48 protein-coding genes are annotated in these 41,418 nt (G+C 37.7%); 13 read left to right on the top strand and 35 right to left on the bottom strand.

The annotated features are described in order from the left end of the window. The 5 genes from VB732_RS21815 to VB732_RS21795 all read left to right on the top strand — a co-directional run. On the top strand, positions 1-382 hold a 382-nt coding region (locus VB732_RS21815), incomplete at its 5' end, for a dihydroxy-acid dehydratase (protein WP_323232990.1). Positions 383-1,102: 720 nt separating this feature from the next. Beyond that, on the top strand, positions 1,103-1,321 hold the full coding sequence (locus tag VB732_RS21810) for a hypothetical protein (RefSeq protein ID WP_323232989.1): 219 nt from the start codon (positions 1,103-1,105) through the stop codon (positions 1,319-1,321). A gap of 223 nt (positions 1,322-1,544) precedes the next feature. Beyond that, complete coding sequence (locus VB732_RS21805) at positions 1,545-2,957, top strand: tyrosine-type recombinase/integrase (RefSeq protein ID WP_323232988.1); 1,413 nt, start codon at positions 1,545-1,547, stop codon at positions 2,955-2,957. Between the two features lie 204 nt (positions 2,958-3,161). Beyond that, on the top strand, positions 3,162-3,590 hold the full coding sequence (locus tag VB732_RS21800) for a hypothetical protein (protein ID WP_323232987.1): 429 nt from the start codon (positions 3,162-3,164) through the stop codon (positions 3,588-3,590). Between the two features lie 90 nt (positions 3,591-3,680). After that, complete coding sequence (locus tag VB732_RS21795) at positions 3,681-4,436, top strand: hypothetical protein (protein WP_323232986.1); 756 nt, start codon at positions 3,681-3,683, stop codon at positions 4,434-4,436. A 76-nt stretch (positions 4,437-4,512) separates the two neighbouring features. Here the strand turns inward: VB732_RS21795 and VB732_RS21790 are convergent, their stop codons facing one another. From VB732_RS21790 to VB732_RS21640, 31 genes are all read right to left on the bottom strand, one after another. Continuing rightward, the gene (locus VB732_RS21790) at positions 4,513-4,890 is read right to left on the bottom strand and encodes a hypothetical protein (RefSeq protein WP_323232985.1); all 378 of its coding nucleotides are present in this window, start codon (positions 4,888-4,890) and stop codon (positions 4,513-4,515) included. Between the two features lie 64 nt (positions 4,891-4,954). Further along, a complete protein-coding gene (locus VB732_RS21785) occupies positions 4,955-5,338 on the bottom strand; it encodes a hypothetical protein (protein ID WP_323232984.1) in 384 nt (127 codons plus the stop codon). A 262-nt stretch (positions 5,339-5,600) separates the two neighbouring features. Beyond that, positions 5,601-6,848 carry a tail fiber protein gene (locus VB732_RS21780; protein ID WP_323232983.1) on the bottom strand — a complete coding sequence of 416 codons (1,248 nt, stop codon included), beginning with the start codon at positions 6,846-6,848 and terminating at the stop codon, positions 5,601-5,603. A 41-nt stretch (positions 6,849-6,889) separates the two neighbouring features. Next, positions 6,890-8,329, bottom strand: coding sequence for a hypothetical protein (locus VB732_RS21775; RefSeq protein WP_323232982.1), 1,440 nt, complete (start codon positions 8,327-8,329; stop codon positions 6,890-6,892). Positions 8,330-8,355: 26 nt separating this feature from the next. Then, the gene (locus tag VB732_RS21770; protein ID WP_323232981.1) at positions 8,356-8,910 is read right to left on the bottom strand and encodes a phage tail protein; all 555 of its coding nucleotides are present in this window, start codon (positions 8,908-8,910) and stop codon (positions 8,356-8,358) included. Beyond that, complete coding sequence (locus VB732_RS21765; RefSeq protein WP_323232980.1) at positions 8,910-10,094, bottom strand: baseplate J/gp47 family protein; 1,185 nt, start codon at positions 10,092-10,094, stop codon at positions 8,910-8,912. Before VB732_RS21765 ends, VB732_RS21770 begins: the two co-directional genes overlap by 1 nt. 3 nt (positions 10,095-10,097) lie before the next feature. Further along, complete coding sequence (locus VB732_RS21760; RefSeq protein WP_323232979.1) at positions 10,098-10,442, bottom strand: hypothetical protein; 345 nt, start codon at positions 10,440-10,442, stop codon at positions 10,098-10,100. An 18-nt stretch (positions 10,443-10,460) separates the two neighbouring features. Further along, the gene (locus tag VB732_RS21755) at positions 10,461-11,219 is read right to left on the bottom strand and encodes a phage baseplate assembly protein V (RefSeq protein WP_323232978.1); all 759 of its coding nucleotides are present in this window, start codon (positions 11,217-11,219) and stop codon (positions 10,461-10,463) included. Further along, positions 11,219-14,467, bottom strand: a complete 3,249-nt coding sequence (locus tag VB732_RS21750; protein ID WP_323232977.1) for a glycoside hydrolase family protein — start codon at positions 14,465-14,467, stop codon at positions 11,219-11,221. The genes VB732_RS21755 and VB732_RS21750 overlap by 1 nt, the downstream gene beginning before the upstream one ends. Before the next feature lie 3 nt (positions 14,468-14,470). Then, positions 14,471-14,956: a LysM peptidoglycan-binding domain-containing protein gene (locus tag VB732_RS21745; protein ID WP_323232975.1), complete on the bottom strand. Its 486-nt coding sequence runs from the start codon at positions 14,954-14,956 to the stop codon at positions 14,471-14,473. Between the two features lies 1 nt (position 14,957). After that, positions 14,958-15,740 (bottom strand): hypothetical protein, encoded by a 783-nt coding sequence (locus VB732_RS21740; protein WP_323232974.1) that lies wholly within the window; start codon positions 15,738-15,740, stop codon positions 14,958-14,960. 50 nt (positions 15,741-15,790) lie between these two features. Next, positions 15,791-17,872, bottom strand: coding sequence for a hypothetical protein (locus VB732_RS21735; RefSeq protein ID WP_323232973.1), 2,082 nt, complete (start codon positions 17,870-17,872; stop codon positions 15,791-15,793). A 235-nt stretch (positions 17,873-18,107) separates the two neighbouring features. After that, on the bottom strand, positions 18,108-18,530 hold the full coding sequence (locus VB732_RS21730) for a hypothetical protein (protein WP_323232972.1): 423 nt from the start codon (positions 18,528-18,530) through the stop codon (positions 18,108-18,110). A 16-nt stretch (positions 18,531-18,546) separates the two neighbouring features. Then, complete coding sequence (locus VB732_RS21725; protein WP_323232971.1) at positions 18,547-19,005, bottom strand: hypothetical protein; 459 nt, start codon at positions 19,003-19,005, stop codon at positions 18,547-18,549. A gap of 76 nt (positions 19,006-19,081) precedes the next feature. Then, the gene (locus VB732_RS21720) at positions 19,082-20,554 is read right to left on the bottom strand and encodes a hypothetical protein (RefSeq protein ID WP_323232970.1); all 1,473 of its coding nucleotides are present in this window, start codon (positions 20,552-20,554) and stop codon (positions 19,082-19,084) included. A 3-nt stretch (positions 20,555-20,557) separates the two neighbouring features. Next, complete coding sequence (locus tag VB732_RS21715) at positions 20,558-21,172, bottom strand: hypothetical protein (protein WP_323232969.1); 615 nt, start codon at positions 21,170-21,172, stop codon at positions 20,558-20,560. Further along, positions 21,172-21,642, bottom strand: coding sequence for a hypothetical protein (locus VB732_RS21710; RefSeq protein WP_323232968.1), 471 nt, complete (start codon positions 21,640-21,642; stop codon positions 21,172-21,174). Before VB732_RS21710 ends, VB732_RS21715 begins: the two co-directional genes overlap by 1 nt. Continuing rightward, entirely contained in the window at positions 21,639-21,953 is a 315-nt protein-coding gene (locus VB732_RS21705) for an HK97 gp10 family phage protein (RefSeq protein WP_323232967.1), read from the bottom strand. The genes VB732_RS21710 and VB732_RS21705 overlap by 4 nt, the downstream gene beginning before the upstream one ends. Before the next feature lie 5 nt (positions 21,954-21,958). Beyond that, entirely contained in the window at positions 21,959-22,315 is a 357-nt protein-coding gene (locus VB732_RS21700) for a hypothetical protein (RefSeq protein WP_323232966.1), read from the bottom strand. A 2-nt stretch (positions 22,316-22,317) separates the two neighbouring features. Then, complete coding sequence (locus tag VB732_RS21695; RefSeq protein ID WP_323232965.1) at positions 22,318-23,277, bottom strand: phage major capsid protein; 960 nt, start codon at positions 23,275-23,277, stop codon at positions 22,318-22,320. Positions 23,278-23,311: 34 nt separating this feature from the next. Then, the gene (locus VB732_RS21690; protein WP_323232964.1) at positions 23,312-23,884 is read right to left on the bottom strand and encodes a hypothetical protein; all 573 of its coding nucleotides are present in this window, start codon (positions 23,882-23,884) and stop codon (positions 23,312-23,314) included. A gap of 144 nt (positions 23,885-24,028) precedes the next feature. Beyond that, entirely contained in the window at positions 24,029-25,522 is a 1,494-nt protein-coding gene (locus VB732_RS21685) for a hypothetical protein (RefSeq protein ID WP_323232963.1), read from the bottom strand. A 7-nt stretch (positions 25,523-25,529) separates the two neighbouring features. Then, positions 25,530-26,609, bottom strand: a complete 1,080-nt coding sequence (locus VB732_RS21680; RefSeq protein ID WP_323232962.1) for a hypothetical protein — start codon at positions 26,607-26,609, stop codon at positions 25,530-25,532. Positions 26,610-26,791: 182 nt separating this feature from the next. Then, on the bottom strand, positions 26,792-27,292 hold the full coding sequence (locus VB732_RS21675; RefSeq protein ID WP_323232961.1) for a hypothetical protein: 501 nt from the start codon (positions 27,290-27,292) through the stop codon (positions 26,792-26,794). Positions 27,293-27,351: 59 nt separating this feature from the next. Beyond that, the gene (locus VB732_RS21670; protein WP_323232960.1) at positions 27,352-27,726 is read right to left on the bottom strand and encodes a hypothetical protein; all 375 of its coding nucleotides are present in this window, start codon (positions 27,724-27,726) and stop codon (positions 27,352-27,354) included. A gap of 33 nt (positions 27,727-27,759) precedes the next feature. Continuing rightward, entirely contained in the window at positions 27,760-28,152 is a 393-nt protein-coding gene (locus tag VB732_RS21665) for a hypothetical protein (protein ID WP_323232959.1), read from the bottom strand. A 124-nt stretch (positions 28,153-28,276) separates the two neighbouring features. Then, complete coding sequence (locus VB732_RS21660; protein ID WP_323232958.1) at positions 28,277-29,389, bottom strand: hypothetical protein; 1,113 nt, start codon at positions 29,387-29,389, stop codon at positions 28,277-28,279. A gap of 152 nt (positions 29,390-29,541) precedes the next feature. Continuing rightward, entirely contained in the window at positions 29,542-29,706 is a 165-nt protein-coding gene (locus VB732_RS21655) for a hypothetical protein (protein WP_323232957.1), read from the bottom strand. Positions 29,707-29,713: 7 nt separating this feature from the next. After that, on the bottom strand, positions 29,714-30,067 hold the full coding sequence (locus VB732_RS21650) for a hypothetical protein (protein ID WP_323232956.1): 354 nt from the start codon (positions 30,065-30,067) through the stop codon (positions 29,714-29,716). An 11-nt stretch (positions 30,068-30,078) separates the two neighbouring features. Further along, positions 30,079-30,354, bottom strand: a complete 276-nt coding sequence (locus tag VB732_RS21645; protein WP_323232955.1) for a hypothetical protein — start codon at positions 30,352-30,354, stop codon at positions 30,079-30,081. After that, a complete protein-coding gene (locus VB732_RS21640; protein ID WP_323232954.1) occupies positions 30,347-30,667 on the bottom strand; it encodes a hypothetical protein in 321 nt (106 codons plus the stop codon). The genes VB732_RS21645 and VB732_RS21640 overlap by 8 nt, the downstream gene beginning before the upstream one ends. 139 nt (positions 30,668-30,806) lie before the next feature. Here VB732_RS21640 and VB732_RS21635 point away from each other — a divergent pair, with 139 nt between their 5' ends. From VB732_RS21635 to VB732_RS21620, 5 genes are all read left to right on the top strand, one after another. Beyond that, positions 30,807-31,007 carry a hypothetical protein gene (locus VB732_RS21635; protein ID WP_323232953.1) on the top strand — a complete coding sequence of 67 codons (201 nt, stop codon included), beginning with the start codon at positions 30,807-30,809 and terminating at the stop codon, positions 31,005-31,007. A 6-nt stretch (positions 31,008-31,013) separates the two neighbouring features. Continuing rightward, the gene (locus VB732_RS36015) at positions 31,014-31,160 is read left to right on the top strand and encodes a ribbon-helix-helix domain-containing protein (protein ID WP_416235766.1); all 147 of its coding nucleotides are present in this window, start codon (positions 31,014-31,016) and stop codon (positions 31,158-31,160) included. Between the two features lie 69 nt (positions 31,161-31,229). After that, positions 31,230-31,979 (top strand): phage antirepressor KilAC domain-containing protein, encoded by a 750-nt coding sequence (locus VB732_RS21630; protein ID WP_323232952.1) that lies wholly within the window; start codon positions 31,230-31,232, stop codon positions 31,977-31,979. A 183-nt stretch (positions 31,980-32,162) separates the two neighbouring features. Continuing rightward, entirely contained in the window at positions 32,163-32,435 is a 273-nt protein-coding gene (locus VB732_RS21625; RefSeq protein WP_323232951.1) for a helix-turn-helix domain-containing protein, read from the top strand. Positions 32,436-32,610: 175 nt separating this feature from the next. Continuing rightward, complete coding sequence (locus VB732_RS21620; protein WP_323232950.1) at positions 32,611-34,107, top strand: hypothetical protein; 1,497 nt, start codon at positions 32,611-32,613, stop codon at positions 34,105-34,107. 684 nt (positions 34,108-34,791) lie between these two features. Here the strand turns inward: VB732_RS21620 and VB732_RS21615 are convergent. Together VB732_RS21615 and VB732_RS21610 are read right to left on the bottom strand one after the other, a co-directional pair. Further along, the gene (locus tag VB732_RS21615) at positions 34,792-34,974 is read right to left on the bottom strand and encodes a hypothetical protein (RefSeq protein WP_323232949.1); all 183 of its coding nucleotides are present in this window, start codon (positions 34,972-34,974) and stop codon (positions 34,792-34,794) included. A 997-nt stretch (positions 34,975-35,971) separates the two neighbouring features. Continuing rightward, positions 35,972-36,205 carry a hypothetical protein gene (locus VB732_RS21610; protein WP_323232948.1) on the bottom strand — a complete coding sequence of 78 codons (234 nt, stop codon included), beginning with the start codon at positions 36,203-36,205 and terminating at the stop codon, positions 35,972-35,974. 772 nt (positions 36,206-36,977) lie between these two features. Here VB732_RS21610 and VB732_RS21605 point away from each other — a divergent pair. Together VB732_RS21605 and VB732_RS21600 are read left to right on the top strand one after the other, a co-directional pair. Beyond that, on the top strand, positions 36,978-38,324 hold the full coding sequence (locus tag VB732_RS21605) for a GTP-binding protein (protein ID WP_323232991.1): 1,347 nt from the start codon (positions 36,978-36,980) through the stop codon (positions 38,322-38,324). A gap of 302 nt (positions 38,325-38,626) precedes the next feature. Continuing rightward, positions 38,627-38,887, top strand: a complete 261-nt coding sequence (locus tag VB732_RS21600) for a Calvin cycle protein CP12 (protein ID WP_323232947.1) — start codon at positions 38,627-38,629, stop codon at positions 38,885-38,887. Between the two features lie 109 nt (positions 38,888-38,996). Here the strand turns inward: VB732_RS21600 and VB732_RS21595 are convergent, their stop codons facing one another. Together VB732_RS21595 and VB732_RS21590 are read right to left on the bottom strand one after the other, a co-directional pair. Then, complete coding sequence (locus VB732_RS21595) at positions 38,997-39,815, bottom strand: TlyA family RNA methyltransferase (RefSeq protein WP_323232946.1); 819 nt, start codon at positions 39,813-39,815, stop codon at positions 38,997-38,999. Continuing rightward, positions 39,816-39,989, bottom strand: coding sequence for a hypothetical protein (locus tag VB732_RS21590; protein WP_323232945.1), 174 nt, complete (start codon positions 39,987-39,989; stop codon positions 39,816-39,818). Between the two features lie 332 nt (positions 39,990-40,321). Here VB732_RS21590 and VB732_RS21585 point away from each other — a divergent pair, with 332 nt between their 5' ends. Further along, entirely contained in the window at positions 40,322-41,371 is a 1,050-nt protein-coding gene (locus VB732_RS21585; RefSeq protein ID WP_323232944.1) for a cyanophycinase, read from the top strand. Positions 41,372-41,418: the final 47 nt, after the last annotated feature.

The following is a 41,418-nucleotide window of genomic DNA, read 5'->3' as shown; positions in this document are numbered from 1 at the left end:
TTACGAAGGGCCCAAGGGTGGCCCTGGAATGCGGGAAATGTTGGCTCCCACTTCGGCGATTATCGGGGCTGGTTTGGGTGATGCAGTGGGATTAATTACCGACGGACGCTTTTCTGGTGGTACTTACGGCATGGTGGTTGGTCATGTGGCTCCAGAAGCAGCAGTTGGTGGTGCGATCGCTCTTGTGGAAGAAGGTGATAGTATTACCATTGATGCACCTGCTCGTTTGTTGCAGTTGAATATATCTGAATCAGAATTAGCCCGCCGCCGTGCTAATTGGCAACCTCCCACCCCCCGTTATACTAAAGGTGTGTTGGCCAAATATGCAAAACTGGTATCTTCTAGCAGTCTTGGTGCTGTCACAGATTTGGATTTGTTTTAAATGATCATCGCGTAAGGTTGTAAGGTTGTCCCTAGCCGCGACTCTGCGGCTACTCCATTGGAGAACTCGTAGGGAGCATCCCACTTTTTCGTATGTCATTGCGAGTGCAACGAAGTGAAGCGAAGCAATCGCAAGGCTTTTGGAATTGCTTCTCTTCGTACCCTGCGGGAACGCCAAGGGCGGTACGCAATGACAATTATTTAACCGGACATGATGTCAAATAATCTTTGCGACACATCAATTATTCGTAAGGGCACAACAATCTTGTGCCCCCACCCATCTGTCGCATTCTTTTTTCAAATTGGTATTAGACGCATCTTCATATAGAATTGATATTACTTAAACATGCCAGAATTTACGCAAAAGCAAGCGCCACAACTTCAAGAGATTTTCATGAAAAACCCTTTTTAGCACCCGAAGATTGAAACTTTTAAGAAGTCATCACTTACACTTTGACATCAGACTACATAGCTTCAATAATGTTCTTACGTAAAAATCCGTAATTGTATAGAACTTCTATTTAATCTTTGCTAATGTGCTGAGAGCAAACACTTAATGCGGCTAGCTCTGAGTCAAATTGGCTTGGGAAAACAGATGGATTGCTATATAAATCGGCATTCATAGGGTTGCATTATGCTTTTCTCAAATTCAACAACTAGTTCAAAAAATAGCCAAAAAAACAATAAAATAGGCGCACTTTTTTGGACTCATACTAATATTGTGCTGCTAACTGCATATTTAATTGCTCTCCCGATTTTTACATTGATAACTTTATCCTTATTATTGCCCTTATTCACTGCTGGCTTCTTTGCTTTTGCTGGAACTTCGCACCACTCTACATCGATTCCTTGGATAGATAATGCATCTGAATGTGAACATACTGGAAGAAACTGGCGCGATCGCAAATGTTGGGATCATGAACACAATCCCATGTTCTGAATAAAATCGCACAAAGAGGTATGCAAACCAATTGCCTAATTTGACAAAACAGGCTCATAGTCTGGGAATTAGATCAAAATGGATATGTAGCCTGTTGTTTGTCCAACCTTGAATCAACCTAACTTTGTGCGAAATCTGCAAGAAACCCACTTAAGCCCTATAATGCCTATATTCCGTTCACTTCAGAACTGATATTAGCTCTTTTGAGCATCTTTTGAGCATCATGGTAAATAACCTTAAATCAGTTAAAGGTAGGGCTAAGAAGGGGCAAGTAACAGTTAGGGTTGATTCAGGGATAGTAAAAGCTTGCTTCCCTAGAAACTACTGCAACAAAAACCAAATCAAACTAGCCACAGGTATTCTCCTAGAAAATGGGTGGGAATCTATAGCTGAGAAGCTACAGCAGAGGTTACAAATAGAACTTGAGGAGGGTGAGTTTGATGATGGACAAGGTAACTTCAACTTAGGATACTACCAGGAGATTTTAAAGAAATATGGGTTAAGGTCAAATCTGAAGTTAGCAAGTAGCACTGTAACTTCAGATGACCAATTACCCCCTAAACCTGAGCTATCACTAATGGAAATTTGGTATAGCTATTGTGAGGTTATAAAGCCAACGTTGAAGGAAACAACTTACTCCAAAGCTTTTAGGGAAACCTTTACTAATTTTATTAAGTCAGCCTTAGAGTCTACAAAGTCTGAGGATGCAGTAAAAATTAGAAACTGGTTGGTTGAGAATAGAAACTTACCTGCTGTTAAAAAATTAATCAGCCATCTATCAAAAGCTTATAGGCTTGCTATAAAAAGTAAGCTGATAAATTATGACCCCTTTGATGGTATGGCAGATGAGATAAAACAGTTAGGGGCTAAAGGTAAAAAGCAAGATGAAGTTGAAACAGAGAGTGATGACGATGTTTTAGACAGGTCAAAAGCCTATAGCTGGGATGAGGTATCAATCATCCTAGAGAGTGTCAAACATACAATGCACTGGTATAACTTCATTAAGTTTAAGTTCCTTACTGGGGTGCGTACAGGGGAAGCTATTGCTTTTATGTGGGGCGATGTAAGGTGGGACAATGAGGAGATTTTAATTAGGCGCACTTACGACAGAAGAACTAAAGGCTTCTACCCCACAAAAACAGCAAAGGGAAATCAAAGTGTAATTAGGCGTTTTCCTCTACCTAAAGATGGAGAACTATGGAACCTTTTAAAGTCAATTCCTCAAGGTAAGCCTAATGAAGTAGTTTTTAAATCAAAGACAGGCAAGATAATATTAGGTACAACTTTCTATACAGTCTGGGCTGGGACGTATGGTAATAAAGGGATTATTCCTCAACTGATGAAGCAAGGCAAGCTTACCAAATACCTCAAGCCCTACAATACCAGACATACATTCATTACCCACCAGATATTTGATTTAGGGCGGGATGAGAAAATAGTCAGTGCTTGGTGCGGTCATGGTGAGATGGTAAGTCAAAAACACTATCAGGACATAAATGATAGAGCTATGCAAATCAATCCTGAGTTACCAGCCAGTACTCAGCTAGTACAGCAGTCAGAGATAGACATGCTGAAGGAGCAGTTAAAGCAGCAGCAAGAATTAATCAACAAGCTCCTTCAGGATAGGAGCAACTGAGTAAATATTGACACTAATGCTTTTACTGAATAAGCTTGATACAGTCTGTAAGTAATAGACAGCTATTGTGATTAAGCTCACGCCCCTGTCAATAAAACTGGCGTGTTGAGGTATCTTAGGAAACCTCAGCAATAGGTTTGCTTGGGTAGATTACTAAAATCAAGCTTTTCTCCCTAATTGTTCTGCACTGAATAGGTAAGTTTTATGACAGTAGCTCCAGAAATTACTTCTATAAGAAATTGCAGTGATTTCTTAATAATGGTTGATATACACATATCAGCTAAAATTACAGTGGCAAAAGGACATGCGGCTCAATTTAGTTCACAGAGTAATTTATCTGCTCATATCAAAGATAGCCTTGAAAATTATATGATTCCTTGTCTTTTATGGGTAAGGGGAGTGATTGAGCAGACAGCAGAAATATTGAGGGATGGACAACTAAAAGGAGAAAGTTATGACGCTAGACATGCTTACGCTTTAGTTGCTTCTTTTCTAGAGACAAAAAATATGGATCTAGAAAAGATTAAAGAAGGGATTACAGAACCGGCGGTAATAGCGGGTATGGGGTTAATCCAAGGAATTTATATAGACATAATAGAAGAAATGAAACCTATGACAAACAAACAATTATAAAGTACCTATTTAGTGCCCTCATTTAGCGGTAATTAATAATTTAATTTGCTATAGTTATTAGTATAAATTAAATTATTAATTATCAATTTTATGTCTAATCTAATTAAGGAAACCCAAGATAATATTGAATTCTATACTGATAAATCCACAGGTGAAAGTGGTATGAGTGTTAGCGGATTAGCCAGGGTGTGTGGAGTTAATAAAAGTAGCATATCTAGGTTAATTGACTCACTGTTGCATTCAGCCCCTTCAGAATGCTTACAAGCCTTTGTAGGTAAGGATTTAACCCTGTTGCGTAGCTCATCCCCCAAGGTTATTAAAGATTTAGTTTGCGCTGCTGTAATAGCCCACTACGCTATGCAGGGGAATTCAGAAGCTATCAAATACTTGGTTGCCACCTCAGCTATAGGAATTCGGGTTTACATTCAGGGAATCACCGGATATACATCTGCTGATAAGAAGCACCAACAGTTGAGAGCATCGACCATAATTACCAGAAGGACTCTAACAGAGGCTATGGCTGATTATATAACTAGACACAACCTAAGCAAGACTTCTAAGGGTCAGTGGCTTTACAAGAACGCCACAGATAAACTCTACAAACTACTATTCAATCACAATGCTAAGAAGCTGAAAGAAATCTTGGGTGCAGCTAACCCTAGAGATTTCCTATCTCTCACTGATTTAAGGGATTTAGAGTGCTGTGAGAATCTAGCGACAAGACTTATAGATGGTAGAGATTGCGAACCTATAAAAGCTGTAGAAGCCGCCTTCAATCTTCAACTACTACAAGTTAGGGAAATAGAAACTAATTATCTCTCTACCACCTCACTAGAAGCTGCCTAGAAAATTAAATAATTTAAATAGGGAAGGTCATCCCCAAACCTTCTCTTTTTATTTCCCTTCAAGCAATAAAATCAACTTATGCTTTGTCAACTTTGTATAAGATTTCTTTAGTGATTTCTCTTACTTCTCTGACTTCCTCAACAATTTTAGTATGGTCTTCCACATACTTGTTATGGTGAGTCTTTGAGTCAATAGACATATTCTGTACGCTATTAGCAAGTGACCTAAATGATTGGGAATCTGATTCTAGCTTTTCCATCCATTTTGTAATAAGGGCATTTAAACCTAACCATCGGGCTAGCACTACTAAACTTAAAAGAGTAAGAATAATTCCTAAGCCAACCCCACTTGCGTTGGTTAATATTTGGTCAACTATTTTAGATTCAGTATCAGGAGAAACACTAATGTAATTAACCTGTTTAGGAATTTGAGGTTTATCTGTTTGTGCGGTCATTTTATTATGATAATTTTATAAATTTACAAAAAAAGAAAGCCCCCAATTAAGGAGGCTAGGGGTCTTACACCCATATATCATCATTTCTAACTAATGCTATTAAGGCATCAATTTCTTCTGGTGTAGTGGGTTGGTTATCAATTACATATTGCTCTTGATTAGTAGAGAAGCTACCTAAACTTGGATCATACTCAGGGTACATAAGATAGTAGTCTTGTAGCTCCATTTCTAGAGCATCAGCATTAGCTTGGGCTTCTTTTTCTAAAGAATATTCAAAGTAAATTCTTAAAGCTAAATCAATCCAATTTTGGCTAGGAGGGGTAGCTCTCATAGTAGCAGTACCAATCTCAGAGCAGTCAATAGTGTAAGCTCTGTGATTGTCAAACTCATCTACCATTTGACACACATTACCATTAGCTTCAGTAGGCATTCTATAGTAAATTGGCATATATTTAAGCAGCAGTTTTAAAGAACATAATTGGTTGAACTCCTGCAATTTCAGTTAATGTGTCTAAAGGTGCAGTAGTAGGTAAAGTAGCATCAGCGTAAGTTAAAGGGTTTCTATACCTATAAGCAGTAACGGAAGCAAGAACTCCAAAGTCGTTACCCCATTTAACCCAATAAATGTAGATTTAATAATTCTTTGAGTTGGCATATTTATAAAATAAATAAAAAGTTTGCTTTATTAACTTAAAGCAAACTTTAATTTTTTAAAATTTAATAATCTTATTTTTTGCTAGCCAAGGTTGCATATTCTCATGTGAGCCATTACCACCTTGAGCATTAATACTAATACCTGAAGCGGCAGCATTCAAGCTAACATTAGTTTTATTACCATTAATACCAATATTAGTACCTGAGCCGTAAATAGCAACACCTGTACCTGAAGTATAAATACCAATATTAGTAGTATTACCTGTGATTAAGGCAACGCCATTTAGGTTTGTATTTATATGAGCTTTACCGCCAGTATCTTCCCCTGTTATAGCCACATTTGCTTTACTTAGAAATCCATCTGTTTGGTCTCTTTGTTGGCTGCCACCATCTGTTGTATTGGCATAGATACCATGAGCATGTCCTGGGTCAGCTACACCATGAGAATGACCAGGGTCATATACACCATGAGCATGACCAGGGTCACTTACGCCATGCGAGTGGGCAGCTTCATTAATTGAATGGTTATGCCCAGAGTCGTTAACGCCATGTGTGTGAGAAGGGATTTGAGCTACATTTAAAGCAACATTCTCTACTCCTCCTGTTTGTCCAAGTACTCTATTAGTTAGCCCTGAACCTGCACCTGCACCAATAGTCGTCCTACCTCTACTATCTGGTACTTTGAAATTAACTCCAGATTGTCCATGAGTGTAACCAATTGCTGCAAATAAATCAGGGTATGCGGAAGGGGCATAGAAGCTACCATCTTCCCATAACCAACCTGAAGGTAATGCTGTCCCAGAAAACTCCATTGATGCCCCAGGAGGAATTAACTGAGTAACAGGTATATCAGCCGGGGCTACTCTATCAATTACTTTGTCTCTGAGGTCAGTTATGCTACCAGAAAGAGTTCCACTAGCAGTAGTTAATTTAGCTAATGGGAAGCTTATATTAGGTAAACTAGATGCAGATTGAACAGTACCATCACTACCAACATATATGTAGCGGGTAACATTATTAGCTACACTAATACTACCAGGATTGATACTAGCTAAAGTACCATCTGCTAATAAAACTACCCCACCTAAATAATTAAATGTTAACCCTGATGTGTGACTAACCTTTAGTCTGTTGTAGAAGCTATAGAAATTTGATTTAATTTGACCTGGGGTATCGTCTAAATAAGAGTCTAAAACCTTGGGGCCATGTCCAATAAAGTCATCACCATCCACTATCGGATTGGAGATAGCATTGGCATGTTCAGCAGTAAAGATATCTCCATTTTGAAATACAATTCTAACCATTATAATTTAATTTAATTTAATTTAGTAATATCTAATGCGGCTTATGTTCTAATTCTAACTAAATGTAATCTTGCGTTTGGTTGTAAAGTTATTGTTGAACTAGTATGAATCACATAAACCCTAGCGTCTAAAATTGAACCATTGGCTACCGCTATTAAAGATGATAAACTTCCAGCTAATGTGGTGGTAGCAATATTGTTTGCTGTTACCCTATAACCTCTTATATACTCACTGTTGTCTACAAATAGTGAAACTATAAGTGTTGCATCAGAAGCAGAACCACTACTAAAAATTACCTCAGCGTTTACAGATACTTGATACCAACCTCCGGTTGCAGATGTGAAATAAAATGCTGAACTGGGTAGGTCAAAAATACTGGAAGTATCCTCTGTTTTAGAGTTGAAAGCTATTTTATTGAAAGTTGACGAAGTTAAAGTCTGATTAGATGTTCTCGTACAACGTGCTACATAAGCCTGATTATTTAAAGCAGGATAAGAAACATAGTTTGTGGTTAGGTTTGAATTAACTACACCTATAGCTGAGTCCACATAATTAGTATTAGCAGCTTTTGTGGAGTTATCTCCGGCAGTTTGCGAGGGTACAACTACAGATCCAGTAAAAGTTGGTGAGGCTAAAGGGGCTTTTAAAGCTAAAGCAGCATTTGTAGTAGTAGTATTATTGGCTAACCCTGCTGCAACAAAGTTAGTATTAGCAGCCTTTGTAGAAGCGTCTCCTAATGTTTGGTTAGGTACTATTACATCCCCACTAAAAATAGGGGAAATTAAGTTTGCTTTTGTAGAAATAGTACCCTTAACGGTTTGTATTTCTTCCCAAACAGCATCTTGAGAAGCAGCTTTACCTGAACCATCCCAAGTAACACCATAAGGTGTATCATCAGCTAAAATTAGAGAACCATCAGGCTCTATAGGTAAATTCATCCAACTAACAGTAACAGTTGGGGTTACACCTGTAATTGGGTTTAAATCTTTTGAGATGTAAGTTCTGTTCAGGTAAGTTACTAAATCTCTGAACTTGTATGTGGTAGAAGGATTATATTCCCCTTGAGGAAAAGGCCCCCCAATGTTTTGGGCAAGTGCGGGGGTAGTTGAAATAATTCTAGCAACTCTCAAAGCACCTGTATCTAGTACATCATTTACTAGACCTGTAGGTACTAATGATGCAAATTGAACTGGGCTAATATTAGGAACCAAAGCATCAAATTTAATTAATGCTGGTTCAATAATTTCACCAACACCATCAGTTTTAAAGAATTGAAAGTTATAAGTAATCCTTGAAGTTTCAGATTGTGGTAGGGTTATATCAAGGGCACCCGATGTTATAGTAAAAGTATATGATTGAGGTAAATAGACTGTATCTGGAGTGGTAGAATCGTCAATTAAGGTACCAGCTAATACAACAATAAGTTTACCTGTAATACTATTTCCAGCAGAATCTTTTAGTGTTCCTACTATTTGAGTCATTTATTTAAATTGAATTAATAAAGTTTTTAAGAAAAATAACTATCATCAAATATAATTTCAGTACTGCACCAGCAAGGGCCATAGAGGGTATTTAACTTTTCAGTTAATTTTTGCTGTGACTTATTTTTATATATAGTTGGTAGGTAAATAATATATTCCCAAGCACTAGTACCTAGAAAATCACCAGTAACAGAAGTACCTAATATGAAGTCTCCCCTGCTAGTTATTAAATGTTGAATACTAAAGCAGTTTAGTACCAGGCTTAATACTTCTCTAGTACCTTTACCTGGCCATATATTAATGTATGAATTAGATATTAATAATCTCTTGGCTGAAGTTGGCCAGGCTCTATCCCAATACACTTCTGTAAAGCCACATAGAGGGGCAAGAACATCTAACCAAACTTCATCACACTCTAAAGGATTAAGTTGTCTAGGAAGGTCATCAATTTTGGCTTTAGTATCAACTAGTAGAGAATCAAAGTAAGCGGTCAACCATTCTGCTATATCATTTTCTTTGTAGCATTCAGGTAATCTTTCCCAAATTGGTTTGCCTGAATTCCAAGCTTCATAAGTTTGCATTAAACAAAGCCCCCAGAGGATTCAGGTGGTTCCCCTATCCCTCTAAGCCCTTCAAATACAACTCCATTTTCATTTACTAATTGTATAAATAGAGAATAGGGGGTAGGAAGGGTGTAATCATTTGGCATAGGTATATTTGAAGGGGAACCGTTTAATGTAAGATTCCCAGCCTCTTTTATTGCTCCTGTATTTCGTAAAGCAAAACCTACTTCATAGAAAATTAAATCTTGACCCAGAGGGTAACTATTAGGACTTAGATATTCTTGAAAAGCTTCCCATAAGTTGTCAAAAGCTTCTTCAGGATCTACACCTGGGTTTAATTTAGCTGTGAATTCTGCACTAACAGGAACTAATTCTATAGGACTGGTATATAAGCTAGTACCTAACTGTAATTTATCAGATAGTTCAGATTTAACATAAGAAAGTTGAGCGTCATTAGCTGGCTCACCACTTGCATTTAGGAGAAATAAATGAACAGCCCCAAGTTCTCTGGTAACTTTATTTCTACCAAGTAGCCCTATAGCTTTAGCAAGGGAACCACTACCCAGTAAAGCCTCAGCAGCTTGTTCATAATCATTAGCTGAGACTAAATTTCTAAGCCTCATTTGATTAAGTGCCCTGGTAATAGCAGAAGCTTGAGCTTCTTCATCTGAGCCGCCGGATGCTGGTTCTATATTAGTTACCCCGGCAAGGTAAGTTAAAGGTTGGGTTATTCCAGTAATAGAGTATGCTGAGATGTTGTACTCAGAACCTTCTTTTTCAGCAGTGGCAGTTACACTTCCAGAAGTCAATCCCGCAGGAATTACTAAGGGGGCATCAGTATAGAAGGAAAGTCTACCATCACTATCGACTACTTCAAACCCTTCAGGAATTGTGAATATAATACTCTGAGGAGAAGTGATGGTAAAAGTTAATGTAGTTTTAGCTTTGGTCCCAGAACTGCGGGTGACTCCAGTAACCTTAAGGAAGTCAATTACTAGAGCTAAGGGTAACTGGTTTACATAGTAAAGTAATTCAGCCCCAGCAAAGGCTTGACCTTGTATTAGTGCTGCTACTGGGGAATTCTCAGTAAAATCATTTAACAGACCACCAGAGGCGTTGTAGACCTTTAATTTAGCTTGCTCTACTAAGTCTGTTTCATTTCTTGGGTCAAGCAGAATTGAGTCTAGAATAATGTCAGCCATATATTAAATAGTAATTTTTATAGGGTTTTGTTCAATTTCTCCATATGACCAGTAGACTAGAATCACAGCTTCACCTTGGTCATTAATTGTTCCATCAACTTCAAATTCAGCGTCAGGAATGTATTTCTCTAACCCAGTTTTAAATTCAGATGTTATGAGAGAAATATTAGAAATACTAGTGAATAGAGAGTCTGATCTTCCATAATTAGGAACCATTATTCTTTCTCTAGTTTCAGTTTGCAGCCAACTGAGTATATGTCCTTTGATTAAATCAGCTTCACTAGTTACAATAAGATTTCCTCTCACTGGGTCAATAGCAAGAGGAAAATTAATACCTTGAGTTGTCATAAATTTTAATTAATTAAATCACCAACCAGGGTTTGTAATTGTATCCCCATCAGTATCAACCCCACCCGTAACTACAATTTTCTTACCGTTGATTGTAAAGTTACCTACATTTGTGAAGTTCAAATTACCTCCACCCATGTTAATTGTCCAATTACCAGACATCTTAGATAAACCGTTAGCCCCCAGTTCAATGTAATTAGAGGGGCCAGCTTGTAAGCGAAGATAAGAGGCTGCTTGAAGCACTAAGGCATTCAAACAGTTCATCATGATGTCTCTTTCACTTGTTACATTAAAGCCCTTGCTAGAGTCAAAATTGACGCTATCTGGGGTGGTAGTATTAATATCCCCACCAGCTTCAATATTCATACTACTTTCAACTTTAAGGGAATCATCTCCACCAACTTCTACTGTTCTATTACCAGGAATAGTAGAGTAATAATCATTAGCTATATCCTGCTTATCTTTAGGAGGGTTAGTATCATTAATGATAGGAAGATAATATCCATTACTTTCCAATCCATCCACAAAGAATACTATTACTGTTGAACCAATAGGGGGTAAGTTAGCATCTACCCCAGGAGCTATATCAAGTCTCCTAATCCAATCACTTTCTAAGTTAGGGGAAGAAGGGAAGGCTACCTTAATCCTACGTTTGTTTTGGTCGTCTTTATTTTGAGTGACCACAGCCAAACTGGGATAGGGCATTCTCCCAACATTATCTAAGGCAATTTGATTTGCTAACCTGCTTTGATTTAATATTTCAAATATAGGATTCATTATCTTAATCTATAATAACTGGTCTTTACTTTATAAAAGTTTTCATAAGAGCTAGCCGGGGACTCCCAAAGAAATCTTCTCTTAGAGGATGAATTTGAGATTATTTTATCTCCTAAAACTATACCTATATGTTGACCCCCTGGCCTATTCCATATAGCAATATCCCCTGGAGCAGCTTCATTAGAATTAATCTTTATCCCTTTGCCAGATTCAAGATTAGATTGAGCTACAGCTACTGCATCTGAGTTACCCCAAGGGTTAGGAATATTAGCCTTTTCAAGTACTCTATTAACTGCCCAAACACACGCTATATTACCCTTACCGGGGCCAGCAGTGGTATCAAATCCCCTACAAGCAATAGCAGCATTATAAAGAGCCTGATTTTTAGAGGTAGGTAAGGTTGAATTTATTGACGCATTAGATGTAGGCTTAGTCTCCTTCGATATAGTATTTCCAAAAGTAGGACTAATCCCCCAGTAACATCTAATAGTGGTAATATTGTTATCTTTAATCCATTTTCTAGCTGTACTAAATTCAGCTAAAGTATGTGGGGTTATGCAGCCTGCACTACCTGGGGATGTGCGCCTATTAGCATCTAGGTGTAAACCAATAGCACTCCTAGTTGTACTAAAAGTGGGATTCATAGGGATAAAAATTGCCCCAACTCCCGCAGATACCCCAGGTACCTCAGAACCTAAGTTATATAAACCTTCCTCACAAGGATCACCAGAACCAGCAGTAGTCTGACCTGGCCCAGCAAAGGTTTGATTACCCCCACTACCACTTGAGGCATTAACTGAACCCTTAACATTACCTTGTGAATCTACAAGTAGAAGATTAAGAAGTTCTAATCCAAAGCTATCTTTTTTGCCAGTTCTAACCACTAATAAGTAAAAGCTTCCAGTTGCCTGAGCTTTAGTGATATTTTCACTAGTAGTACCCACAACTGGGTTAGTAATAGATGTAGAAGATGCAGGGATATCAGTAGTGGGGGCCTTACTTTTCAAAGGAGAATAACAGGTAGCTTTGCTAAGAAAACTCCCACCAGAGTAAGTATGTGTGATACTATCAACCACCCACAATCTATCAAGCTTGTCACTAATACCTTTTGTTAGAAACAGAGTATCAGGGTCAAGCGTTAAAACTTCAGGAGTAGTAGGGAATTCAGCTTGGGCTAGAATACCTTTAATTCTGCTTTCATCGCTTGCCCGTTGACTATCAGCAGTATCAGTGGTACCTGTAGTTGTAGGAGCAGGGGTAGGACTTATAGCCCCTGTGGTAGAAGGTAAATTATCTCCTCCAGTACCAACAACATTCTCTTTTTTCTTTTGAGTCATCACCCCTGTATCAGGGTTAATCTCAAACTTCCTTTCCCCTACTGAAGTAGTCTCCCCAGGTTTAGATGACCTTGCGCCTCCTGAACTAGAAGTTTGGGCTTGGTGGGATACAGTAAAAGTACCTCCCAAGTTTGTACCATACTCACATACAAAAACATTCTGGTCAGCTTTTAAACCTTTACGTGGGCCTATATATAAAGTAGGGCCAACACAGTGAACTCTGTAACCAATTCTCCTAGCCTCAATTAACAGTGCCTCATAATCTGTGATTCCCCTTTGAGGAAACCTAGAGTATAAGGGGCCATCTTCAGGCATCTCAAGCTTCATACCATAATTGGCAGTAATCTTTTGAGCTATCTTTTTGAGGGTTAGATTAGTGTAAACTGTATTCCTAACTATTTGAGTTAAAACAAAAGTAGCAGCAGTTCCAGTAAATTCAAGGGCATCAGGTTCAAATAAGGAAAACTTAATTCCAGTGTGAATGAAAGAATAAGCTGCGATCGCTTTACCTTGGTAACCCATCTCAATTGTAATTTGGGCACCCACCAAAGTCTTAACAGTAGGAGTAGCCGCAGTAGCAGGGGATTGAGAAGCTGCTACAGATGGGGCAACATTAGAATTATTAACTCCACCTTCTTTGTAGAATTTAATTCTACTAAGATAGTAAGTTTTTAAACTAGACATACTCTTTATAGGTTGACCATAAGGTGAACCGGGAAGGGATGCCCAAACAGTATTAACTTTAGTTATAGAAGACTCAAAGTTACCCTGCTCTACGTCACTTACAGCCCCCTTTTGTCTAATTAATTCTACTGCTCCTTTATCTTGGGATATTGGGGAGAAATCAGGTAAACCTAAGCTACTTTGTAAACCAGCCCAAGTGGTGTTTAAAAATTGATATCTACCAGAAGCACTAGAGGCATAACCACTTAATTTAATTACTTTGTTTGGGTGTTTAGCATAACTACTAAAAGTACTCCCACCAAAAATCATATTATATTTAGCCCCTTCAGCAAAGGCTATAGTATCTAAAGTGGCCCTCATATTAACAGAAAGACTAGAGTCTACTGTATAGTCTGGAACTGAAGAATTAGCTACTTGAGAAGCTTTAGTTTGATTACTTTGTTGAGTAGTAGTTTGCTGTTTAGTTTGGTTACTGGTTGAGGACGTTGAAGTAGTGGTGGCATTTTCAACAAGCTCAACTTTAATATTATTTAATACCCCAATATTAAAAGCAGCCTGATAACCTTGAGTGTTACTAAGTTCATTAAAAGCCCTAGTAAAAAGGTCAATACCTTTATCAGCTAATCTAGGGTTTGGCCCCCAATCTTGGATATCACAAATAACAGATTTTCCATTATCCAGATTGGTAACTTTTACTTTATCCCCAAACTTAAGGTTAGTAAACATACCCTCAGAACCAAACTGTCTAGCAGCAGCAGGGTTGTTATATCTCATGGCGCAACCTAAGTCTCTATCAGGGTACAACCTGTTACTCATTGACCCCATAGTGTCATTAAACACAGTAGCTTTAGTCTTCTCAAATAACACTTTTCCAGTAATATTAGAGCCTGAATTAGCTTCAGGAATTACTGAGTTGGTTATTGAAGTTGCAGAGGGTGTGGCATTATTATTTGATTCACTGGCTGCTTCAACAGGGTCTAATCCATCAACAGATTCAACATAACTAAAAAACTTATCTGCAAGTCTCTTCTGAGGGTCATAGACAGTGAAGCTACAGTTTGATTGAGCTTTACCTTCTGCGAGGGTTACACTAGCCTTAATGAGCCTTCCATCCCCAATTGTGAATGTTTCTCCTTCAGTGCTTCCTTTACTACCTATAGTTACCTTCAAATATGGTTCTAATAAATCTTGAGATAGGTTGGGATTTTGATTATTAAATTGACTCATATTTTATAAAATCCACTCCAAAAGTCTCCAAGCAGGTTGAGTTTCCGTATAGCCTTCTTTAGAGCTTTTTAACTTATAAATTAATTCATCTTGTGAGCTTGGGGCAACTCCTTTAGCTAACCCAGAAAGGGATAGGTTTACATCTCTAAGGATATTCTCTTGACTGGTACCTAACAACTTTAATATTGTTTTGGCTTCCCTTGATTCAGTAATCTCTGTAATAGTAGTCTGAACTTTATCGTTAATATCTAAGATTTGAGCAGAGGCGGCTAACTTAAATTTACGTTCAGCTACTTCTGGAGTAGGAATAGTTAGAGTTTGACCTACTTCAATTATCTGAAAAATATCTAAATCATTCATAACAGCCAACTCCCGCCAAGCAGTAGAATCCCCTAACACTTCGTTAGCTATATTAGTTAAGGAATCCCCAGCGTTAAAGGTAATAGACTTTGGAATAGTTAAAGGGTTATTTAGAGGTAGTGTACTCATATTATTTCTTTATTAAATTCCCTGTGGATACATCCAGCTTGTCATTCTTATACATCCCAACAGTCCCTAAAGATTTACCCTTACTATCAAACATTGAAACTGTCCCATTCTTAGCTACAGAGAGTTTATATTTATTAGATTTAACCAAAGTAGATAAGTTTTCAGGAAGCTTTTTAACGTTAGCTTTAAGCCACGCTACAGCCTTTATATTTCCTTCTTGGGCTTGTCTATCAGTTAGTAGAACTGGGGTACTTAAAGCGCTTTTTAGACGGCTTCCTGTGGATTCTGATTTCACATTGTCAGGGAGTTGGCTACCAGGTACTTCCAGTAAAGTAATATCTAATCTAGCTGAGGCAACTTCACCATTTAACCATCCTGTTTCAGTAATCTGGATATCAGTAATAACTGCTGGGCCAAAGGAATCTTTACCCCACTTAAAAGTTACAGGGGAAGGAGCATACTTACCTTTAGAGGTATCTGCTACCATTAGGGCTTGAATCTTTTGTAAAAGTAACTTACAAGTTTTACGTTCCCCATAAGTCTCTAGAATTAAGTTACCTAATTGTAAAGTTAACCCAGAGGTGTGATTATATTGCTGTGCCGGGAGAGATGTTAAAGTTGTAATAGCCTGACTATACTTAGCACTTCTACTAAATACTTTTTCTTCTGGGTTATATAAAAAAGTAAAGACTTCTTTATTTAAACTATCTACAAGATAAGCATAAGTATCTGTGGTGCGCTCACCAGGATTTAACCCCTCAAGTACTTTAGGATTGATTGACATATTTTATTACTTAAAAAAATAAACCCTCCCTTTGGTAAAGGAGGGAAAGGTTATATAGTAGCTGTGGCTATAGTATTTTGACTGTAAGCAACCCATTTATCTGCAATATGCTGCATTACTGTATCAGCTATCTCTTGTCCATTAGTAGCCGCAGTATGGATTACTATTGACCCAATACTTAAACTACTACCTCCTCTACCTATAGAAGAAGCCAGTTGAGACTGTTGCTGCCTATTGAGGATAGCTTCTGTTGAGTTGGCTATCACAATACTGGAGCCAGCAGGGGCAGCTTTCTGCTCTCTACTGATAGCTGACATTAGAGAATCAACATTGAGTCCATTAGCATAATTATTATAATTATTAAGCTTTGAAGCAGGGGTAGGGTTATCTATTTCCCTAATTTTTCTTGCTTTTTGTAGGTTGTCTAATGTCGGGTCAGCTTGAATAGCTGCCACCCTTTGGTCTTTACTGGATTGGTCATCTCTTCCAGTTAACTTATAAAGAAAGCCTTCTAAGAAATATTTAACTTCTTCAATAACATTTCCTATAGTTTTACCTAAAAGTTCAAAAGGGGTATTAAAGGTTTTCTTGAATACTTCCACAACAGAAGTCCAATCAATATTAGCTAAAAAGACTCCTAGACCTGTGAACATTCCACCAATAATACTAATCACAGTATCAAAGATTGCTTCTGTATCTAATTTCTCTAGGAACTTTAGTACAGTGTTTAGCACATTAGCTAGTACCACACCTAAGTTACTAAAAATGGTGCCCCAATCTAATTTACCTAATGCTTTAAAGGCATCATTAACTATAGTCCCTAGCCTACTACCCCAATCAGAAGAGATAAGGAATTCACTTACTCCTTGGAATAATCCGTTTAATGAATCACCAATTAACTTAGCAAGATTTCTATAATTAATAGTTTCAATAAATATTACTAATTCATTAAATTTAGAAGTTAGCTGTTGGGTTATATTACTTAGTAATGGGGTTAGGTTTAGTTTTTGAAGCTTTAATATTCCTTCGTTAAATAATCCACCTAACTTTTTACCTAATCCTTCAAAGTTAAATAAATTAGAAACAAAAGACTTAGCTTTTGATTGTAATTCCTCCATTGTATTAGAAGAATTAGTGAAACTCAAAATAGCATTTAAATTCTCAGCCCACTTAGTAACATTATCAATACCCCCTTTGAGGTATTTTAATACCCCATTAGGATCGATGCCTAATTTAGTTAGTATTTGACCTATAGTACTAAATAACCCACTGTCCCCTAATAGAGCTTTTAGAGTATCATTAAATGCATTTAAAACTGATTGGTTGCCTTCAGTCTTGTCATCTAAATCCTTAAGTAAACCAAAGATACCTTGAGAGGGGTTAAATAATTTATCCTTAAGGGATTCCAATAACCCGCTAACTGAATTGGAGGCGGCTTTAATGGTGTCTTCTGTAACAAGTTCAGCTTGAACTGCTTCAAGTATCTGCTTCCTTTCCTTAGTCGTTAACTGTTCTAGTTTCTTACCAGTAGTAGCTAACTTCTTCTCTACTAAACTTAAGAAAGCAGGGTTGGCTTCAGCAAATAATAATTTCTGCAATTCAGATATTGAACTACCACCAAGGAATTTTGCTGTAAATTTAGAAACATCCTTTGAAGCAACATTAGAGGCTGCTGCAAGGAATCCCATACCCCTCGTGATACTTGTAAGACCATCAAGGAAGGCACCCTCATTAAATACCCCATTAGCGTCTATAAAGGCAGGTATAAGGTTATCCTGAATTCCTAGTGCTAGTTTCTTATATTCTTCTGTACTGCCAGGTAGGGAGGAGGCTATCTCATTTATACGTTTATCTAGATTACTGAATACCTTTTCAGCATCTGCGAAGTTACGCCCTGTTAAAGCCGCATAAGTTGAGGCTGCTGTAATATTATTTAACTGAATATCCGCAGCTTCTTTAAACTTGCTTGTTAGGGCTGATACACCTTTAGATAAACCTGCTGATAAGGCATTAGATAAAAGATTTGCTCTAAGTGTAGCCCCCTCTATTAGTCCTGTTAAATTCTTAAATACCCCAGACGCATTATCTTTAGCTGAAAGGGTTATCGTAACATTATTTCCATTAGTAGCCATCTATTCCATAAACTCCTCTGAATATCCCCATGCAGCTAACTTACTATCCTCCATGCTTTGTACTTTCTTAGAGTGCTGTTTATTCTGTAAATCAATATATTGGTATAAATAGTAGAGGCAGTCAGATATCTCCATATCCAAAAGTAAGAAATAGGAGGGAGAAAGGTTCCCTCCTGTGGCTAGAATTAAAGATTCACAAAGGTCTGTATATGTAAAAGCTGGTTGCTCTTGAACACTAATTAGCAGATTTTCTTCCCAGATATGTAATCTTATCTTGAAAGTAGAATATAGCAGCCGCTACCCTCTCAAGATCCTCTACCTCTAAAACCTCTAATAGTTCCTCAAAAGTTAATTTAGATTTACTACCAAACTTAGTCATACATAAGGATGCAAGTTTTAGTAATACAAACATATTAGTCTTATATTCTTCAGGAGCAGTTTGGATAAACCCTTCCATTAATAGAAACTGTTTAGCTTTAGGGGATTTAAGTTGTACTGGAGTACCATCAAGTAATTCAAAATCAACTGTCTGCTCATCTGGATTATACTGAGCTTGGAATTCACCAGACTCTTCTTCATTAGCAGGTAGTTCTTGGGCTTGAACCACTTCAGCTTTATCTAATTCCTTTACTTCTTCAATTACTAATTTTCTAGCCATTTTCTTAATTTATTTATTATGCAAATGTAGCGGATTCAAAAGAGAATTCAAGAGTGGTTATAACAGTCTTAGAACCATCTCCAGTGTCTACCCCAGCCATCAATTCAGAACTAGCAAGTTTACAACCTGTCAGTTTCCAAGACTTAGTACCTCTGCTTTCTATTTCACCAGTGGACTTACGTTTAATAGGTGTAACACTCATGTCAAAGGAAAGACCGTCCTCATGATCTGCAATGAAGCTGTTGATAACGTCATCAGTTTCAGGATCATAAGGCTTGCTCACAGTTATGTTGGCATAAGCCTTTGTACCACCTGATGTCATCCTTTCAACTTGGGATTGACCATCACTATAAGTTGCACGTTTATGAGTAGTCTTAATACCACTGAAAGTTGTCCAATATACATTAGGTATTGCTGTTAAATTGATAGTAAAATCAGAGTTAGCAATAGGATTGATATTTGATAAAATTGCCATATTTTTATTTATTTAATTAATTAATAGATTTAAGTAGGCTAAAGTTTATATAAACAGAAGCCCACTATGTATTAGATTAAGCAGCACTCACAGGTAATTGAGTAGCAACCGTCTGAGACTGATTTAGCGGTAGAGCGCCAATACTTACTCTGATGGTATTAATCAACAGTTTCTCTAAAGCAGGGGCGGGAACTGCGTACACTTCAAGAATCACATTACCTAACTCAAGTTCTGCTTGGCTGTTATTGGTAAAGTTACAAATAACTTCAAATGCCTCAGCTTCAGTAGCGCCAAAAAGCAGCTTACCTCTCCACAATCTATTACATACTGAGAAGGCAGTATCAGAGATTGCGTTTAACAGTAAGCCAAACCCATCAATACTGGAGAAGACATCATTATCAAAGCCATCTCTGAGTGTTCCATTAAGAACATTCATAATAATTCTGGTTGGTAGGAAAGTGTAGAATTCACTATTGGAACGTGTTCTCATACCCCAAACTACAATTCCCTTGTTTCTCAGGTTTCTGATAACATTAATACCTAGAGGGTTAAGGATTTCTTGCTGTTGAGTGTTGACTTTAGTTACTACATCTTTAACCCCCAAAACTGGGAATTTAGCACCTGCACCAGGTTGTTGTAAACCTTGCTCCCTGAAGCGTCTGGTGTGTAAACCAGCTACACCTGTAGAAGCAGGAACTACGATATCTTCAAGGTCTACTAGGTGAGGATAGAAGAAGGCCGAGTGTCCTTGGGGTGAGTTATAAAGTAAAGCTTCCGTTTGAGCTTGAGTAGGGGTCAAACCTACACCTGAGTCAATCAAAGCAACCCAATCAAATGCTTCATCTGAGGCTAAAGCTTCCATAGCTAAACCAACTGATTGGCGGTCAGATTGTAAAGTTAAACTTTTGAAAGCTTCAGGAGCCATCAAGAAACCTTGAGTGAATCCATCTTCAGAATCAAAGCTATTTTCAATAGAGTAAACGTAATCACTTGCCGCAGGGGTACTAGGGGTTATTACTTCAGTTTCTAAATTGGTACCAACTGTTAAAGTTAAATCAGTTGTAAGGGGGTTATCTACCCGTACTACCAGAGCGTCAGTAACGTCTGAAGCTTGTGCTGTGACCAAGTTAGCAACTGGTGAGGAGTTAATAGCCCCAATAATACCAGAAGCAATAGCTGCCTTGGTTTCTGTACCAGCGCTTATATAATTTACTACTGTCCCCGCAATGGTAACTGTGTAAGTTTGATTAGCCGCAGTTTCAACAACAATTTGATGTCTGATAGCTATAGGAGTACGAATAAAGTAAACAATGGCTCTTTTATCATTTCTGAATAAAAGGCGCACTGAAGCTTCACTAGGACTAGCACCAAACTGATTGGTAAAATCAGCTAACGAAACTACTTGGGTAGGATAAAGGTAATCTCCAACTGAAGAGGAACCAATAATATAGTGAGTTTCAAAAGAAGCGATCTCAAGCGCTCTATACCCTTGAGTTGTCTCCTGAATCCTTACACCGGGAGATTTAAAATTTGTAAAAAGTGAGGTCATATTTTATTTATTAATAATGATTGTGGAATCTTCTACATAAGTAGAGTTATCACTTTTGGTAAAGTTAGAATTAGCTCTGTTAATTCTGATAGCTATTTCAGATAAAGAAGGTGGATTATCAATAATGTAATAATCAGGTGGCTGAATATCTGAGATGTCAGGAAAATCAGTTGTATTGAAAACTACATCAAAAGCAAAGTTAAGACTTACTATATAATCTCCATCCTGTTGAGCTATATTACCTACAGTTATAGAATCTTCAATTTCAGCAGGTTGAAATGACTTAATATTGTCGTCTGGTGATTGAAGTAAGGACAAAGTATGTATAGTACTAAGTACTCCCTCTAGACCTGCAAAAGGTAATGAGTGATAAGGTAAATCGTAAGGGAATCTATATCTAATACTGTAGGGAAGTCTAACTGAAGTTTGAATACCTCTATTACCTTCCCTTATGTGAGTTAGGTTTTGTATTGGAAGAGCTACCGCAGTATTACCTGGGGCATAATTATTTGAGGTAGGGCTATATAAATCATCAGGTACCTCTAGATTCCACTTATCAATTCTTACCCTAATAGATATAAATTCTTTAACTTTTGCACGAACTGTTTGTATATTCATTACTTGTCTTTATGCTCAGTTAAAATTAATCTATAAATAGTAGGGTTACTATCATCCACATACACCGACCTATAAAGTTTAATATTAGTAAGAGCTTTAGTTGTAGGGTTACTATAGTTAATAGTTCCATAAGTTACTGAAGGATTTAAAATAAATAATGCCCTGGTTCTACCCTCTGGTTGAAATAATGTAATAGGATATACTCTGGGAATCTCTACTTGTAAATCATTTACAGTAATATAAATTGAGTCTGCCCCTTCAATTGCTATCTGCATATTCACAAATCTAGGGGCGACTGAAGTTATGTAAGGCTTGGGTAGAATTAAGGTATCTTCTATAAAAGGTGCGCGGGTAACAGGGTCTGTTGAGGTATGTCTTACTAATAAATTTTTACGCTGTGGAATCCCTAGCCTTTCCTCTACTGACCCTAATTTGTTTTCAATCTTAGCCAGCTTTTCGTATAGGTTCATTTTAATTTATTGATTCCTTTAGCCATATTCTGTTGTAAGTTAAATTCAATAGCTGGTATTGTTTTACCTACCATTTGCACTTTCTTTTCAACATAAGGGGTGTAAAAAACAGAGTTTGATATTGTTACTGATTTCCTGTTTACAGTTGTAAGCCAACCTGATTTTAGTGCCCCTGTTTTTACAGGAGTAACATTTTTAATTCTATTTTTTGCAAACTCTGCTGTCTCTTCTAGAGCCTCCTCTAGTATTTTCTTAGTTACCCCTTTACTATTAAATAAAGGCCCACTAGCCTTAACACTATAGTTAAACATTAAAGTTACCAGTAATAGTGTACTTGTGACCTTTTATTATTAGGTGAGTATTTGTTGTAATTAACTCCTACCCTTAGTAATTGTCCCAACTCAGTTAATAGTCTAGTTCCTTCTGATTTCAGGTGAGCTACATGGCTGCTGTATGATAGTTTAGAACCCCTAGATTCCTTTACAAAACTGGTCTCAAGGGATTCTTTTAGCAAATTATCAATACTCACCAACTCATCCAAAATACTTAAAGTTCTGTCTACTACAGTGTCAGAATAATTAGAAGTTAATTCATTTCTAATCAGACTACTAAACTCAAAGAATCCTAAGATTCTCTCAAACTCTTCAGCTTGAACTGTGGTGAATTGTGCCATGATTACTGGGTAATTGCGGAAAGTACAGCTACACCCTTAGCGCGGTTCCGTAGTTGAAGTTGAGCCTTCAAAGAAACAGAGTATTTGTCTGCGTCTGGGTTAGTCTTTGCCAATTCTTCAATACTAATTGGGAGACCTTGACGGCTCTGAGTATTGCTTTGAGCAAATCCGTATAGGTACACTTCACTCTCATCAACAAAGTACATAGTGTTTGCAGGGCAGAAGCGGTCTTGGATAATAGGACGACCAGCAAACGTGAGACCTGTGTAACCCAAATCAGCCTGACCAGCAGGTAGTTGGTTTGTGATACTTAGGTTAGCTGCAAACACTTGTTTGTATTTGGAAGCAATTTCAGGGGTTGTATAGATAGCTGTGAAGCGTCCACCTTTACGTAGAATAGCAACTTCCATGTCATACAATAAAGCAGCCGTCAAAGCTCTGTTGGTGCCGTTTGTGGATACATGAGAAGCCCAAGCAGGGTAGGTAGCTGGGTCAAGACCTGCATAAGCTCCAGTAGCAGCAGCAGCCGTAACCAAACCAACTATTCCACCTGTGGTATTATCACCAACACCCGTATAGATGTAGTTGCTTAACTTCTCCATAATGCTACGAATAGCACTATTGATGTCAGAAGCAAACAAGTCACGTAAAGCACCTTTACCAGCTACTTTAGCTTGAGCAACATCTTCTTTCTGTTGTAAGAATGCACTGCGGATTCTAATGTTACCAATATTCAAGATAGCTGCAATATAATCATCATCAGAGAAGGTTGTTACGTCTGCTCCAGTAGACTCACTTACCGCAGTAGCCCCGCCTGAGTTTGCGTTCCATTTAATAACTTGTTGACTTGTATTTTTCTTAGCAAGACGGCTGACCATTGGGTAGTCAGTCAATTGGAGTGAAGCGACTTCTTCTTCTACTAAAAGTTGTAAAGATTGAGCCGGAGTAATAATATTAGCCATTTAATTTATAGTAATTAATTATTTGTTTATTTGTTTAACTGAAAGCTTCAAATAAGGCATCTTCTGCCTTAACTGTTTTATTAGGGTCAATTGGAGTTACCTTTGTTTCCTGAGCATCTGAACCTCTAACTCCTGAAGCAGGTATAAATGCTTTTCCATCTTCTGTAGACAAAAAAGAAGTTAGCGCATCTTCTAAAGTTGAAACACTGTCACCTTGAGTTACATACCACTTACCATTTTCTTCCTTGAGTTTGTCTGAGTTATCAAGTAAGAAGACTTTTTGTAGTACTGCTGGACTTAACGCTTTGCTGTTAGCAATTGCCTGAGAAACTGCACTGCCACGCTTGGCACTAAGGGTCTCTAAATCTTTGTTAGCTAATTGTGTCTTAAGGTCAGTCAACTGCTGCTCCAGTGCCTTAAGGGTTAACTTCTCTGAAATAGATTCAGTAGATTCTACTGGTGCGGGTTGAGGTGATTGAAGTTTCTTAATCTCTTTAGTAACGGATGCTGCAAGCCCTTGATTAGCTTTGGTAAATTCTGAACTGATTTCAGTTTTAAAAGAATTTAGGGAAGCATCAATTAAGGCTTGAATTTCTTCTTGTGTCATTTTAAATAATCCTTTTATAGGTGTCTGTCTTTTAAGTTGTCAGTAAAACTTATCTGGTTTATAAACCTTACCCAGTGGGTTTACCCTCAGTCCGAAACTCTACAGCTAATGTGTCTGTTATGTCTTAAGGAGTGTTGAGGGTCTCTATACAAGAGAAGTGTCCAAAGTCTTAATAGAGGTCAGTAGTAACTCTATTTCTTTGTTAACTTGTTCCTTTTGGGAGGCTGATAAACTACCTGCTAATAACGACACCATCTGCTCATAAACTACTTTCAGAGCAGAAGGAGGTAGGTTAGCTTTCAGAGTTTCTATATTTAGTTTGGAGACAGAATCTAACTTGGCTAGCATGGAATCCAGGGAGTCATTCTCAAAGCTATTAAGTCCGGTGACAGAGATTTTACTTCCATCTAAACCTGCTGCTTTAGCTACTAACTGTAGGAGGTCTTGGTAGAAATCAGTGATAAGTTCGCCATAAGATTTCAACATAGCTTCCTGCTTAACAAAGTCCATCTGCTTACTAATACCAGATTGACTTAAGGCAGCATTAGAAGACGAAACTCCACCAGCAGCTATCAAATCTCTCACCTGAGTTTCTATAGCCTCTAGAGACTTAGCCATGTGTTCAATCATGTAACCATGAGGCTCAGACCACTCAAACTTTTCTAACTCAATTACATGAGCTAAACCTGTTGGTATAGGTTCTTCATTTGTGTAAGTTTGCTCAAGGTCTGAATCAGGTGTTTGAATACGTTTGAAGGTGCGCTGGAAATAAGCCATTGTCAACAAATCATACTTTGCACAATCTGTTCTCAAATGTTCCAGTGCCTTACTAGCTGCTTGGTCAGCAACCCAAAGCTGATCAGGTAACTCTATTTTGAAAACTGGTACTGTACCAAACCCATGCTCTATAGGAGGTGCTGATAAGCTAATAGTGGTTTCATTATTAATTAACTCATTCCCAACTTTGGTAATGTTACCTTTACCATCTAGCTCCACAAATGCTGAGTACTTAGCAATGTAATTAGCGTCAATAATAGTCCAGGTACAGACCTTTCTAGGAGCAGCAATAGGGTTAGAATTATCTTCTGATATCTGTCTAATCTTTAGCCAATTAAGCTTACCTTTACTCTCACTCCAGTTAATAACTTGAAGGGGAGAATAGGTCACAATATAGGGGCGTAAACCTAATGCTTCCTCTTGTAGTTTGTTGATGGGAATTATATCTGATTTATTCTTGTCAACATGAACATAAATCTTTTTGAACTTTAAAAGCTCTCTAAAGATTAAGCTAATGAGATTCTTTTCTGAACGTCCAGCTAGGTCTGTATCCTCCCTGAAGGCTGACCAAAACTTAGGATTGGTGTCTAACCCCTCAATAGTCATAGGGGCGTTAGCAAGTTTGCTGGCCTGCTCATTTATGTTGGCACTGAGGATATTTAAATAGGTAAACTTTTTAAGTCTAGTTTCATATATTTCATTATCCTCACCTGGTCTTTGATGAATAAAATGTCTAATAGAATTCTTGAGTTTGTAGCCACCTGAAACTAGTAAGTCAATTTCTTGAAGTGCAGGTAACATCTGCTCATACTCAACATTCTTTGCCTCTAGAGTTTCTAGAAGTAATTGATTAGGGTACATATATTATTTAATATTTAAGTAATTTATTCTGAACGGTGTTATATAAAGAGCCAATACAATACCTAGCAGCGTCAACAGTGTGGTCTTCTTGGCCGTCTGCTGGCTTATTTATTAACTCTCCTTCTGAATTAACTGCCCTATGGTAGTCTTCAAACTGAGTTATCAATTCAACTAAACTAGCTTTAATAAAAAGGTTATTTTGGTAAAATAAATTATTCATAATGTCTATACTTGGTAGTAGTCCTAACTTAGTTCTACTGACCTCTATAGCCCTAGTCATGCCAGGTATATTCTGACGTTTACCTAATATTCTTGCTGACTTAACTGAACCACCCCGGTCGTCAGGAAGGTAGCATCTGTACACATTATATTTAGTACAAAGTTTGGCCATTTCATTTAAGAAGACTTCTTCTGGTACAGTCTCACCAGACTTATTGAGCCAATAATCAATTATGTAAAATTTACTTCTATCTTGGCTCAATCCAATGACAACTAAACTTGGGTTGCGATCGCCCCAGTCTCCTCCAATATAGTAAGAGAGGTCAGTAGGTATATCTTTTACATAATGTATAGAAGAATCTATTTGGTCAAACAATTGCCCATCAAAGTCTTCAAAGCTAGCTTGAAACTCTTGCCTATATGTTTTGGCTGGCATCTGAGCTTTAGCTAACCTAAGTCTTTGTATAGGGAAGAAAGGATTATCACGGGTTTTAAAGTGATAGTAAGCCCATTCAGGTAAATCTTTAATCTTCTGATAGAACTTATATAATGGGTGGCTCTTACCTTTTGGTGTGCCTACTAGTGTTGCTGTGGAACCTTCCGTATCTGAAAGGGCAGGAAGAATTACATCCTCCCAAACTATAGGTTTAATATCTTGAACTTCATCTATTGCAGCATAGAAAAACTTAAGTCCGCGTAATCCATTACCCTCATCATCATTTGCCCCTCTCAGAATAATGTCAGGTTTATTACCCTTTAGAACTATTCTGAATTCTGAATTATTAATTGACTCTACAAAAGGAGCGTCTTTCAGTAAGGAAACTAAACTCTTCCAATGCACTGCTTTAGCTTGCTTCAATGTTGGCATTATTAGGGCTACAACAGTAGGGAAGTTGGGGTTATAGGCGAGACTGCAACTTAGGGCTGCTACAATGATTTGGGTTCTAAGAAGGTGAGACTTACCAAATCTCCTACCACAAACTAATAATTTAAATCTATGTGGGTCTAGGAATATCTCCTTCTGCTTGGGGTGCAGATCAATTTTGAAGGTCACAACTCATCATCCCCCTCAAGCTCCTCTACTTGTGGAACTTGGGCATCACCTACAACAATCGTGTAATTAGCTTGCTGCTGAATGTCTTCAGACCACTCAGCTTTTAAGGCTTTTAGGGCTTCTGTTGCTGTCTTTAACTCATGCTTTATATAAGAGACTACCTCACCTTTAGCTGACTGAGTTTGACATACGTAACCATCCTTAGCCATCCGCACAATCTCTTCTAAAGCTAGAGTGCGGTTAATCTTAGAGTGCAAGCTGACTAATCCAACTTTGATAGCTAATTCCAAAGTTAGGGATTCATTCTTCTGAAGTTCCTCAACTTTCTTCTTTGTCTTAGTTATTAATGTTTTTAGTTGCTGCTCTGTTAACTCTACCTCAAACTTATCCTTAAATAAGGCAGTCATTTGAGGTTTAGATAAATGAGGCTGAATTGATAAAAGTAATACTAGAAAATCTCGCTGAACTTGTGTCAGCATAAATGCTTTATTTGGCATAAAAAAAGGTGCCACCTGAAGCACCCATAATGTTTAGATATCTAACTAATAAATCTGTCCTAAATCAGCTTCATAACCTCATTGGAGAGTAGTCCTAATGCCTCAAGGTATGTTGCAGCCATCCAGCTTTCTAAAGTCCCTTGCTGCTTACTGTGGAAGTAGCTGTTGCGTAGTATTAACCAAGAGGCTTCACTACCTACAAAGTGGAATTCAATAGCTGCCCTATGTAGTCTCTCTAAGCCCCATAGAGCTAACTCAAGGGCAGCAGAATCAAGCTGACCAAATAAAGAGTTACCTGGCTTCAGTTCACTTAAATCTTTGTATAGGCGGGGAATATATTGGTCAACGTTATCAAACTCTCCCTCAAAAAATAACTCTAAACATTCTTCCAAGGAGGCAGTATCAATATAGCTTGTCAATAATTCAGTAGTCATAATTTTATCCTTAATAATAAATAGAATTAATAGTTAGTACGCGGAGATTAATGTATCTTCAAATAGTTTCTTCCAGTCCCCTTTTCTGTAGCTACATTCCAATTCAGTTAGCTGTTGGAGTTTGCGGTTTGTATACAAAGGTTTATCTAGGTTAGCCTTCTCATTTTCAACAATCTGATTGAAGTTACTATTCATCCAATCTCTTATCTGTTGCTTGTCTCTGGCTGATAAATCTTTATCATTTAGGTACTCTTGGATTACAGGTAAGATGCCCCAGTGATTCCTTTGCTCTGAGTAATCTGAACCATAAAGCTTTCTGAATTTGTAAGATAAAGTTGACTTAGGAATCTTGAATATCTTAGCTATTGAACGTAGTGAATAACCTTTTAGAAATAGTTTGTAAGCTCTACTAATTGCAGTACTCATAAGTGTTTTATAACTTTCTCTCTATGTTTAAATAATACTTGAAAGCTAATAGTAAAAGGTGGGATAGTTTTTGCATTAAAAAACCTCCTGGTTAGAGGAGGCTTCTATTAATTGGTTATTTTATTTAAGCTACCTTAGCGCTCTTTAGAATTGGGAATTGGATAACATTGTCTGTCTTGGGTTTTCTGATTAACCGCCCAGTTTGATAAGCATCAACAATAGTAGAATTCAGTTTTTCTACCGTCCTACTACTTACTACACAATTAAATCCTTCTGTCTCTAACTTCCTCTTAAACCAGAAGTGAGATTCAATTGGCGAGTCATTCAGAATGTTACTAATAAGCCTCTCTGTAATCTCCTGAGTATCTATGAAACTTACTTTAACCTTTACACCAGGATATAAGGTAGAAGCCTTCTCATTGACCTCCTGAATAAGGTTCTTAGCTTCCCAAGAAATCCCTTTTGGGCTGGTGAAGATGAACTCAATTGCTTTACCAGGGAAACGTTCAGAAGCTAACTCAATATACTTCTTAGTAAATAAGGTAGAACGCACATTATCTTCAGAGAGGGTACGAGATTTTAGCTCATACAATTTGGTAACTTTAGGTAGTCTCTCTACAAAGTCCCATCTTCTATGGCTACCTGTGTTAAAGCTATCAACTACTGCTACTTCAAACTTTAGGTTGATATTAGAGTAGCCTGCTAATTCCATAATCTTTAATTGTAAGTCTGATTCAATAGCGTGGGTGATGTCATTAGAAGAAGCTACTTCTATTGATTTAGCTCCTAAAGATTGGAAGTCTTTAGCTGCCTCTGAACGTCCTTGAACTAGGTAGCTGTAAGCGTGTAGAAAGTCACCAACCCAAAGGGAATTAATACCACCCAATGAGACACCATTTTGCTCTTTGTATAGAATTTTGAAATTAGCTAACTTTTCTTTTTCTAATTTAAAAGCTTTACCAGGTAAGGATTCCAACGACCCTTGGTTAACGAGGGGTCGTTGAATTGGGCTCCAGTAGTTAATATAGTCTTCTTTATCCAAACCCTTAGCAAGGGATAATTGAGACATAACATAGTAAGCGTTTTTACCATCCTTATCTGATACCCATTTAAGATTATGTACGCGGGTTAATCTACAAAGCTCATCAAGAATAGTGGAGTCAACTTCAGGTGCGATCGCTTTAATAGCTGATGTAAGTTTAATAGCAGAATTGGAAGGAGGATTAATAGTAGTCATTTTGTATATTATGTAAATTTAATTAGGTCTCTTTCAACCTTTCTATACACAATATTAACCAATACATAGGAGCAAAAGGTGTGCAGGCTGTCCAAACAAAATAGCCTCCTATTTTTAGTAGGAAGCTATTAGTTGAATTAAACTTAGTGGGATTAGTTGCGGTCAGAGAAATCAGCAAAGTCACGCTGGAAGTCAGTATAGGCAGCTAGGGTATCTTCTGTTAGCTGAGGCTGTAAAATCAACTTACCTACAAGTAATCCCAGTACAAAGCTGAATAAAATCAAAGTGAAAATAATAAGGGTAATAATAGTAATCATATTAGTGTTATTCAGCTAGGGTTGAATCTGGTAGAATTGCATGTTCCATAATCTTATTTATCAAGGCTACCCTTAGCTGAGTTAATCTTTCACCTTGGGAGTAGTCAACATACTCTGGGTCTTTGTTATCTGCCACAAGGCTCTCAAACTTGGGGGAAAGAACAGAAGTAATTAGTTCTATTACTCCATCAGCAGGTATACAACGTCCACCAAAGGTTTCCTCATCTACATGATCAAATGTAAGTCTTAATCTAGCTTTACCAAACCTGAAGAAGATGCCGGGGGTGGGTGGTGTTAGATTCATATAACTGGCTATAGCACCAGTAGTAACTGTGATAGGTGGAATTTGAGAATTAAGCATAATAGTATGTCCTATAAATTAGATAATATTTCTGTTGTTGAAAAGTTTATGGTATCAATAACCTCTTCATAGATTTCAGCAACCCAGATATCAAAGTGAGAGGAGCTAGATTCTAGATAACTATTGGTGAGTATAATCTCAGCACTCCGGTTTTTAGTAGTCTTGAATATGAGGGCTGCTTTCTCAAGTTTGGTCAGGGTAGCTACACACTCAGAAAGCAGGTCTCCAGTTAGCCCAGGTTGAGTTTCCTGGAGTTCTTTTAGTAGAAGAGGTAAGTAATCACTCATTAGATTTGAGTTCTGATATCGTTCTTAGGTCAGCTACATCTTTTCCAAAAGCACTGAACCTTCTATCTACATCTTTCCTTAAGTCAGCTATCTGACTATTTAGATTCTCTAGCTCATCAGCTATCTCATATACTTCTAAATCTTTTAAGGCTGCTGAATCCTGTAGGGCATTCAATAAAACTTTATCTAGTATGCCATCTATAACGAATCCAACAAATACTATACCTAGCAAAAATGGTGACTCAAAGAAGATAGCTAATGCAGTAATAATAAAAAGAACAGGGGAAGAAGCAATCGTTAATTTGTCTTTCATAATGAAGTAAGTTTCCTTTTGTTTTCTATAAGTTAATAATAACAAAAGCATCTTGCATTAACTGGGAGACTGTTTTAATATCCCACATTCTGCCGGTTATAACTTGATAGATTAAAGATATCTAATATGTGGTAAAGATATGAAAAATGACCAAGAGAGAATAATAGTAGTGACCCTCACCCAGGAGCAGTACGATGCATTAACATACGCATTTACTATTGATGAGAAGGGTCTTTGTGAATGGTTAGAAAGCTGCCCATTTCAATTAGTTTTTCAGTGGTCATCTGTGGTACATAATGTTATAATTGATGGAGATAAACAAGTTAACCTAAACATTTAAAAGACTATGAATCATACCAAATATATCTCACTCAGAATGCCAGAATCCCTCTGTGACAAGATAGATGCTGAAGTAAGTGAAAAGCTAAGTTCAAGAGCTGACATTATAAGGGCAGCCTTACTTTTATATTTCAAGACTAATCAATCAGCCTAAACTTTAAAGGGGCGCTAAAGCCCCACCTACTATTCTTAAATTAACTAATAAATCAAACTAATAAATATAATGACAAACTTAACCGTACAAACCATCAATTCAATTCTAGTTGTAGACTCCAGACTTATTGCTGCTGAGGTAGGTATTGAACATAGAGCATTAAAGCAAGTTATCAAAAGCTATGAAGCTGACTTTGCAGAGTTTGGGAATATCAACATTTCAAATGTAGATATTATTGGACCTGGAAAACCTGAAACATTCTACTATCTAACTGAAGACCAATCTTACTTAGCTCTAACTTATGTTAAGAATACTGCTGAGGCTAGACAAGCTAAGAAGAATTTGATTCATGCTTTTAAGGCGGCAAGAGAAGCTTTAGCTCAACCTACTCAACCCAAACTACCTTCTAACTATAAGGAAGCTCTATTAGCTCTAGTAGAGGCAGAAGAAGAGAAAGAGAGATTAGCTTTTAAGGCTGCGATCGCTGAATCTAAGGTAATTGAGATGCAGCCTAAAGTGGCAGTATATGATGTCATTGCTGAGTCAGGTAAACTTCTTAGCTTTGCTGATGCAGCTAAAGTTATCAATAGCCCTAGCCTTGGACGTAACAATCTAATGCAATTGCTGAGGGATAAGAAGATACTACAGATTGGTAATCTACCCTACCAGCAGTATATTAGCCAAGGTTATTTTGAGGTAGTAGAAACTTCTACCAATGTAGGAGTTAAATTGACTCCCAAGGTAACGCAAAAAGGTTTGGCTTTCCTAATTAGATTCCTTCAAAGAGAAGGCTACACAGTTCCCAGTAAAGCAGCATAAAACTAAATCAATAAACTAAATCAGAGAGGGCTATAATAAGTCCTCTTTTTTTAATGTCTATTTAACTGGTTCTCCCAAAAGAGAAGCTGTCTAATCCCTCACTTATCAATATTGATAAACGAGAAAGTTGGACAGTTATATATAGTAGAGAGAAAGAAAAGAAATAAACTAAAGGAAATTATTATGATAGCAACTGATTTAATTACTACTAAAGAAGCTGCCAAGGTATTAGGTTTATCTGGGTCAGATGGAGTTAGATATTATATTCGTACTGGTAGGCTCAAAGGATATAAGAATAGAAGGGGTTATATGTATGTCTCTTTAGCTGAGGTTCAAAGCTTAACTAAACCTGAGTTCACTGAAGTAGAAATAGATGAATACCCTGTAGATTTAGAGTGGGAACGTCAAGTAATGGAGTGGGTCAATATTGCTATGGAAAATAGTACTTATGATTAACAATTAGTTGCTCAAATAGTGCCCCTTTTTAGTGGCCATTTGTAACATGATTTGTTAGAATATTAGGTATAGAGGATAAGCTTTGCAAGGCTGAAAAGAAAGCTAGTTACTTTCCTTCCTCTCTTCCTAAATAACTAAACTTTATATTTTTAAAACTAAACTAAATTAACTGAATATGGAAGACCACATTAAAAAAATTGATAATTACCAACTTAAGATTACCCAGAAGATGAAGGGTAAATTGGTAGCTAAAGCTTTAGAGAATTTAATAGGTAAGACTCCTACTAACCAGCAAGTAGCTTATGTATACTCCTTGCTAAGAGTTAGAAATCAAAAGGCACAAGATAATGAACCTAATGATTATTTACAAATACCAGTTGAATACCTATTTGTCCTAATGACTCCCTTCTCAGTAGAAGATTATAATACTAAACTTAAATTTAAAAAATATATGGCGACTGTTACAAAAGAAACTATAGAACCTTTACTTGATTTTATTAGTGTTACTGGGCATGGTGAAGGTTATTGTCGTAGGTTTATGCTTGGAGAGGAATTAATGGAGGAAATTAAAGAAGAGTTGGTTAAATTGATGAATGGAGAATGTGATGATTTGGCATTTGCTAAACCTGACCTTAATGTTGGGTTAAAACCTGCTGCTTGGGGTGGGAGATGTCTAAGGTCTAATCAACTTCCTGAAGTAACTAAAAAAGCTTGGGAGAAGTTAAGGGATTCTAAATTTGTATTTGACTTGAAGTTATTTAATTCAGCAGAAGGTAGAAAATTTAACAGAAGTCTTAACTTAAGCCAAGACCAACAAGAAGCTTTTCTAAGTGCTTTAGATGATATCCGGGAAACTAATGAACCTCAGTATCATGGTTCCTTTTATATTCAGGGGCCTGGGCGACTACATACATCAGGTGGGCCTATGGCTCTAACAAGTAAAATTAGAAAGCACTATGTTAAGCCAACCAACAAAGCCAACAAGGTTATGGAAATGGACTTAAAGTGCGCTCAGTTAATTATTCTTTGTGATATCCTGCAAGCCTCAGAAACTAAGGAACAAATTCTAAGTATTATTAGAACTGATAGTATTTGGAAGCATATAGGCCCAGCTACATTACCTAAAGAAGTTAAAAAAGTAATCATTTATGGTTTCTGTTTTGGGGCCAAAATGAGTGAGCTTCCTTTTTTAGCCACACAGAAAGCTGAAAAGAAACTAGGGTATCGGTTTAATGTAACCAAGGAAATAGTTAACAGTTGTTTTGAAGGTATCCTAAAGCCCCTTGTAGAGCTTAGAGATTCATGGTTAGCCGACTACACCATTGACAAGATTGAAGCTGGTGAGATTGAGAAGGTCATTCATACAAATGCCTTGGGTTTAAAGTTTAACCTCAATAAGGAAACCAGTGAGTACAAAACTGAAGTTAAGAAAGGTAAAGTTAACAATTCAAAGATTGGTGGCAAACTTCTATCTCATCTGGCCCAAGGTGCTGAACAATTAATTATACAGAGATTGATTGGGGAGCAGATAAATGAAAACATCCTTACCTATTCTTATGATGGTTTGAGTCTAGAAGTTGAGCCAACTAAGGTAACTGAAGTTCAGGAAAGATTAACTAGCTGGTTAGCTCAAGAGTTTCCAGATTCTCTATTAGAATTTGAAGTTTACTAAAACTAAATCTAACAAAACTTATAGGGGTGGCTAAATTAGCCACCCCTTTTTTTCATTAAATGTATAGAGTCAAGTAAGCACTTCAGCTAACTTTCCACCAAGCAAACTAAAACTATACACAACTAGAAGGTATTGGTTATAAAGGAATAGAATTAATTAACTACAATAAGGAGCCGCCACAGTGCAGGTTAGCTTTTCAGCCTAAAATTCAACTATCTGTAAAGAGCATACTAAACAAGATAATCAACACAGCAAAGTACTAATAAAAGTATCCAATTCTCTACTAAAGCAAGCATAGAGTAATCAGCAAACTAAAATCTCTATCATGCATTATTAATATATATACTTAGATTACAACCTATAGGTAACAAGGTCTACAGCCATTTCAACTTACTACAACTTTTTTCTGGGTTAAATTCTATACTTCAATGCACTTAGATAACTATACTAGGGTTAGCTTTTCAGCCTAAAATTTAGCTATCTATTCTAATCAACAACAATCAATGCTACAAATCAGCAATACAGAATATCAAGTTATCTAATATCCTAAATTAGTTTAGTAAAGAGTAATAAGTTAACTCCAACTCATTTCATGCATTATTAGTATAGTAGATAGCTTACAAGCCTTACCCAGTAAAGATTACAGTCACCAAAAAGTCTTACAACTTTTTTATAAGAGTTTAATTAAACCCATGCACATTGGAATAGAGCTTTTAATAACTGAACTGGTTTAGGGGTTCCTTCCATACAGTAGTTATACTTGGCTAAATACTGAGGGTCTGTATTACAACCTTTAAGAGAGACTATAACTACAAGAACCACTAATAGCATTCCTTTAACTTGATCTGCGGTAAACTCATCTTTCACTACAAAACCTCCCCTAAACTCAACTATGTCTCAAATTAACTTCTTTATAAATTATTTGTTACAGAATAAATACTGAAACATAGTTAACTTGGGAGGGGCAGCTACTCCTTGTAGTCATAGAATGCTAGCTAGTTTCACTAGACGCAGGCTAGCTTGAGACTGCTTCTCTTCAGTAAACAGCATCTGCTAGAAAAGAACCACTGGATTTAAATAGTCAGCGATCGCACCTCAGCAGCCACCACTTAGTCTACTAATACAGCAATCTACCCTCAATCCTTTTCTACAAGCTAAAGGTAATCATCTACACCCAGCCTCCTGCATTGCCCTTCTACCGGGTCAAGTTTACCTGAATGACCTAACATTCCTGCCTACAGTTACCTGGCCGGCAGGGGCCTTGTGGAGTGAGGTAACTGATTCTCTGCTAACAGAACCAGTCTACTTTAGTGGTGAGTTAGGCTAGAGATCGCACCTAAGATAACTAAATCAGTAAACTAATTATGGTAACTTTCACTATAAGTAAATTAAGCTGAGGAAGAGTTATGCTAGTAATCTTCAGTTAGCAGACATAAGATAATATTGGTAAAAGTTACCATAATTAAATTGAGTTAAATATACCTACCTACTACGAAGCCCCCTGGATTGACCTTTGCAGGTGTCTCAGGGGGCTTGGTGGGACTATCAAATATTAAGAGGGTGGATAATAATTCTCTAAAGTCTCAGACTTCTAAGCTCTTTCTACTTTAGGTGGTTTAAGAGTAAGTGACCGCTAAACTCTTTTTTGGTGTGGTTATCAGCTTTGAACCACCTGACCCAATTGGTTTCCCTTTTGTTCATACTACAATTATAACACAAATGTAGTATGTTGTCAATAGTTTTTTATACAAAATATGGGATATTTCCTAATATATTGAAGATTATTTTGTAAGTTTTTTGAGTGAATTAAGCCTGCTAGTTTAGGGCACTTCAATTATTAAGAAATAGCCAATTATCCGCAGTCTCACTTATCCTCTTCAAAGTTTCCCCTGGTAACCATCCACTGAAGTTTAATTAATTTTTCAACTATGAAATGGGTATCCTCATACTTTATTACTTCTTGAGCTAGCCTTACTGCAATGTCAGGTTTGTCTGGAAAGTAGCCATCTAGTTCATGAAGAGTCTGTATAGCTATATCTATTTTCTCTTTGCAAAAAATCAACTCTTCCGCTATCAGTTTAAAGATTGGAGTTTCCATTTGGTCGTTCCCTTTATTAATTAGTAAGTGAGACAGTTTACTTGGTAAGCGATCGCTGCCTAATCTGAAGTTAACCGCAATCTGGGTCGCTACATAAAACCCTTATAGTAGTAATACTTCTATTAACTATAGAGAGAGAGAACATAACACTCCAGTTAACCTCACTCTATTAGGGAATTAGAAAACATACCATTTAGTCAACTGAGTTAGCTGGTTGCTTTAGTTTGCTTAGGATGCGATCGCTAAGTAACTATCTAATGCAGCTAATTAACTCAGTTGACTTATTTAGCTGACCTAATAATTAGATAAACTAACTGTTAGTCCCCCTAGCAATAGTTGACTAAATGTAGATGACTTAGACTCAAGCCAGCTAAATGTCAGCTAACTAGTCTCCCAAGCAGTCTCTATTCCCAGATAAATCTGGAGACTGCTAGAAGGGCCAACACGTTACTGCTACTACATTTCAGGTATCTTTGTAAGGTAGAGAAATGCAGGTTGTTATAGAGCAACATAACTTCAGTTGACTAATCAGTTAGCTATTCTTCTCTCTACCCTCACTACCTCTAGAGGGGTAAATTGCGTACTTTGGTGGTAGTTATTCCCCATGTACAATTATTGTTAGGGGCGGCTTGAAATAATTTATCACTCTAACTTTGGTTAGCTTACCCAGGAGGAGGATTATTAGATTGAGCACGTTTTGAGCATCTCTGGGAATTAGATCAAAATGGATATGTAGCCTGTTGTTTGTCCAACCTTGAATCAACCTAACTTTGTGCGAAATCTGCAAGAAACCCACTTAAATCGTGCCCGCGCCAGTCTCAGACAAGCGCTGTCTTGGTATGGACATCTTCGCAAATCAGGACAGTTGTCATCTAACCCAGAATTAATCGGTTTGTTGAAACCAGAATTGGAAGCTTTGAACTCCACACTCAGCAAACTGGACTCTAACGTGATTAGAATTGCCGCTTTTGGTTTGGTGAGTCGTGGTAAATCAGCAGTTTTAAATGCTTTGCTGGGAGATAAAATTCTGCAAACTGGGCCTCTAAACGGTGTTACTCAATGGCCTCGTTCCGTGCGTTGGCAGCCAGGAGGTAAGGTTTTAGTAGAGTTAATTGATACCCCTGGCTTAGATGAAATTGAGGGTGAGTCACGGGCGCTTATGGCACGAGAAGTAGTGCATCAAGCAGATTTGATTTTGTTTGTCGTGTCTGGTGATATCACCCGCACTGAATATCAGGCACTGCTGGAATTAAGGCGATCGCAAAAACCCCTGATTTTAGTATTTAACAAAATAGACCTCTACCCAGATACAGACCAAGGAGCGATTTACCAAAATTTACAACAATTGGGTGCTGGGCATCCTCAAGCAAAGCCTCTATTACCAGATGAAATTGTCATGGTGGCGGCGGAACCCGCACCTATGGAAGTGCGAGTTGAATGGCCTGATGGGCGTATCAGTTACGAATGGGAGACACCACCACCACAAGTAGACGAACTTAAAGAGACAATTCTGAACATTCTGAATCGGGAAGGGCGATCGCTTCTGGCTTTAAATGCACTCATCCAAGCGCGGGATGCAGAAGCCGCGATCGCTCAAAAAACTATCGAATTACGGGAAAAAGAAGCTGAAGATATTATTTGGCAATTTACTAAATACAAAGCTTTGGCAGTAATGTTAAATCCCATCGCCTTCTTAGATATCCTTGGCGGAACTGTTGCCGATTTAGCTTTAATTCGCGCTCTAGCTAGATTATATGGTTTGCCGATGACTAGTTATGAAGCCGGAAAAATTTTAAAAACGATTTTATTTAGTTCTGGTGGTTTGCTACTGGGAGAATTAGGTAGTAGTTTTATTTTGGGTTTAGGTAAAACTACGGCTGCAATAACTAGTGGTGATAATCCCAGCAATATTACTGCTTTTGCTGGCAGTGCGATCGCTCAAGCTGGTATTGCCGGTTATGGTGCATATTCTGTTGGCAAAGCCGCTCAAGTGTATCTCGAAAAAGGCTGTACTTGGGGACAGTTGGGCGCTAGCAGCGTTATTCAAGAGATTTTATCTCAAGTCGATCAGAATACAATTCTGTATCGCTTGCAACAAGAATTAGGCATAAAGTATTGAGAATAAATAAAAATTGTTTCCCTTTTGTTGCCGTTTATAAGTGATTATCAACTTCTATCAAACTCCTCTGACAATTGACTGATATTCCGAATTTAAGATGCAAAACTGATAGTGGCTTTAATTAGTGGAATCGCCCTAAAGATGACAAGAGGGTAATTCCCACTTAATTTGACTAAAAACATGGCGGTGTTTACCACCACGTCTTGTAAAAAGCCTATCTAAACTGGAAATGTGAGCTTTTTGGGGTCATTGAAAGCTCGCGGTTAATATCTATAAGTCTGTAAATTAAAGGTGAAAAAATCATGACAACAACCTTAAACTCATTTGAAGCTGCTGGGGCGACAAATCTTGAAGAAGCGATTATTGAAGCCATTACTGAAGCACGGACAACTTGTGAGCTAGATGGCAGCGATTCTGCTGGTTGTGCCGTAGCCTGGGACATTGTGGAAGAATTGCAAGCAGAAAAAGCCGATCAACAGCAAGCGAAATCAAAGAAAACCTCTTTGGAAAACTACTGCGATCGCCATCCTGAATCAGTAGAATGTTTAATCTACGACGTTTAAGAAGAAAGAATTCAGGAGTCAGGAGTCAGAATTCAGTATGAATTGGATTCCGAGTAGAGATGAGTGGGTTTAAGCCCCCACTAATTGATTCTGAATTCTGCATTCTTGTTTAACTTTTCCGTAAATCAGTTGTTGCTGATTGCGTTATTTGCTTAATTGCTTCTAAATCAAGTGATGGTATTTCACTTTCCATAGCCAACCACAAAAGATATTCGATATTCCCAGCCGGGCCAGTGATCGGCGACCAAGTTAAGCCTTTGTATTTCCATCCTAATTCGTAGGCTGTTTGCAGCACCTGGAAAATGGCATCAGCTTGGTCGTTTGGATCTCGCACAACACCTTTTTTACCCACACGGGATCTGCCAACTTCAAACTGTGGCTTGACTAACAACACAGCTTCTCGGTTAGCTTGAGTTAGTTGCCACAAAGCAGGCAGAATCTTAGTTAAAGAAATAAACGATACATCTACCACCGCCAAATCAGGAATCGGGTCATTTTCACCATATAATTCATCCGGTCGTAGTTGGCGTAAATTGGTGCGTTCCCGCAAAATCACCCGCGAATCATTTCGCAACCGCCAGTCAACTTGTCCGTAACCGACATCAATGCCGTAAACTTGCTTGGCTCCAGCTTGCAACAGACAATCAGTAAAACCACCAGTAGAAATCCCACCATCTAAACAAACGCGCTCTACTACAGAGATGGCAAATACTGACAAAGCTTTCGAGAGTTTTTCACCGCCTCTAGAAACAAAAGGCGATCGCTCTTTAATATTTATTTGAGCCGTAATATCAACTTCAGTCCCAGGCTTATCAACTAGCTGCTGATTAACAGTAACTTCCCCCGCCTGAATTAACCTCTGTGCTAAAGCGCGAGAAGAACATAAATTAAGCTCTACTAATAGTGTGTCGAGTCTCTGTTTAGCCAATTAACTAGATCCTGGTAAAATTAAAATCAAAGCACGATTGATAATTTCTTCTTGGTTAATAACTTTTTCTAATTCCTGGGCTTCGTAACGACCTTCTTCTACTTCGAGCGTTGCCTCATCAATGGCATTTAAATAGGCTTCTGCTAAAACTACGGAGAAGGCACTATATGGCATTACGGCAACCTATTTATAGTAAACAAGAATTTGCTTGTCACGGCAATGAGTAGGATTGTAAGACAAAGACAGTAAATGTTTGCATACCAAAGCTTTCCTATTTTGGGTTAAAAAACAGTACAAACCCTGTACGCTGGAAATTTTACCCTATCTAGTGCGACAGTTAAGCTAATGCGCGTCTACATTGCATATTTTTCGTTAAGACTGCCATTTGTCATTAGTTCTTCACAAAGGACAACTGACTAATGACAAAGGACAAACTTCACGGATAAATAAGCAATTAAAGTGCGTAACAGCCTAGCAATAATTGCAGTTTGCTCCAGAAGCTTAGTATGACAAAGGCATTCCCAAGCATAGCAAGGCGCTTGAAAAGTATAGGAATCAAGTTGTTGAACATGGGAACCTTCCTAATAACCCGTTTTATCGAAAACTGGAAACGCTACTTCTTGGGTGACACTGTTGATGTTCGCCCCTCTCACTCACCCTCCTTGGATGTCCGCCCTTCCTTAGCGGGCCCAGTCCTGAGTTTGGGTGGGGGTGGCCCCGATGTCGATGATGCTATCCAGTGGATGATTAACCAAGTTAGGGGAGGTAGTAACTCCACTACCAAGGTTAATGTTGTAGTTCTCCGCACGAATGGTAATCACGATTACAATCGGCTAATTTATGCCATGAAGGGTGTAAAGTTTGTGGAAACTCTTCTAATTCGCAATAGAGAAGAAGCAAACAAAGCCGAGATTTTTGAAAAAATCAAAAATGCTGATGTAGTTTTCTTTGCTGGCGGCGACCAATGTCAATACATCCGCAACTGGAAAGATACTAAGCTTGAAGCTGCCGTTAAGTCAGTTTACCTGAAGGGAGGCGGTGTTGGCGGCACTAGTGCAGGCGCGATGATCCAAAGTGATTGTGTCTATGATGCTTGTGCTTCTTCTGAAAAAGGTATTGAAACTAGAGACGCACTAGAAGATCCCTACCGAGACATTACTTTTACTTACAACTTTTTCAATTGGAGTAATTTAAAAGGAACTATCGTAGATACACACTTCGACAGGCGAGAAAGAATGGGTCGAATTATGGCTTTCATTGCCCGTCAAATTAAGGACGGTGTATCTAGCAGTGTTTTAGGCATCGCCGTTAGTGAAAGCACATCGGTTGTTGTGGATAAAAACGGCTTGGTAAAAGTTATGGGTAGAGGTGCGGCATACTTTGTACTTGGCAATCATACGCCAGAAGTATGCGAACCCCGAAAGCCTTTGACCTTTTCTAATTACAAAATTTGGAAAGTTCGCAGTGGCGACACCTTTAATTTAAAAAACAGACCAACCTCTGGGTACTATCTCAGGAGTGTTAAAAGGGGACGGATTGATTCAAATCCATATTAAGTTGGGAATGGGGAATTGGAAATGGAGAGTTTAGAGGAAAGATGATT

The organism is Nostoc sp. UHCC 0252 (assembly GCF_034931145.1).
Classification (GTDB): Bacteria; Cyanobacteriota; Cyanobacteriia; order Cyanobacteriales; family Nostocaceae; genus Nostoc.
The sequence above is the reverse complement of the archived record's forward strand: the minus strand, read 5'-3'. Positions and strand labels throughout refer to the sequence as shown.

Coding starts and splice junctions, on each gene's coding strand:
- VB732_RS21650 (WP_323232956.1), bottom strand. CDS start 30,067: ATGCTTAATTCTCAAATTCCACCTATCACAGTTACTACTGGTGCTATA.
- VB732_RS21625 (WP_323232951.1), top strand. CDS start 32,163: ATGATAGCAACTGATTTAATTACTACTAAAGAAGCTGCCAAGGTATTA.
- VB732_RS21715 (WP_323232969.1), bottom strand. CDS start 21,172: ATGAATATACAAACAGTTCGTGCAAAAGTTAAAGAATTTATATCTATT.
- VB732_RS21670 (WP_323232960.1), bottom strand. CDS start 27,726: ATGACTACTGAATTATTGACAAGCTATATTGATACTGCCTCCTTGGAA.
- VB732_RS21735 (WP_323232973.1), bottom strand. CDS start 17,872: ATGGCTACTAATGGAAATAATGTTACGATAACCCTTTCAGCTAAAGAT.
- VB732_RS21805 (WP_323232988.1), top strand. CDS start 1,545: ATGGTAAATAACCTTAAATCAGTTAAAGGTAGGGCTAAGAAGGGGCAA.
- VB732_RS21640 (WP_323232954.1), bottom strand. CDS start 30,667: ATGAAAGACAAATTAACGATTGCTTCTTCCCCTGTTCTTTTTATTATT.
- VB732_RS21795 (WP_323232986.1), top strand. CDS start 3,681: ATGTCTAATCTAATTAAGGAAACCCAAGATAATATTGAATTCTATACT.
- VB732_RS21655 (WP_323232957.1), bottom strand. CDS start 29,706: ATGATTACTATTATTACCCTTATTATTTTCACTTTGATTTTATTCAGC.
- VB732_RS21705 (WP_323232967.1), bottom strand. CDS start 21,953: ATGTTTAACTATAGTGTTAAGGCTAGTGGGCCTTTATTTAATAGTAAA.
- VB732_RS21790 (WP_323232985.1), bottom strand. CDS start 4,890: ATGACCGCACAAACAGATAAACCTCAAATTCCTAAACAGGTTAATTAC.
- VB732_RS21710 (WP_323232968.1), bottom strand. CDS start 21,642: ATGAACCTATACGAAAAGCTGGCTAAGATTGAAAACAAATTAGGGTCA.
- VB732_RS21610 (WP_323232948.1), bottom strand. CDS start 36,205: ATGGAAACTCCAATCTTTAAACTGATAGCGGAAGAGTTGATTTTTTGC.
- VB732_RS21675 (WP_323232961.1), bottom strand. CDS start 27,292: ATGCCAAATAAAGCATTTATGCTGACACAAGTTCAGCGAGATTTTCTA.
- VB732_RS21800 (WP_323232987.1), top strand. CDS start 3,162: ATGACAGTAGCTCCAGAAATTACTTCTATAAGAAATTGCAGTGATTTC.
- VB732_RS21755 (WP_323232978.1), bottom strand. CDS start 11,219: ATGAATCCTATATTTGAAATATTAAATCAAAGCAGGTTAGCAAATCAA.
- VB732_RS21645 (WP_323232955.1), bottom strand. CDS start 30,354: ATGAGTGATTACTTACCTCTTCTACTAAAAGAACTCCAGGAAACTCAA.
- VB732_RS21680 (WP_323232962.1), bottom strand. CDS start 26,609: ATGCCAACATTGAAGCAAGCTAAAGCAGTGCATTGGAAGAGTTTAGTT.
- VB732_RS21720 (WP_323232970.1), bottom strand. CDS start 20,554: ATGACCTCACTTTTTACAAATTTTAAATCTCCCGGTGTAAGGATTCAG.
- VB732_RS21785 (WP_323232984.1), bottom strand. CDS start 5,338: ATGCCAATTTACTATAGAATGCCTACTGAAGCTAATGGTAATGTGTGT.
- VB732_RS21745 (WP_323232975.1), bottom strand. CDS start 14,956: ATGAGTACACTACCTCTAAATAACCCTTTAACTATTCCAAAGTCTATT.
- VB732_RS21685 (WP_323232963.1), bottom strand. CDS start 25,522: ATGTACCCTAATCAATTACTTCTAGAAACTCTAGAGGCAAAGAATGTT.
- VB732_RS21730 (WP_323232972.1), bottom strand. CDS start 18,530: ATGGCTAGAAAATTAGTAATTGAAGAAGTAAAGGAATTAGATAAAGCT.
- VB732_RS36015 (WP_416235766.1), top strand. CDS start 31,014: ATGAATCATACCAAATATATCTCACTCAGAATGCCAGAATCCCTCTGT.
- VB732_RS21620 (WP_323232950.1), top strand. CDS start 32,611: ATGGAAGACCACATTAAAAAAATTGATAATTACCAACTTAAGATTACC.
- VB732_RS21695 (WP_323232965.1), bottom strand. CDS start 23,277: ATGGCTAATATTATTACTCCGGCTCAATCTTTACAACTTTTAGTAGAA.
- VB732_RS21690 (WP_323232964.1), bottom strand. CDS start 23,884: ATGACACAAGAAGAAATTCAAGCCTTAATTGATGCTTCCCTAAATTCT.
- VB732_RS21635 (WP_323232953.1), top strand. CDS start 30,807: ATGAAAAATGACCAAGAGAGAATAATAGTAGTGACCCTCACCCAGGAG.
- VB732_RS21585 (WP_323232944.1), top strand. CDS start 40,322: ATGACAAAGGCATTCCCAAGCATAGCAAGGCGCTTGAAAAGTATAGGA.
- VB732_RS21725 (WP_323232971.1), bottom strand. CDS start 19,005: ATGGCAATTTTATCAAATATCAATCCTATTGCTAACTCTGATTTTACT.
- VB732_RS21765 (WP_323232980.1), bottom strand. CDS start 10,094: ATGGCTGACATTATTCTAGACTCAATTCTGCTTGACCCAAGAAATGAA.
- VB732_RS21665 (WP_323232959.1), bottom strand. CDS start 28,152: ATGAGTACTGCAATTAGTAGAGCTTACAAACTATTTCTAAAAGGTTAT.
- VB732_RS21660 (WP_323232958.1), bottom strand. CDS start 29,389: ATGACTACTATTAATCCTCCTTCCAATTCTGCTATTAAACTTACATCA.
- VB732_RS21600 (WP_323232947.1), top strand. CDS start 38,627: ATGACAACAACCTTAAACTCATTTGAAGCTGCTGGGGCGACAAATCTT.
- VB732_RS21750 (WP_323232977.1), bottom strand. CDS start 14,467: ATGAGTCAATTTAATAATCAAAATCCCAACCTATCTCAAGATTTATTA.
- VB732_RS21630 (WP_323232952.1), top strand. CDS start 31,230: ATGACAAACTTAACCGTACAAACCATCAATTCAATTCTAGTTGTAGAC.
- VB732_RS21780 (WP_323232983.1), bottom strand. CDS start 6,848: ATGGTTAGAATTGTATTTCAAAATGGAGATATCTTTACTGCTGAACAT.
- VB732_RS21770 (WP_323232981.1), bottom strand. CDS start 8,910: ATGCAAACTTATGAAGCTTGGAATTCAGGCAAACCAATTTGGGAAAGA.
- VB732_RS21700 (WP_323232966.1), bottom strand. CDS start 22,315: ATGGCACAATTCACCACAGTTCAAGCTGAAGAGTTTGAGAGAATCTTA.
- VB732_RS21740 (WP_323232974.1), bottom strand. CDS start 15,740: ATGTCAATCAATCCTAAAGTACTTGAGGGGTTAAATCCTGGTGAGCGC.
- VB732_RS21760 (WP_323232979.1), bottom strand. CDS start 10,442: ATGACAACTCAAGGTATTAATTTTCCTCTTGCTATTGACCCAGTGAGA.
- VB732_RS21590 (WP_323232945.1), bottom strand. CDS start 39,989: ATGCCATATAGTGCCTTCTCCGTAGTTTTAGCAGAAGCCTATTTAAAT.
- VB732_RS21775 (WP_323232982.1), bottom strand. CDS start 8,329: ATGACTCAAATAGTAGGAACACTAAAAGATTCTGCTGGAAATAGTATT.